This window comes from Streptococcus sp. CCH8-C6 (assembly GCF_001557225.1).
GTDB lineage: Bacteria > Bacillota > Bacilli > Lactobacillales > Streptococcaceae > Streptococcus > Streptococcus sanguinis_C.
The window spans coordinates 56,700-114,370 of sequence record NZ_LSJN01000044.1; the positions used below are offsets into that span (position 1 = coordinate 56,700).

A 57,671-nucleotide genomic window follows, 5' to 3' on the forward strand; every position below is an offset into this window, starting at 1 on the left:
TTTCATCACACTTACTCCTTATTACCTTGGAAAAATTCCTTTTTTGTGATAAAATGAGGGGAAAAGATTACTTCTTTTAAGAAAGGGAACAGATGACTACTAGAACTGAATTGCAAGATGTTGAAAAGATCATCGTGCTTGATTACGGAAGCCAGTACAACCAGCTGATTTCACGCCGCATTCGTGAAATCGGTGTTTTTTCTGAGCTCAAGAGCCACAAGATTACTGCTGACGAAGTCCGTGCTATCCAACCTGTCGGTATTATCCTTTCCGGCGGTCCGAATTCTGTATATGAAGACGGCTCTTTTGATATTGACCCGGAAATCTTTGAGTTGGAAATCCCGATTTTGGGAATCTGCTATGGTATGCAGCTTTTGACTCACAAGCTGGGCGGCAAGGTTGTCCCTGCTGGTCATGCTGGAAATCGTGAATATGGTCAGTCGACTCTGTCACATACTGCTAATTCCAGCCTTTTCATCGGTACGCCTGAAAGCCAGTTAGTTCTTATGAGCCACGGAGATGCAGTAACAGAAATTCCTGCTGACTTTGTCCGTACTGGTACTTCTACTGACTGTCCTTTTGCAGCCATTGAAAATCCAACTAAGAAAATCTACGGCATTCAGTTCCACCCTGAGGTTCGTCATTCAGAGTTTGGTTATGATATCCTGCGCAACTTTGCTCTGAATATTTGTGGAGCTAAAGGCGACTGGTCTATGGATAACTTCATTGACATGGAAATTCAAAAAATCCGCCAAACCGTTGGTGACAAGAAGGTGCTGTTGGGACTTTCTGGCGGCGTAGACTCTTCTGTTGTCGGTGTTCTCTTGCAGAAAGCAATCGGCGATCAACTAATCTGTATCTTTGTGGATCATGGTCTTTTGCGTAAAGGCGAAGCAGATCAGGTCATGGATATGCTGGGTGGCAAATTTGGTTTAAATATCATTAAGGCAGATGCTGCTAAACGTTTCCTTGATAAACTAGCTGGTGTCTCAGATCCAGAGCAAAAACGTAAAATCATCGGAAACGAGTTTGTTTATGTCTTTGATGACGAAGCCAGCAAACTAAAAGATGTAAAATTCTTGGCTCAAGGAACGCTCTATACAGACGTTATCGAATCTGGTACCGACACTGCTCAGACTATCAAGTCTCACCATAATGTTGGCGGACTGCCGGAAGACATGCAGTTTGAGCTGATTGAGCCGTTGAACACACTTTATAAAGATGAAGTTCGTGCTTTGGGTACAGAGCTTGGTATGCCTGATGAAATTGTCTGGCGCCAGCCATTCCCAGGACCAGGACTTGCTATTCGCGTTATGGGAGAAATCACTGAGGAAAAATTGGAAACAGTTCGCGAATCTGATGCTATTCTCCGCGAAGAAATCGCCAAAGCTGGTCTTGACCGCGACATCTGGCAATACTTTACTGTTAATACAGGTGTCCGATCTGTTGGTGTCATGGGCGACGGCCGAACTTACGACTACACAATTGCGATTCGCGCTATCACTTCTATCGATGGTATGACAGCTGACTTTGCCAAGATTCCTTGGGATATTCTGCAAAAGATTTCTGTTCGTATTGTAAACGAGGTGGATCATGTCAACCGCATCGTCTACGATATCACCAGCAAACCACCTGCAACTGTAGAGTGGGAGTAACAAACAAATCTTATTTTAAATGATAACTGTAAAAACAAACAAGGCTAGGACTAAAATGTCCTAGCCTTGTTTTACATAGTCTTGGAATTAACCGCCAAACAATCCTTTAAAGAAGTTGACAATGGCATTCCAGATATTAGAAAAGAAATTACCGCCTTCTTGAAGGAGTCCGTTTGCATCAAAGTTGAGGTTAATATTGTTAAAGGTATCCCCTGCCTTTGAAACAATGCTGTCTTTCAAGTCACTAAGTGTCTTTGTAAAGTCAGAATCTGTAATGACTCCGCTGTTTGAAAGATTAACAGCGAAATTCACGATGAGGTTGATTTGGTCACTGGTCACCGACTGAGTCAGACCGTAGTTTTTCAAGGTTTCTTCAACAATCTTACGGACATCATCTGCTGTCAGATTACTGTTGTTCTTCTTAGCGTTGGCGACAGCCGCTTTGATATCAGCCAGAGCCACGTTGAGCTTGTCTGCGTCATAGCCTTCCTTACCTGTATTTTCAGCATTGATACCAGAAAGGGCAGCCAGTTCTTCCTGCGCTAAGTTTTTATTTTCCTGAGGAATGGTCGCACCGTTATCCTCTAGAGAGTAGTAAATCCCTGCCAAGGCGCTCTCACCTGTTACCGGAATCGGTGCTGCAACGGTAATCTGCGCATGCTGAACACCTAGAGTAACAGCCGCATTGCGATACATATCTTCAGTAACCTTGGTGATGTTTTGCGGAGTGACAATTTTGACCTCTAATGGCTTATTGCCGCCTAACTTCTGGATTTTCACAGAAGAATAAAGCTGCAGGCTAGGGTCGTTGGCAACATCCATGATTTTAGAGTAGACTTCCGGTGTCATGGTCTTAAGTGGCTTGCTGTCGCTGGATGAATTGTAGCCCAACATCTGCAAGGTCTGCTGTTTTTGGCTCTCATCTAAGGAGTAACCCAGGACATACTCAGGCTGCACGTAAGTCTCATCAATGACTTTCTGAACATTTGAATCGGCAGCTGCGGTTGATACAGTAAACAGAGTAGCCAGCAAGGCTCCTGCTGTCATTAAAGTTTTTTTGAATTTCATATTTTTTCCTCTTTTCCTCCCGCTATAGTTTCCCAAATTCTATAGCTTTTTTATAGAGCAAACTTCTTTCTGAGTGCCTCGAATTTCTGTTCCTTGAGCTGGTGATTTCTGCTCCTTTTGATATTCAGAGTGCTCCAGTTAAGTTGCTGCAATGATGGAGTTATTATTATCTCATCCGTTGAGGGCTTGAGATAATAGATACATTTTACAACATTTCTCAAAGAAGTTCAAAGAAAAAACAGTAACTGGATTTGCTTGCCAGTAACTGCTCTTTTCTACTTTTTCCAAAGGAAGTCAATCAGTAATTCGTCTACTTCTGGATTCTCATGCAATTGGCTGTGCTGAGCCAACTGACCTGTGATTTTCTTTTCCTGGTAAGATTTGGCATTCTCAACCAGGAGATATTTAAGGCTGCGAGAAGAAATATTGAGTACAGAACCGTCGGATTCATTTTTGAAATCGCCGTAGATATTAAGGACATCTACCTGCTCTTGTGGATATACTTCTCGTAATCCCAGTAGTTTTTGATAAGTCTGGCTCATAGCACTAGGCTGGCCAGTTTGGTCGTCTAGGATTCTCAAATCTTCAGGCAAGTCCCTTCCTTGCAGACCATTAACATGGTTGGCAATATTGACCTGCTTTTGCAGCTCGGGCAGCTTTTCATCCTGACCGTTCTCCAGCATATAAAAGAGGATGGACATATTCCCCATCGAATGGCCTACCAGATTCATCTTATCAAAGTCATAAGTTTCTTGTAGCTTGCGAATCACAGCTGCTGCATACCTACCATCTTGAGCGTAGTCGGCATTGCGGTTATCTTCATAGTTTACCTTGATAATGGGATTGATAGCACCTTTCGGTATCTCTCCTAATAAGCTTACTTGACCGTTTTTACTGACATTTGCTGTGATAATTGTCTGAGTGACTCCAGTCTTTTTGGCTGCCTCTGTCATATGATTTTCAGCATTAGAGCTGGATCCAAAACCGTGGAAAAACAAGGTCGGCGTTGTTGACTGCACAAATTGTTTTGTATTGAGGCTAGTGGCTTCTTTATGGTTGTAAAAAGCTGTTAGACCGGCAATTGTCACCAAGACCAGAATCAGGAGCTTAAAAGCAAGTTTCTTATTCATTTTTCATTCCTTTTAATGATAGATGTACAAAATTATATCATGTATCCATCGTGGTTACAAATATCCGGATTATTACTTTACCATCAAAAAAAGAAAGAAGCTTAACTACTTCTTTCTAAAACCATTTTAAGAGGCGCATGATGTACATGTTCATCTTGACCTGACGGGAATAATAATAATTACCGCCGTTTATATAGAGCTCTGGACCATGGAAAATAGAGATCAGATTATAGTAGCCGTAGGTCTTGCCAGTTACATTTCCTAAGCTTGGCGCTACTACATCTTTTGAATATTTCTTAGCCAGCTCCAGCGTATTTTCACCACCGTTTTTAGCGACATAGTCGATATAAGCTTGACCGAAATTATAGGCTTGTACTGCTGTCCAAACATCCACCTTTTTCTCGCTGGCCAACTCTAGGTTATCAGATAAGGTCTGGACGCCCTGGCGAATACTTTCTTTGTTGTCCGTGATCGTATTGGTCTGACCAGTCGCGCTTTCACTGGACTGCATGACATCAGTGTCTTTTCCCTTTGTCTCTGTATAAATCATGGCCAGAACCAATTCTTCATTGGCCGCTGTGTCCTGCTCGTCCAGCACTTCTCTGACTAAGCTCTGATACTTCATGACTTGTTTGACATCATGATGAACCTGATAAATTTTATAGCCGGCAAATAGCACGAAAAGGACTAAAATCAGTCTTCTTAGAAATTTAAACATTATTTATTTTGGATATCCTCGATGTTCTTAATCAAAATAGAATAGGTTCCGTTGTCGTTCTGGATAAATTCTACAGACTCTGCGTCCTGATAGACATTATTAGGAACGATGAGCTCAATTCCATTTGAAAGGGAGAGTTTCTGATTTTCGAACTTTTTCTTCTGGCGGCTACTATCAATCTCATCAAATTTGACTGGCTCAGGAATAGCTTCCTTGACTTGGTCAATAAAGGTAAGTCGGGCAGTTAGATTGCTGTCAAAAAGATCATCGGCCAGTTTCTCAGGCGACAATTCGTCGTTTTCTTCCAGATTTTTGAAAATACTGGATTTAACCTTAGACTGAAACTGGAAATCGTCTTTGTTAAAACTTTCGGCAACTTTTTGAGCAGTCTTCTCAAGCGCTTTGATTGATTTCTTGGCTGAGATTGTCGGATTGACCTGCAAGAGATTGTCCGACATATAATTGAGAAAGGCACCGTTATACTTGATGCGTTTTTCAATCAGATGGTACTTGCGAGACTTGAGATTGATGACCAAAGCCTCGTCTGCACCTGTACCAAATCCAGGTAAATTGTTCTGCGTCAGCTTGATAGGATTGTCCACCTCACCACCCAAGTGGGTCAGAGTTTCCCGCAGAGCAATCCGCAGAAAAGCGAAGTGTTCCACACCTTCTTTGTCAAACTGGACAAAAATCAAATCATTGGTTTTCTGGTTTTCACTGACAGAAAACTCCTCCTGCCAGAGCTTGGCCACTGTCACTGATGTTTCTAGTAGGTCGTCTGAAAGATGGGCTAAAAAGACGTTTTCGGGATCGAAAACACCTGTTTTAGCATCGTCAGAATAGACCCGCTCAATCTTCTTGCGCAGGTATTCTTCAATCTTAGGAGTAATGTTGAGAAACTTATCCGCCAGCAGCAGTTCGGTATCAGCTGGGCTGAATTGATGAATAATCGCTTTTTTTACGTAAATATCCATCTTAGTTCAAGCCCTCATAGAGTGGAAAAGCGTCTGTCAATTCACGAACTTCCGCCCGCACCTGATTCAGCACCGCTTCGTTTTCAGCATTTTCCAGAGCCTTGATAATAAGCTCGGCCACCTTGATACTTTCTGTTACACCAAAGCCTCGAGCTGCAATAGCTGCTGTACCGATACGAATGCCGCTAGTCTTAAATGGTGACAAAGTCTCGTAAGGGATGGAGTTTTTATTAAGGGTAATATTGACTTCATCCAAGAGATTTTGAGCGACTTTTCCATTTTCTACAACCTTAGTGACATCCACTAAGAAAAGGTGATTTTCAGTACCATCAGAAATCACACGGAACTTGTCATGTTGACGGAAGACTTGGGCCATGGCTTGGGCATTATCCAAAATCTGCTGAGCATAGACTTTGAAAGCTGGATCAAGTACTTCTTTAAAGGCAACTGCTTTGGCTGTAATAACATGCTCCAATGGTCCGCCCTGAATTCCTGGGAAGATAGCTGAGTTGATTTTCTTAGCTAGGTCTTCATCATTTGTCAAAATCAATCCACCGCGAGGTCCGCGCAAGGTCTTGTGGGTCGTCGTGGTTGTGATATCCGCATAAGGCACAGGGCTTGGATGAAGGCCTGCAGCGACTAAGCCAGCGATGTGAGCCATATCAACCATGAGCTTAGCCCCTACCGCATCAGCAATTTCACGGAATTTTGAGAAGTCAATAATATGAGAGTAAGCTGAAGCTCCCGCCACAATCAGCTTAGGCTGAACCTCTTTGGCTTGCTGGAGGATGGCATCAAAGTCCAGTAATTCTGTTTCGGGATCTACGCTATAAGATACAAAATTGTAGGTTTGACCGGAGAAGCTAACTGATGCACCATGAGTCAAGTGGCCGCCCGCAGACAAATCCATGCCCATAACTGTATCGCCTGGCTCAATCAAAGCCATATAAGCAGCGCAATTTGCTTGGCTGCCTGAGTGAGGCTGAACATTAGCAAACTTGGCGCCAAAGATTTCCTTGGCACGCTCAATTGCCAGACTCTCAATCACATCCACTACATCTGTCCCACCATAGTAACGGCGGCCTGGGTAGCCCTCAGCGTACTTATTGGTCAAAATAGAACCTTGAGCAGCCATGACAGCTTTAGAAACGACATTTTCTGAAGCGATCAGCTCAATATTATGCTGCTGACGTTCTTCTTCTTTAGCAACTGCTTCCCAAATCTCTGGGTCAAATGCTTTGTAGTCTTCTTGGTCAAAAATCATAAGGTGTCTCCCTTCTTTTGCGAAAATAGGACCTTAGGTCCTAAAGTTAAAAATTTATATCATTTACTTGGGCGAGAATATACTCGCGCGTGATTGCCCCTTGGCGTAAAATGAGTGCCTTTTCTCCAGACAAGTCCAGAATAGTTGAATCCTGACCTGTCAAAGATGCATCATCTTCTACACCTGAGATCTCTTCTTGAAAATCCATCATAATCTGCTGGAAAGAAGTTCCACTAGCTTTTCCAGAAAGATTGGCGGATGGACCAATCAAGGGACCGTACTTGCGAATCAAGTCAAGCGTAACCGGATGCTTAGGAATCCGAAAGCCCACAGTTTCCATACCTGAGTTGATCCAAGTCGGCACTCGGTCATTGGCTTGGAGGATAATAGTCAGCGGCCCAGGCAGAAAGGCTTGATAGAGTTGCTTCAGATAACTGGGCTGGTTCTTAGAAAAAGCATAAATCTCTTCTATGCTAGCCACATTGAGATTAAGAGCCTTGTCACGAGGTCTTCGTTTTAATTCGTAGACTCGCTCAACTGCCTCTTCATTTAAAGCCTGAGCAAAGAGGCCATAAACAGTTTCTGTCGGCAGGACAACCGCTCCACCTGCTACCAGAGTCTTTTCTATCTTATCCATTGTCCATCGCCACCATTCTATCTTTGCCAAATTGATCTTTCAGGACTCGGATTCGTTTTTGAGGGAAGTTTTTTTCCAGCAACTCCCTGATGCCATCTCCTTGCTTGTAACCAATTTCCAGATAGATTTTTCCTTTTTTTGTCAGATAGTCTCCTGCTTGCTCGGCTATTTTCCGATAGACGGCATAGCCATCTTCCTCAGCAAAGAGGGCAATGTGAGGCTCTGAGGTCAAAACATTGAGTCCAACTTCGTCTTTATCTGCTTCTGAAATATAGGGCGGGTTGGAGACGATAATGTCAAATTTTCCTTGAATCGAATCCAAGCAATCGGATTGGACAAAAGCAAGGTTAAGTTCGCAGGACTGAGCGTTTTCTGCTGCCAAGGCAAGAGCATCATCCGAGAGATCAGAAGCAGTAATCTGCCAGTTTGGACGGCTGTTTGCCAGTGCCAGAGCAATGGCTCCGCTACCCGTTCCGATATCCAAGACAGACAGAGAACTTTCGGGATTTTCTGACAAAATCAGCTCCACTAGCTCCTCCGTCTCAGGCCTTGGAATCAGAACCCGCTCATCCACCTTGAGAGTCAGGCCGTGAAAGTCACTGCTGCCAATGATATACTGGGCTGGCTTGTGAACAAGCAGCTGCTCTTGAATAGCTTTTAGCTGGTCACGGTCTTTTTGACTTACTTCTGCCCTAAGTTTGAGAACAAAGTCGGTAAAGGAGAGCTTATTGAGAGCTCGATAAACGAAAGACAGGCTTTCTGCTTCTTCTCCCGCTGCTACTAACTCCTGCTCTAGCTCCGCCAAATATTGAGCCAATGTCATTATTTATTCAGCTCTTCTAGTTTTTGCGTTTGGTCATAGAGAACCAGAGCGTCAACAACTTCATCCAGTTTGCCAGCTAAAATCGTGTCCAGCTTTTGCAATGTCAAGCCAATACGGTGGTCTGTCACCCGGTTTTGCGGAAAATTATAGGTGCGAATCCGCTCTGAGCGATCACCTGTACCAATTGTGGACTTGCGCTCTGCATCCTGCTCATCTTGAGCGATTTGAGCAAAGTGGTCTGCTACACGAGCTCGGATGATTTTCATAGCCTTATCTCTATTCTTCTGCTGGGTCCGCTCTTCCTGCATTTCGACCTTGATATTGGTAGGCAAGTGAACGATTCGAACAGCAGTCGCAACCTTATTGACATTCTGTCCGCCAGCACCTGAAGCATGGTAGATATCCACCCGCAAATCTTTAGGATCAATGTCGTATTCTACTTCTTCGATTTCAGGCATCACCAAGACAGTTGCTGTTGAAGTATGAACACGACCTTGGCTTTCGGTTACTGGAACTCGCTGTACGCGGTGAGCGCCAGATTCATACTTAAGCTTTGAGTAGACCGACTGACCTGAGACCATAGCGACCACTTCCTTGATCCCGCCTACACCATTATAAGATGCCTCCATGACTTCAAAGCGCCAACCTTGGCTTTCAGCATATTTTTGATACATCTGCAAGAGATCACCGGCAAACAACTGCGCTTCGTCTCCTCCCGCAGCACCGCGGATTTCAAGGATAATGTTCTTATCATCGTTTGGATCCTTAGGTAAAAGAAGGATTTTTAGTTTTTCCTCGTATTCTTCTTTTTCAGCCTTAGCATCCTTGAGCTCCTGCTTGGCCATTTCTTCTAAGTCAGCATCACCAGAGGCGTCTTTTATCATTTCTTCAGCGTCTGTGATGTTTTGCAGGACTTTTTTATACTCCCGGTATGCCGTCACTGTATCTCGGGTGCTGGCTTCTTCCTTAGAAAGGTCCATAAAACGCTTGGTATCGCTGACTACATCAGGGTCACTTAGGAGTTCACCAAGCTCTTCGTAGCGATCTTCAACCGCTTGTAACTGTTCAAAGATGTTCATAGATTTTTCATCATCTCCTTTTTTTCTATCGTTGGATTACTTAATATCTGGGTTAAAATAGTGCTTGCGGCAGACTGAGATATAGGTCTCGTGGCCGCCAATTTTGATCTGCTCTCCGTCATAAACCGGCTTTCCGTTATCAGTCCGTAAAACCATGGTGGCCTTACGAGAGCAATATTGGCAAATAGTTTTAATTTCCTCAATCTTGTCAGCCAAGAGCAAGAGGTGCTTGGAACCTTCGAAGAGTTCATTGCGAAAATCGTTCTTCAGACCAAAAGCCATAACTGGAACATCCAGCTCATCCACCACTCTAGCCAAATCATAGACATGATGGCGTTTTAAGAACTGAGCCTCATCAATCAAAACACAATAAGGCTTTTCAGGCAGCTGCTGGATATAACCAAAGATATCTGTCTGTTCTTCAATAGCTATGGCATTTCGTTTCATGCCGATACGACTAGAGACGACACCAAAACCGTCGCGGGTATCAACAGCCGAGGTCATGATAACTACGCTCTTGCCTTGTTCTTCATAATTGTGGGCTACTTTTAAAATCTCAATGGTCTTGCCCGAATTCATCGTGCCATATTTGTAGTATAACTGAGCCATAATTTAAATCTTTGCTAATTCACTATCTCCATTTTTACTTCACATTATTTTACCATAATTCACTACTCTTTAAAACCTCATTTGTGATAAAATAATAATAACGAAATAAAGGAGGCAGAAAATATGCCATTTGTTAGAATTGATTTATTTGAAGGACGCACTCTAGAGCAGAAAAAAGCTCTTGCCAAGGAAGTAACTGAAGCCGTTGTCAGAAATACTGGCGCACCTCAGTCTGCTGTTCATGTCATTATTAACGACATGCCAGAAGGAACCTACTTCCCACAAGGTCAAATGCGGGAAAAATAAAAAAGACAGGCCAGCGGTTTATGGAGATATAAACTGCTGGCTTTTTTCTATGAATGACTCCTACTGTTATCTCTTTTATTCTCAAATTCTTTAATTAATTTTTGATACCAATAAAAACTATCTTTTCGAATCCGCTCTAGACTACCACCTTCTTCCTCATCACGGTCTACATAAACAAATCCATAACGCTTGCCATAGCCATTAAGCCATGAAAGTAAATCTGTGAAAGACCATGTACAATAGCCGATGACTTGGCAACCATCTTCGATGGCATTTTGTACAGCTGTAATATGATTATCAAGATATTCAATCCGATATGGGTCATGTATCTTTCTATCTTCCGTTAAGGTATCATACTCTCCTAGTCCATTTTCAGTTATCATAATAGGAATGTCATATCTACTGGTAATCCGCCGTAAAGCAATTCGCAAACCAATTGGATCTATTTCCCACTCCCAGCTAGTACGCTCTAAGTGTTCGTTTGGCACATGCTTAAACTGGTCTGGCTCTCCAGCTTCAGCATTCGGTACATTAGCAGAAAAAGTATGGGATTGGTAATAGTTAACGCCTACGAAATCTGGACGGCCTGCTTTTAAAATATCTAAATCTCCTTCTCGGATATCTAATTCTATACCGAATTGATTTCTCAAATATGCTAGAGCTGTCCTTGGATAACGTCCCAATAAATAAGCATCCATCCAATACCAAACATTGACATCCAAAGATTTCTCCATGGCTAGAACATTCTCTGGCTGATTATCCAGAGCATAGAGGACAGGAAAAGCAAAGCTTGGACCGATTTGACCTTTTATTTTCAAATCATGGAATCGTTTGATAATCGTTGCATTAGCCAAGTTGACAATGTGATTTACCTGATGCATTAACTGAATATTTTTGATTCCTGGTGGAAAATGACCATCCCGATAGCCTAGTCCAACAAAGACATTTTGCTCGTTAAGTCCAATCCAATATTTCACTCTATCTCCAAAGTTTTCAAAGAGAACCTCTGCATAATACAGGAAATCGTCAATTATTTTTCTGGATTCCCAACCGCCGTACTCATCTTGCAGTACTTGAGGTAAATCCCAGTGATAGATTGTAATAATGGGTTCAATATTGTATTTGAGAAGTTCATCAATCAAATTTGAATAAAATTCAATCCCTTTTTGATTGACCTCTCCTCGTCCCTCAGGCAAAATACGGGTCCAAGCAATAGAAAAACGATAAGCTTTCAGACCCATTTCTGCCATCAGTTTAACATCTTCTTTATAGTGATGATAATGGTCCACAGCCACGTCGCCAGTCGTGTTTTTAAAAGTCCTATTAGGCTGGCGAACAAAGACGTCCCAGATAGACAGACTCTTACCATCTTCATCCCAAGCTCCTTCAACTTGATAGGCAGCTGAAGCCGATCCCCAGAGAAAGTCTCTAGAAAATTTTGTCACATCAATCAAGCTGCTGCACCTCCTTTGGCTTCTATTGCTTCCGCTTCAGCTTCTTGCTTAACCAATTGCTCTTCGTATTTCTTGAAGAATGGATAGTAGATTAACATAGCTGGCAAAATCAAGATATAGTCCCAAACGAAGTTTTGCCAACGAAGGGTTGTCAGATAGTTACTAAAGCCCATTGGCAACTGAGCGCTGACAACAATCCAAGCTGGAATGATAAAGCCTGTTTTGTAAGCAAAATAAGTCAAAATCATCATAATTGGAACATTGAGTACATAAGGGATACAAAGAATTGGGTTGAACATAATTGGCATACCAAATGTTACTGGCTCGTTGATGCCAAACCATCCAGGAATGAGGGAAATCTTAGATACGGCACTGATTTGTTTGGATTTTGAGCGCAAGCCCATCAGGACTAGTGCCCAGGTATTCCCTGTACCACCAACTAAAGCCATGGAAGTGTAGAGTAAGACTGGGAAGAATTGCATTGGCTGACCGTTCGCATGAAGAGCAGCATTGGTCGTTGCCGCTTGAATCCCAAGTGGAGAAATGATTGGAATAATGATGAGGGTACCATGAATACCGAAGCACCAAAGAACTAGCGCTAACATACAAAGCATCACAATCCCTGGTACAGATGATACAGCACCAAGCGGTGCACGCAAGAGAGCCATAAAACCAGACGGAACATTATAAGCTCCTGCTGTCAAAGCACCAATACCAACATTCAGTAAGAGAAAGAGAGTAATGGAGAAAAATACTGGCAAAATAGATCCAAAACTATCTTGAAGAAATTGCGGTACTACATCTGGCATCTTAATTTTAATATCTTTTTCATAGCAGAATTTTTCAATCTGTACGACTACAAAGACAATGAAGAAGCTGATGAACATACCTTGTGACCCAAGATAGTCTAATTGTAGTCCGGAGAATTTTTCAGTATCAACAAAAGCTCCTGCTACCAGCATGAAAGTAACTGCTGTATCAACCGCGGCCATAATAGGAGATTTCAATTTCAAATTCTTAGCATAATGATAAGCAAAGAAGATAGCAACCCAGATAGAGATAAAATCCATTGAATAGCGGAAAGGCAAGGTCAATGTATTATACACTGCATCCCCTGTTTTGAACCAACCTAGAGCTGTTTCGTTTCCAATTGCAGCTAAGACTTGAAATAAGGAACCCACGGTAATCAATCCCAAGAGAGATCCTAATCCAGCTTGTAAAGACTGTATAAACACATTGTTGGCCAGTTTATAACCAATTTCCTGAAGTTTGGTCATAAATTTACTGTTAAAGAATTTTTCCATTAGAAAAACCTCCTTAAGATATTGCTTTAATTAATTGAAAGATATTCTTACAATCTCCCATTGCATAATCCATGGCTGGAATGGTAGCAACAGGTTTTGATACTGTCTCTTTGACCGAATCAAGTTTATAAGAGACCTGAGGGCCTAATAAAATCACATCATAATCCTGAGCATAATCTTGATAGTCCATCAATCCGACCGCTTTGATATCGAGGTCAATACCTTGGTCATTTGCATATTGCTCCATTTTTTTCATCAGGATGCTCGTGGACATACCAGCTGCACATATTAATAAGATTTTCATTGTCTTTCTCCTTCTCGATTGGAATACAGCTCAATCATCTCAGTGATAAGGTCAATGGCCAAAAGACTGGTCATAAAATGGTCTTGCGCATGAACAAGCAGTATACTCAACTGATGACCGTTTCCTTGTGCTTCTTCCTGCAATAAATCTGTTTGGGAATGATGGGCCTTTAAAATAACACTATTTGCCTCATCCATTAATTCCTTAGCTGCATCGAATTCTGCTAGTTTTGCTTTTTTAAGTGCTTCAAAAGCTAAGGATCGGGCTGCACCAGAATTAGCAATTAAGGACATGGCAATAATCTCCGCTGAACTATTCCATTCTTCCATACAAGCTCCTCCTTTCCAGTTGACTTCTTACCCACAGTTTACTATAGCTCTATTCCACTGTCAAAAGCGTTTATATTTTCTTAATATACAGTTTTCTAGCTTAGTGTATCCATTTTCAAATGCCATTCATACTCAATTTGTTATAAAAAAATTACAGCAATCGTTTCTTGCGTGCTTTACTGCTGGCACTCGCTATTTTTAAATAGTTCCCTTAATATATTTTAGAACCTATCGTAAAATTAGTGTATAAAAAATAATCGTTTTTTATGATAATGTATAACACAAAGCTAAAGAGTATAAAAAAGCGCTAAAAACCGTCTCATTTCCCTGAAGGGGTTACTTTCCACAAGGGCTTATTATATACTTAATTTATGAAGATTATTAGAGAACTTCAAGTCACTTCAGATGAATTTTATGACTTCTTGGAAAGCGAGTTTCTGAATCAAATCAATCAAACTGACAATCAAACAAAAAAGATAGATAGGTTAAAGAAAGGACTTCGTTACTCAAAATTGTCAGACAATGTCTATACCAAGACTGATTATGAGATTCTGGACTATCGTCGCCATGAAACCTACGTCATTCAAATCTCGTCCCACAGTGAAAAAACGATTACTTCCTACAAGACCAAGCCTTGCTCAAAAGGGCTTGAGGTTACGCTAGAACAAGAACAAAATAAATTGACAAAAAATTCAAAAAGCAAGCTCATCAAGTGGATGGGAGAGCTTCTCTACTTTGGTCGCCTTTCGGAAAATCTTTATAAGATTCAAGGGGAAATTGAGAAGGCTAGAAAAGTGAAAACTCAGTAAAAAGCAAATCCGATCCATACCTTCTTTTCTGCGCCCAGATTTTTTATGACTCGCAGATATCCAGATAGTTCAAGGAGTAGATTATGAAACAAGGCATCACACCTCAATATTGGAAACAAGAAAACAGCGGTCGCTATTTCACTAAAGAAACTCAAATATTCAGCCCTCTGCCCATTTTAACCGACACTTTACTGGCTCATCCAAAAGCAAGAAATGATGGCCAGCTAGCTTTCCCTGCTATTCATTTCATAGAAGGGATTTCCCGAGAAGTCGGACAAGAGGTCATGCAGTCCTTTTCACTTCCCTATCCATCCGACCCTGAAGCGCACATCGTAAAGATTGCTCAAGACGGCATTTTCGTTTATGCCTTGTCCCAACGCGGCTTATTTTATGGGGCAATTTCGATTATCCAAATGTTGCAGGATGGCTACTTGCCTTATGGCTTAGCCTACGATGAACCCGTCTGTTCCGAGCGTGGCCTCAAGGTATTTTTACCGTCTCATAAGAATATGGATTTCTTCAAGCAATTTGTGGATATGCTTGCTTTCTTCAAGTACAATACCCTCATGATTGAAATCGGTGGTGCTATGGAATATAAAAAACACCCTGAAATTAATCAGGAGTGGATTAAATATTGTGCTGATATGGCTGAATACTCTGGCAAGACCAAAGAAATCCAAGACTATACCTTCCCTTGGTACAAGAATGCCATTCACATGGAAAATGGTGACGGGGAGTTTCTAAGTCAAAATGATGTGAAAGATCTGCTCCTCTACTGTAAGGAACGATTTTTTGAAGTGATTCCTGAGGTTCCCTCTCTTGGCCACTGTGACTACCTGATGCTTGGCCACCCTGAAATCGCAGAAATCCCTGAAGATCCTTATCCGGACACTTACTGTCCATCAAATCCTGCCTCTTATGAACTCCTCTTTGATGTTCTGGATGAAATCATTGAGGTCTTTGAACCTGAAGTCATCAATATCGGGCATGATGAATACTATTCAATTGCCATGTGTGAGCGCTGCAAAGGGAAGTCTGGAGCAGACATCTTCGCAGAAGACATTAACAAGATTTATGACTATCTCAAGCAGAAAAATGTCCGAACCATGATTTGGGGAGACAAGTTACTGAAAAATGCTATCGTTCCTGATGCAGGGCCTTTTGGTGGAGCAGAAATCGTCATGTATACCCCCCAGTTCAAAAAAGATACAGGCAAAAAAGTTGGCATCATGCCGGCAACCTGGCAGTCCATTCACCAGATTCCCAAAGATGTCGAAATTCTTCACTGGCTCTGGAGTTTGGATGAAAAACTGGAAGATGAAGTCTTGGAAGAAGGCTTTAACATCCGTTATGGTAATTTTGAAGGCTATCTCTTTCCACATTGGGCTGAGCACTTGAAGAAGGGCAGCAAGGGAGCTATCATATCCAACTGGAGCACCTTAAATGAGGTAATCCTGCAGAGAAATGTCATTTTCTTCGGCTTGGCCTATGCATACGAGATGTTTTGGAATCATGACTATCGTGATGAAGACTATGCGACTATCCGTGATAAAACCTTATCTTATCTCTTCCATTACCACTATCCCGACCTGCAAAACCACACGCGCAGTCTTGAAGCACTGGCGCATCCCAGCTGGATTGAAATTGGCTATGCTACTGACTATTTTGTGGAATACCAATGGTTTGTGGACGGTGTCTTCCCCGAAATGGAAACCTATCAAATCGGCAATATCCTACTAACCTATACTGATCAAACCGAGTTTACTGTTCCCATTATCTTTGGAGAAAACATTGGCAAAACAAGTGTTGACTGGGATCGGTCTACCAATACCAACCCTTTACCTGGTGAACCTATCTATAAAGTAGATGAGCAATTATTTGAAGTCTCGCTTAGCACCAAACCTTATCAAAAAGACGGCCAGACTTTCTTTGCCTTTCCAATCCAAAATCCTTATCCTGAAAAGGAATTGAAGAATGTAGAAGTTCAAATAGAAGCTGACAAAGGTTGTCAAATTTTTGTTGATCAAATTGCCTATTATCACTAAACTTGAGGCTTATTTCAAGCTATCAGGTAGAAAGAGCGAAGTTTATGAGGAATCAGAAGCATCCAATTCAAAAAAAGCAGAAACTTTCTAGACATCAGTTTACTGGACATACTGATTGCTTATCCTATTTGAAACGAAAGGAGGTGGGAGAGTGAGTGAAAAGAAAACATTTCTGAAACAATTCTTACGTCTCAGTCTACCGTTTTCTCTTCAATTTCTACTGGCCAGCGCTGTCAATCTAGCTGATGTTGTCATGATTGGACAGCTAGGGGAAAAACAAATCGCAGCTGCTGGTGCTGCCAACCAGATTTTCTTTCTCTTGACTATTGTACAGTTTGGTATCGGTAGCGGAGCTTCTGTCTTCATGGCCCAATACTGGGGAGCCCAGCGAATTGCTGATATGAGAAAAACCTTGGGATTGGTCTATATGCTGAGCGGACTCATCTCCGCTTCCTTTACCTTAGTCGCTTTACTTTTTCCCAAGCAACTGATTGGTTTTTATATTCATGATACCGAAGCTATTGAGTTGGGCGCCCAGTACTTATCTATCGTCTCCTGGACCTACCTGATGACAGCTATTACAACTTCTCTGGCTACTATGTGTCGCTGTAGTAACGAAGTTTTCTTACCAACTCTTGCAAGTCTCCTATCCATGGCGACCAATATCATTGGCAATGCCGTCCTTATTTTTGGACTGATTGGGTTTCCTAAACTTGGACTAGTTGGTGCTGCTATTGCCACCTTTATAGCTCGATTGCTGGAGCTTTGCTGGTTAGTCTTTGGTGTCTATCGAACAAGGATGGCTGGAGCCGCTAGCATAGCTGAACTCTTTGCCTTTCACAAAGACTTCGTTTATCAATTTTTGAAAAAAACCTTGCCAGTCGTCTTCAATGAAGGCGCCTGGTCTCTTGGAACATCAATTGGCTTGGCTATTATCGGACTATTAGGTACTGAAGTGGTGGCCTCCACCCAGATTGCTAGCGCTATTGCCCAAATTGGTTTTGTCTTTGTACGCGGTGCGGGAAATGCCGTAGCTGTTATGCTAGGCAATACCATCGGAGAGAATCAAGTAGAAAAAGCCTTACAAGATGCCAAGCGCTTCTTACTTCTATTACCTCTCATCGGGCTCATCGTCAGCATCCTACTCATCTGGGCCATGCCCTTAGCCCTGAAACTCTACAATTTAAGTAATCAGACAGAGCAGCTAACCATCTTGATGATTCAATTAAATGCCCTGTTGTTTATCCCAAAAGCTTTTAGTGTTGTTTTAATCGTCGGGATTTTACGTAGCGGAGGCGATACCAACTATGCCTGCCTGCTAGATATTTTACCTGTTTGGCTCTTCAGCATTCCACTTGGCTATGTCCTAGTTAGCCTGCAGGCTCCCATTTGGCTAATCTTTCTTGTGATAAATGGCGAAGATATTCTCAAACCAATCTGGGGTATCCCTCGTGTCTTCTCAGGGAAATGGCTTCATAATCTTGTGCAAGAGCACATGTAAAAAAAGCATCTAAATCACAACATTACCACAGAAATCGGAAGTGCAAATCCCGACTAAAAAGGGTAATGAGAGTTAGGTGCTTTTTTATTGGTTTGCTACTCTAACATACAATTTTATAATTTGCGCAGCATCTGAATTAAAACACTAATTTCTGCGTCATCTATAAGAATCTTAAAGCTTCGCTCTACTGTTCGGATGATTTTCCTAACATGCTTATAGTCATCAGGGAATTTTTCGATAACACCAGCAATTTCTTTACTCCCCTTCTTCAGGCATTCTCCTGAAAGGGTTCGCTCCACCAGACATGCAATATGGACAAACAAGCCTATTGTTTGCTCCTCTGTCAGCTGATAATAAAAATCAAATTCATCTAAAATAGCAGGAAGAATCTTTTTAATCTTAGCTAAGGAAGTATAGACAAATTGCTCTTCTAAAAATTGGTAAACTTTCTCATAATCGTAGCTATTGACAGAGGTCGGTAAAAACATCAATAACTTATCTAGGTGCTCCTTGGGCTGCTCAAAAACATCTTTAATGGAAATGAAAGGGATACCCATAATTTGGGGGTCGAAAGTTCCAACAAAAGCATGAACTTGATAGGTCTTCCTTAAGGCCATCACTTCCTCAATCAACATCTCCTTATTAGCAACTGACAAAGCAATGACACGGTAACCCAGCTTTGAATACTGATCAAGATAGTGCTTGAGCTGAAGAGAACCGCCTTCGCTGGTATAACAGAGTGTAATGATGATTTTTTCTTGGTCCCGATTTTTATAAAGCTGATTCATTTCCATATGAAAAGCGTGAAAGACACTGTCAATATCATTTTCTATCAAACAGCGCCGTGCAATCCCCATGCCAATCATAGTAATGGGAATTTCAAATTCTCTGATTTTAATCAGAGTTTCTTCTCGAATTTTATCCAGCATTTCTTTAATTGATCCCATATCATAGAGAACGATGACACCTAAACCTTGGTCTAGTCCCTCAATTCTCTCTTTTAATTTGCGATAGCTTTCCTCTAGAGATTCTTCTAATAGAATATCAAAGCCATACACTTGGCTATTTTTGGTTAGCATCTTGGTTGACTCAGCCAAGGACTTGGCAACCCCTTTACCGTGCAGGACGTAGAGCAAGATAGGTCGTAGACTATCTTGTTTCTTTTCGGATTCAATAATAAACATAGTTAGGATGACGATTTCATCTATTGGAACAGCTAGTTGAAATCTTCTTTCTAGTTGCCTGGCAAATTTAGAACATTGTGCATACTCTATTGGATAATCCCGAATCACTTTCACAATAGCATCATTATCCAACTGCCGATTCAACGAGCCTTTCTGCTTAATCATCGCATTGACATGAAGACTGATGCCGTAATATGCCGTCGAATTAAGCTCTAGATTGAGTTCTTTTTGAACAGATAGAACAAAGGCTTGTACCAACTGAATCACTTCAGCAGAAACAATCGTCTCAAGCTGATTAAGATTTTCTAACTCATCTTCTTTCTCGACAAAAGGTTTGTATTCAATATAGCTTTGAATATAGTTTCTCACTGCCTCAAAAACATCATCCTGCTCAATGCCTCTTTCTGATAACTGAGTATATTCTGATTTAATTTTGTTATATAAATCATCTGACTCTTGCTCTGGAAAATCCAGCAATCCCAACTCCTTATCATAAATTAGCACCTTACGTTTGCCAATCAATTCATCGATTTTAACTACATTATGACTTCCTAAATGCCGAATCCCTTGATAAGGAATGGGCAAATCGTCATTACTAAGTGTTAAATCTTTTAGATCTGACCTCAAACTTCTTACAAAAGCATTGGCGCAAGCTGTTCGAACTGCATATTCTAATTCTTTTATATTGCTAATATTCGCCGATAGGATGAAGGAATGAATAACATCACGCGGCACTTGAATATCATGCGCAGAATTCTTTGATTCGATAGCTAAAAAGTAATTTAGAAACTCTAGCTTTTCACTAATCGGTCGATTCGGATAAGAAGGCAGCTGGATTACAACAGGAAGTTTATTGGATAAATGTTCAGATAGCTTAGCGCTACTTCCGATAATTACCAAACCTTTCTTCTGACGTCTCTTTTGTTCTCCTTCTCTGTGATTCAGCCAGGAAATCAATCTATTTTGATCCGCCGAAGATAGAACTTGTATGTTATCTATAAATAAAATTCCTTCTGCCACTTTCTCAAATACAGACTTCGTTGCCTCTGATCCAAATAACAACTTCACCAAATCATCGAGAACATCAATATAGTCTAAGCAGTTGATTTTTTCAAACAACTGAGGTTTACTAATCGCTTGATTTTGAATGGCAAACTCCATCATTTTATTAACGAAGTGAGTTCTACCAGCACCAATCTCGGATAAAATGAGTACTGGAAGGGCATAATTTGGGTATAAAATAGCTGCCTGCGCTAACTGGATGGCTGTTCGCAAGCTGCCATTTTCACCTATAATGCTTGGAAAATCCAAAGGATTTTCTACAAATACCTCTTTTAACTTGTATTGAACTGGCCGTGTATTTCCTTTAACGAGTATCCCTTCTTTTACCAATTGATTCAAAATAGTGCTCACATTTGAGCGTTGCATTCCTAAAGCAGCAGCAATTACTTTCGTTTCAAGTCCTTGCTTATTATTCTTTAGTAATTCTTGCTCTAGATATTCTAAGACTAGTGTTTTGGCAACCTTCATATTCTACCTCACTGATATTTTTTCCCGTTATCGTCATTCAATTTATCTTATACAGCAGCTTTATTCACCCACTTAGAGCCTTAGAACTTACTCCCTATCATCCTGTCATTTCCTTATCTAAACATTATAAATTGAAGCAAGAGAATGATAGAATACATAAAAGCCAACTGTTAATGAGTGATATAAACAGCTGGCCTTTTTCTTTATCATTCAGGAATGAAATTCACCATTCATTCTTTTATCAGAAAACCAAGTCGTAAGGAGACTCCAATTTGTCCGCTAGACTGGCTAGAAACTCCGCTGCGGGCTGACCGTCTACGACTTGATGGTCAAAAGTCAAGCTGAGCGGCAGGAATTTCTGCTCGTAGACTTGTCCTTGACTGTCAAGAGCCAGCGCCGTTTGCAAGGCACCAACTCCTAAAATGGCTACTTCTGGTGTATTTAGGATAGGAGTGAAATACTCAATCCCTGCTCCCCCGAGATTAGTAATACTGAAGGTTGAACCTGAGTAAAGAGCTGGATCCAAAGTTCCTTTACGAGCTTGATTGGCTTCCGTTTTGATAGCTAAGCCCAAGTCGGCCAGCGTTAGCTTATCCACGTGACGAATGACCGGAACCACCAAACCATCACTAAGTGCCGTCGCGATACCAATATGAATATCTTCTACTTCCTGATATTGACCATTGAAATACCAAGCATTGAGCTGAGGGTGATCTTTCAACGCCTTGGCAACTGCCTTTGTCAGCAAAGTCGTGATGCTGATTTCTCCGTTTTCTAGTGGAGAAGCCACCTTATCCTTCATATCCTGTCTAAAGGCCATCAGCTGACTGATATCCACCTTACGGTGCAAGGTCACTTGAGCCGATGTCTGGAGACTGGTCATCATCCGCTCCGCAATAGTCTTGCGCATGCCTGTCAATCCTGCGCCATAGTCAGCCTGACTAGCCGGCTGAAGGATCGCAGAGCTATTTTCAGGTGTTTGGTTTGGAAGCGCCTCTGGTTTATAGTTTTCCACATCCCGTCGGGTAATACGGCCATTGCCTCCCGTTCCTGAAATCATGGAAATATCATATCCTTTTTCCTTAGCAATCTTGCGGGCCAGCGGAGTGATAAAAATACGTCCCTGTTCACTTTTTCCAACAGTGTTGGAACTTGCTGCCACAGTTTTTTCAGCTAGCTGTGGCTCTGAATCAACTGCTCCCTTATCACTTTCTGATTTATTCGCAGAGACTTCTTCCGTCTCCATACCTGGAATAGATTCTCCTGCTTCACCAATCCATGCAATTACTTTCTTGCACGGGACAGTATCGCCCGCCTGACTGATAATTTTTAAAATCACTCCTGCGCTTGGCGCCTCTACATCGCTGGTCAATTTTTCAGAACTGATTTCCAAGACAGGCTGACCAGCAGCTACGGTGTCGCCTTCCTTGACCAGCCAGTTATTTATCAGACCTTCGGTCATTGTTAAGCCTAGCTTAGGCATTACAATTTCTGTAGCCATACTTGCCTCCCTTCTATCTCTTCAGATCATCAATCAATTCTGCAGCAACAGTCAAAACCTTATCAGCATTAGGGATATAGAGCTGTTCCAAATTCACCGCAAATGGTACTGGCACATTTGGCGCGCAGACGCATTTCACTGGGCCGTCCAGATAGTCAAAGCATTTGTCTGTCACTGCTGCTGCAATATCCGTCGCTGTGTTATTATGAGGGTTGGATTCATCAACGATAATCAGCCGTCCAGTTTTCTTGACTGATTCAAAGACAGTCTCCTCATCCCAAGGGGCTACCGTTCTCAAGTCAATCACTTCAACCGAAACACCATCTTTTTCCAAGCGATCCGCTACCTCATAAGCAACATAAAGCATTTTACCGATAGTAACGATAGTGAGGTCTGTTCCTTCACGGCGGACAGCAGCCTTTCCAATTGGAACTGTATAATATTCTTCTGGTACCTCTCCCTTGATACCATAGAGAGTCTTATCTTCTGAATAAATCACGATATTGTCGTCTTCAATGGAAGCCAGCAGTAACCCTTTAGCATCATACGGAGTTGCTGGAACAACTACCTTTATACCAGGAATGGATCCAAAGAGACCGTAATATGAACCCGAGTGTTGAGCTGCAGCCGAAGCTCCTGCCCCATGCATGGTCCGCATTGTCATCGGAACCTTGGCCTTGCCACCAAACATATAGCGCATTTTTGATCCTTGCCCCAGAATGGCGTCAAAGCAGAAACCGATAAAGTCATTGAACATCAGCTCCGGTACTGGACGCAAGCCAGTCAGAGCCATTCCAACAGAAGCTGACACGTATCCGTGCTCTGAAATCGGAGTATCAATCACCCGCTCTCGGCCATATTTTGGCATAAGCCCTTTGGTTACACCCATTACACCGCCCCAAGCATCTTCGTTTTCTTCTTCCAAGTGCTTGATTGTTACACCGCCAGCAATATCTTCTCCCAGAAGGATTACGGTGTCATCTTTTGCCATTGCCTGATCCAGCGCTTCATTGATTGCTTTCATAAATAACAGTTGTCTAGCCATTTGATCAACCTCCTTCTATCGATCAGCAAATACATCTTCCAGCAGAGACTCGGAACGAGGAATTGGACTGTCTTGAGCAAATTTAATAGCTTCTTCCACATCCTTTCGAGACTCCTCTAATATGGCATCAAGTTCCTCTTCAGTCAAGAGGCCATGCTCGATAGCGTAGTCACGGAAGACATCTAGAGCATCCACATCAGCCCAGTCTTTTTCTTCACCTTCCAAAGCCTTATACTTCTGCTCATCCCCTTCAAAGTGACCATGATCCCGATACGTGACAGCCTCAATCAAGGTAGGTCCTTCCCCTCTACGAGCCCGCTCTACAGCTTCCTTGGCTACTTGGTAGACAGCAAATAAATCCTTGCCATTAACCCGAACGCCAGGCATATTATAAGCAGCCGCTCTCTCAGCAATGGTGCCAGACGCTGAAGAATACCATTGCGGTGTCGATTCTGCAAAGAGATTGTTTTCATTGACAAAGATAACTGGAAGTTTCCAAATTGACACCATATTGAGACATTCGTGGAAATTCCCTTCATTGGCTGCACCGTCACCGAAGAAGCAGACAGCCACACTATCGGTTTTCAAGTACTTGTTGCGCATAGCAGCACCGGTAGCTAGACCAAAGCCTCCACCAACCATACCATTGGCACCAAGGATTCCCTTGTCCAAATCGGCGATGTGCATAGATCCGCCTTTCCCTTTTCCAAGCCCAGTCTCCTTGCCAAAAATTTCTGCCATCATTCCCTTTAAATCACCGCCCTTAGCAACACAGTGACCGTGTCCTCGGTGAGTACTGGTAATATAGTCCTGGTCTGTCAGATTGGCACAGACGCCAGTAGCAATCGCTTCCTCTCCAGCATAAAGGTGAACAAAACCAGGAATCTGTCCTGCAGCAAAGAAACGCCGAGTATTTTCCTCAAAATTACGGATATCCCACATGGTTTTATACATGGTCTTGGCTTTTTCTTTGGAAACCTGCTCTACTTCAACTTCAGTAGCATCATAGACTTTTAAATCTACTAGCTCTGATACAGCACTTTGGTTTCTTGTTTTGCTCAATTGTTGTGGTAAATCTTTATAATTTGACATATTTTTACCTCCTCATTAATCGTCCTGAACGAATCTTTTAGCGACCTCTTGTATTAGTTCTGATGTGGTAGGATGGGCAAAAACTGTTTCAAGAACTTGATCCAGCGTTGCTTCAGCCTGCCTCAGCAAAATCAAATTCTGCAGAAGATCTGTACCGTTCGGACCAACGATGACTGCACCTAGTAGAAGATGGTATTTCTTTTCTGAGATTAGCTTGACATAGCCCTCTGTCTCATCTATAGCAATAGCCCGCCCATTATAAGAGAAAGGTAGCTGTTGGACCTGAACATCATATCCCGCCTTCTCAGCCTCATCCTTGCTGAGACCAAAAGAAGCTACTTCAGGACTGGTGTAGAGCGAACGGGGAACACCCAGCGGATCAACTGCTTCTTCAGCTCTCCGGCAGATAGCTCTTACAGCCTTTATCCCTTCTGCACTAGCAACGTGAGCCAGCATATAAGATTCCAAGAGATCACCGATAGCATAAACATGCTCTTTGGATGTTTCGTAGTATTGATCTACCTTGACAAAATTCCGATCTGTCAAAGATAAACCCATATCCTGTGCTAGCTCTAGATTTGGTTTGCGGCCAGTAGCGACCAAAAGATGGTCGAAAGCAACCTGCTCGTTCTCAAGCAAGACAGAATTACCAGTTACTTCCTTTATCTGCGCTCCCTGATAAATCATCACCCCCATTTTTTTTAGTTTCTTTTGAATTACATGCCTCGCTTCAGCTTCTTCGGTCAAAAGAATTTCTGGCGCAACCTCGATAACAGTGACAGCAACACCCAGAGGAGCCATAGCAAAAGCTAGCTCAATTGCGATAACGCCACCTCCGATAATGACCAACTTCTCAGGAAGCTCCCTCAAGTCAAAAAACGTATCCGTCGTTAGGTAGTCAACCTGTTTCAACCCCTTAATAGGAGGCACAAAAGGATAACTGCCAGTAGCCAAAATAACATCTTTACCACTGATTTCTTTACCATTGACGGAGAAAGTTCGGTCTTTGACAAACTTGGCCTGACCTTCTATATACTCAATGCCTAAAGACTTAAAGCTAGCATGAATTCCAGATTGCAAACTGGCAACAACTTGATTCTTTCGGTCTACCAATTTCTCAAAATCAATCCTTTCAAGCTTGCTCTCAATGCCATAACGCCTAGCTTCCTCCATTGTCAGTAACCAATGACCGTGCTGGAGATAAGCCTTAGACGGTATACATCCCACATTCAGGCAGGTTCCGCCGATAGACTTCTTTTCTACTACGGCCACCTTCTTACCCAAACGAGCTGCTTCTTCAGCCGCCACATAACCACCTGGTCCAGCACCGATAATCAAAACATCATAAACAGACAAAACAGGCCTCCTTTCATAAAATGCAAAGGGTGCTCCAACAATCAAAATAATTGCTGTCGGCTTTAGATACAAAAAGTATCTCATTATTTATTTGTATACCTAAGACTCATTTCAAAATCTCAGGATACAGTCTTCTCAGAAACCATGAACCTCCTTTCTTCATTTTCTTTGCCTACAAATAGTAAGCGCTTACTTTTTAGAAGAAGCTTATACCAAATAATTAAACTCCAGTTGCTTATCCTTCAAACTGACTTGAACTGTCATTTCAGTTGTTTCCTTATTTTCGATCAAATAACGAGCCAAAGGCGTTTCTAGATAGCGCATAATGCTTCTTTGAATAGGACGAGCACCAAACTCCGGCTGGTAGCCTTTCTGGGCTAAAAAAGCATAGACTTCTTCGCTCAGATGAAGCTGAATCTTCTGAAGTTCCAACCTTTCCTGAAGTTGCCGAACCATAATCTTTACGATATTGACCATATCTTCTGCCCTCAGAGGATTGAAAATAACCGTCTCGTCAATCCGATTTAAAAACTCTGGTCTAAAGCTATGTTGCAGCAAAGATAGAACTTCATCTTGCGTTTCAGAAGTCAGTCCCTGTTCACTTTTGAGACTTTCCAAAATCTGCTGGGAGCCAATATTGCTTGTCATAATCAAAATAGTATTTTTAAAGTCAATAGTACGCCCTTTCGAATCTGTCAAGCGTCCTTCGTCCAAGACTTGCAGCAGGGTGTTGAATACATCTGGATGGGCTTTTTCAATCTCATCCAGCAAGACAATCGAATAAAGTCTCCTACGGACAGCTTCTGTCAGCTGTCCTCCCTCTTCAAATCCGACGTAACCTGGTGGCGGACCAACTAAACGAGCTACGGCATGTTTTTCCATGTATTCAGACATATCCAGCCGGACCATTTCCAGCTCATTACCAAACAGCCGCTCAGCAAGGGATTTTGCCAGAGCAGTTTTCCCGACTCCAGTCGGCCCCAGAAAGAGAAAGGACCCAATAGGACGCTTTGGATTTTGAATTCCTGCTCTCGAGCGCAAAATCGCCTCCGAAACCTTTTGAACAGCTTGGTCTTGTCCTACAATTCTCTGGCGCAGGAGCTTGTCTAGTTTTAGCAGGTGTTCGCGCTCATTGTCCATGATTCCCTGCACTTTGATTCCCGTTATACGCTCTACGATACTAGCTATATCTTCACGACTGACGTCTGGTCGTTCAGTTTGCGCTTGACCTAGCTGGATTTTCTTAACAGCACACGCCTCATCAATCAAGTCCAGTGCCTTATCAGGCAAATAACGATCTGACAGATAACGAATTGAAAGACTGATTGCTGCCTGCAAAGCTTCGTCCGTCAGCCTAACTCTGTGAAAGTCCTGATAATTCTCCCGCAGTCCTTGCAGAATTGCCAATGCCTTATCTTGATCGGGCTCCTCAATGCGAACCCGCTGGAAACGCCCTTCCAGAGCTTGATCCAGCTCGAAGCTTTCTCGATAAGCAGCAAAAGTCGTTGTGCCAATGATATTAATCTGACCCTGAGCCAAGAGTGGCTTTAAAAGATTGCCTGCATCAAGAGAACCCTCTGTCCGCCCTGCCGTCACGATTTGGTGGATATCCTCAATATAAAGAATAATCTTCCCCTTAGCAGCCAGCACCTCATCCAAAACAGCCTTAAAGCGCTCTTCAAACTCTCCTCTATATTTAGTCCCGGCAATCAGTCCGCCTAGATTTAACTTAAAAACTTCCTTGCCCAGTAAATGTTCCGGAACATCATCAGCAAGCAGTCTGCAAACAACCCCCTCCATTACTTTAGATTTCCCAACACCTGGAAAGCCTAGGAGAATGGCATTGCTTTTCTCTTTCCTACACAGCACACGGATAATATCGTCAATTTCGTCTTTTCGACCAATTACTTGTCTACCGGTCTGTTCTGCCAACCACTGATTAAAGTTAGTTGCATATTTGCTCAGGGCTTGATAGCGACTCTCCTGACTGGAAGAGACTGCTCGTTTGCCTTGGCGAACCTTATTCAACTTTGCTGCAACTAGCTCCTTATCAATTCCTGCCTGTTTTAAAAAGACAGTTATCGGATTTCTCTGCTGATGAAATAGACTGAGAATCAGGTGCTCTACTGTTACCACCTCGTCCCTCAGTTCCGCCCTCTCAGCCTCTGCATCATCCAAAAGATTCTTGAGACGTTGACTATACTGACGTCCGTAGTGACTCGTGTCCGTATGTGAAAACACAGGAATCTTGGCTAGTTCCTGATTGATGACACTGATAAATTCATTAATATCAAGGTCCAGATCGGCATAGAATTCCAAGGCAAAAGCCTGGGGCTGGGTCAGCACTGTCCAGACATGCGGAATGTCCACTTGATAATTGTGTTTTTGAATAGCTAATTCCTTTGCAGCATTTAGTACTTCTTGCAAAAGATGGGTATAGTGTTCGGTCATATAGTTTCCTCGCTTTTCTACTGAAAACCAAAGTCAACTGCAAACAATATTTTAAAAATTAACCTATTTTAACAAAAACTTAACTTGATAATCTTATGTCTATTATATCATTTTCACAATCAATATACTAGAAAATATGTAAGCGTTTTAACGTTTTAATCTAATTTTAACAAAAGATTGTGAAAAAAAGAGTATTGACTTATCCTAAAGGGACAAACCAACACTCTTTAATTTGTAATATTTTTAGCCAAATGATTAAGCCGCCACTGAAAGAGAATACCGCTCATCACCAAGCTGGCAATGAGACCAATCCAATATCCATAAGGGCCTAAACTAGTATAGTGATCTAAGAAGAACCCCAGGGGCAGCGAAACTCCCCAATAGGCAATCAAACCTAAGTAAAATGGCACCTGAGTATCCTTATAGCCCCGAAGAATGCCCTGCAAAGGAGCCGCAAAAGTATCTGCCAACTGGAAAAAGAGGCTGTAGGTCAGAAAAACAGATGTCATACGGATAAACTCGGCATCCGATCCATAGAGAGCAGCCACACGGTCACGTAAGATATAGAGAAAGAGAAAGGTAAATCCAGCAATTCCCAAGGCCGTCAGCCGCCCAAGTTTACAGAATTTCTTAACATCGTCAGGACGATTGGCTCCAATTTCATAAGAAACAATGATGGACATTGAGGTTGAAATACTCATAGGAAAGGCATACATTAAGTTTGAAAAATTCATGGCCGCCTGATGGCTGGCAATGATTAGTGACGAAAACTTAGCCATGACCAGTCCAACAACCGAGAAAATCACGACTTCAGCAAAAAACGTTCCGCCGATAGGCAGTCCAAGTCGAATGCCTTCGATTAAGCCCTTTTTATCTAGCGGTCGAATCTTCCATAGCTCATAGGATCGGATTTTGGGATGTTTAACTGCTACCAACAAGGATATGAGGAGCAAAACCCAATAAGCCAAAGAAGTCCCAAGTCCAGCTCCAGCTCCGCCCATTTCTGGAAAACCAAATGCTCCGTATATTAGGGCATAATTGAAAGAGCCATTCAAAGGCAAAAGTAAGAGCATGAGATACATGGAAAGCTTGGTCAACCCTAGAGCATCAAACAGAGAACGGATAGTGCTAAAGAGCAAAAGAGGAATAATGCCGAGCGCCAGATACCAAAGATAGTTCTTAGCCACTTCTTCTACCAAAGGCTCTAAGCCGAGGTGAGACAAAACCAGAGGAGCGCCAACAAATACCAAGGCAAATAAAATTAGCGATAACCCCAAAGAAAGATAAATGAACTGAAAAAAATCAGAAGCAATCTTTTCTTTTTTCCCCTGTCCCAAATGGTGCCCAATTATGGGGACCAAGGCCGACACGATCCCTATCAGCAGGTCGAAAAATGGAATCCAAAGACTGGTTGCCATAGAAACACCAGCCAGATGCAAGGTATCATACCGGCCAGTCATGGTCGTATCGACAAAAGAGGCTGAAAAATTAGCCAGTTGGTAGATCAAAATTGGCAAAAAAATAGAAATAAAGAGCCGCATCCGCTGCTGTAAATTATGAGTTTGGTGCATAGAGATCCCTCAAAAACTTTTTCTACCCAAGTAAAATCAATGAGCTTAAATTTTAGAATATCAACTATCTTTACTATACTATAAGCCAGACAGATAGTCAAAAGGAAAAGGAAATCATATATCTGCCTCAGTAAAGACAACTTGCCCCTTCTCAAATCCAGCAATTCGCGCCAAAGAAAGGACTCGATAACCAGCAGTTTCCAAAAGTTGACGGCCATCCTGAAAGGATTTTTCAATGACAATGCCAACCGCTTCAACCTGTGCTCCTGCTTGCTCAATAATGGTAATCAATCCCTTGGCGGCCTGACCATTAGCCAAGAAATCGTCAATAATCAGCACCTTATCATCAGAGTTGAGAAATTTCCCAGCAATCGAAACGGTCGAAGTCACTTGCTTGGTAAAAGAATAAACTTTAGCCGTCAAAATCCCTTCTGTCATGGTGATGTTTTTGGCCTTCTTAGCGAAAATCATTGGTAGCCCCAGAGCCTCTGCTACGTAGACAGCCGGAGCAATACCAGAAGCCTCAATGGTCACTACCTTGGTAATTCCTGCGTCCTTTACTGCCTCCGCAAAGACCTGGCCAATCTCTTTCATCAATGAAAAATCAACCTGATGGGTCAGAAAAGAGTCAACTTTCAAGATATTTTCACCTAACACTTGTCCATCTCTGAGAATCCGTTCTTCTAATTTTTTCATTTACCCTCCTTTTCACGAACCGTCTTTATTCTAGCAGAAAAGCACGGATATCCGTGCTTTTCGTTTACTCTTTTTCATTTTTATTCTCGGTCTTGTCTTCTTCTCCAGCATGATTGACTGCTTTCTTGAATTCTGAAAACATTTTACCGATAGATTGCCCCAGTTCGGGCAGGCGTTTTGGCCCAAAAATAAGCAGAGCCCCCAAAACAATAATGATTACCCCAGGTACTCCGATGTCTTTTAAAAGTCCCATTAATTTCTCCTCGTTGATTTTCTTTGATAAATGATGCGACTGAGCAAGATGCTGACTTCATAGAGCAAAATCAGAGGCACTGTCATAGTCAAGTCACTGATAAAGTCAGCTGGTGTCAGGATAACTGCTAAAACCAGCAAAATGAAGTAAGCGTATCGTCTATATTTTACCAAAAATTTCGGATTGAGCAAACCGATAGAAGTCAGAAATGACACAAGAACCGGCAGCTCAAAAAGGCAAGCAATCGGAATAGTGGTATGAAAGACGAAACTAAGATAATTCTGCGCTGTCAGTCGAGTCTCAAAGAGACCCTCCCCCAGCGACAGCAAAACCTGCAAAATAGCTGGAGTCACAAAGTAAAAGCCGAAAGCCAAACCAAGAACAAAACAGATAAAGGTAGCCGGGATATAAGCGAAAACAGCTCGTGCTTCATTGGCCCGCAGAGCTGGTCGGACAAACTCCCAGACCTGATAAACCAAAAATGGCAAGGTCAGGGAAAAAGCGACCAGACTAGCCAGACTGATATAAATCCAAAGGATATCATCCGGTCCCAGCACCAGCAGCTTCTGCTCAAAATTACTGGTCAGCCATCGGTAAATATCGGCTGAAAAGAGCAAGCTAACCAGAAAAACCACGAAGAAGCAAGCCAGTACCGCTAGAAAACGCCGTCTGAACTCTGTCAAATGCTCAATAATAGTCTGTTCTTTTTTATCCATGCTGCTGCTCGCTTTTCAGATTTTTAAAGCTTACATAGACCACCAGCAGGATAAAGAGCACCTGACTGACGACCACTTCCAGGCTTGGATAAATCCCCATCCAGTCTACTGTCACAAAGCCATTGATTAGGTGAGTCGGTAGGATATTGGTCAGCTGAAGGGCATGGATGCTGACACCCAGCATTTTAAAGGCCAGAGCATAGATTAGCCAAGTCAGCCAGAAGAAAATGCTGTGTGGCTTGAGAAGACCCGAAGCCTTGCTCATAATAAAGGCCAACAAGACCAAGACCAAAATAGCCAAGCCGATTCCCAAAAGGAAATCAGTCATAGTGATGCGCGGCAAAATTCCTGCATAAAAGAGGATGGTCTCAGCCCCTTCACGGAAAACTGCCAGAAAGCTAAGTGCAAACATGGAAAGAAAACTGCCTGTGGCTGTTACAGCCTTCATTTGGCTTTCCATAAAGTCATTCCATTTCTCGATAGATGCCTTGCTGTGCAGCCAGATACCAACCAATATCATCATGGCGACAGCGAAAATTCCCACTGCACCTTCAATAATTTCACGATTGGATCCGGAAGCAACTGCTGGGAAAAGAAACTGCAACAAAGCTGCAATAACAGCGCTGGCTAGAGCTCCACTCGCTGCCCCGGCATAAACCCATTTGAGCCCTTTTTTCATCTTAGAGGCTTTCAGAGTCGTTATCAAAGCCATGACAATCAAAAGCGCTTCTACACCCTCACGCAGTAAAATCAGCATAGCATCAAAGAAATGATAGGAAGCTGTTGTGTCAATCTGGGACAGCTCACTAATCAAGGATTCTAGCTGCTTTTGATATTTCTCTTCGCTTCCCTTGACCATAATAACAGGCGTCTGATTCTCAACCTTGGTATAAAGCGAAGGATTGTTGACACTGACATCTCCTTCAATCGTTGGCCAAATAGTGATGAACTCTTTCATCTTGGCAGCAGCCTTTTTATCATCTCCGCTTTGAAAGAGACTCAAGGCTTCCTCTAGGAGCTTAATTCCATCTTTCAGCGTCAGATTACCAGCAGTTTCTTTGACTTTCTCGCCTTTGACAAAATTATCAATGGCTGTTTTCAAATCATCAAAAGAAGACTGAATCGTATCAAAGTCAGTAGGCTCCGTCTCAATGGCACTGCGCAGGAATGAAATAGCTGTTTCTACCTTGCCGTAATGGGCTGTGCTGTTGTCTCGCACTACGCTTTCATTGGTGGTCCAGGTGCTATTCATCTTCTTGTATGCTTCTCTTGTCGCTTCTAAATCCTTAGCGCTAATAGCCTTTTGTAGATTTTCAAATTTTGGCTCTAACTTACTGAGAAGCTTCTTTTTCTCAGCCTCTAAGTCGACTGGATTCTGCTCTTTCTCAAATTTCAAGAGGGCCGAAGAGATTTGTGTCAGCTTCTCCTCCGTCACCTGACCCGATAAATCTAGTGCCTTACTTACCTCTTGTCCCGCTGCTGAGTCATGATTAGTCACCTTTTCAAAGTCAGTCTTGATTTCTCCGACTAGCTGCTTGGCTTTTTCCTGGTCCTTCTGCTTGACTGCAGTGCTGGCATCAGTGATTTTGACGAATAAACTGCTGTAGCTATCATCCGCTAAAACCGGCTTAGCCCAAAAGACCAGCATGAGCCCAAATACCAAGAGACTTTTATTCAAATAATTTTTGACCAATGTACTCTCCTTTTTTCACTCCGCCAAAGCAGGCAAACAAGCCACTGCCAATATGTGTGACATATTCATTCATCTTATCTTGAGCGCCTAGATTAGTCAGAACTTTGACAAAGCTATCTGGATCTTTCTGGAAGGAAAGAAAGAGTAAGCCTGTGTCAAATTGACCGGTAGTTTCATCAATCCCATCCGAGTACGAATAAGACCGGCGGTATATGGGTTTATCAACCTCCTTGGCCAGACGGACATGTGAATCCTCTGGCAGCAGGTCCAAGTCAACCTCGTCAAACTCGTCTTTCTTGCCAAAAGGCGCTCCGCTATCTTTATAGCGGCCGAAAGTGTTTTCCTGCTCCTGCAGATTGGTCCGGTCCCAGGTCTCAAGGAACATCTGTATTCGGCGGACAGCCATGTAAGAGCCGCCCTGCATCCAGTCCTTGCTGTCGCACCAAATGACCTTGTCAAAATCTTTTTCCTTGGTCACATTGGCTGTGCCGTCCTTAAATCCAAAGAGATTACGAGGCGTTGACATCCGGTCTCCGATAGCAGCAAAGCCTGACTGACTCCACCTCATAGTGATGGCATTTCTCCCCTTGCGGACCAAATTGCGGACCGCATGAAAGGCCACCTGCTCATCATCTGCACAGGCTTGGATGACAATATCGCCACCAGTATATTTTTCTTTAAGCTGCTCCTTTGGAAAAGGCGGCAAATCCCGAAAAGCTTTTGGTCGTTTGTCTGACAAGCCCATTTTTTTCAGAAAAGAGGCTGAGACACCAAAGCTCAAGGTCAGTCGATAAGGGTTGAGACCAACAGTTTCTCCAGTATCCGTTGGCGGCAAAAGAGCATTAGAATTATCTTTTTTGACCAATTCTCCATCTACTAGCTTCTCGCTGTAGGCCGTCCAGTCCTTAAAGAGCTGGATAATGGACTCCCTATCTGTCGTATGCAAATCCAACACAACAAAGTAGATATTCTTCTGCATTGGAGTTGTGATCCCCGCCTGATGCTCCCCGTAAAAGCTGATTTCTTCCTCACCGTCAGCGAATTTCTTATCTTCCTTGGCCTGATTAGCGAAAAAAGCAGATGCACCAGAGACACCCAGTGCAAGACCAGCGCCTCCAATCCCTGCTTTTTTAAGAAATTCACGACGATCCATCTTTTTATTAAACCATTTTTCGTCGTTTGTCATATGATTACTCCCCGTTTAGAATGACTCCCATTTGTGAAAGAGGCTCACCCAGTTTGGTCACTGCTTCTGCCAACTCTTTGGTGTCTTCCTTTGTCAATTCTGTATAGAGCTTGTAGTTTTCCGAGTCAGTCATGTGCTTGTCTAAAAGACCATTGACGTTTTTAAACTCAAGTTCCAGGGTCTTGACAAGTTTCTCGTCCTTATCCTTAATCAATGGCTTAAAGAGCTCAAAAATCTTTTCTGCTCCTTCAATATTCGCACGGAAATCATAGAGATCTGTATGGGAGAATACTTCTTCTTCACCTGTAATCTTGCTGGTCGCTACTTCATTGAGCAAGTCAACAGCACCTGTCAGCATCATATCCGGTGTCACTTCAACCGTTGCGATTTTAGCTTTTAGCTCCTTTATATCATTGACCAGCTGATCAGCATAGCTTTCAGTTCCCTTGGTTGTGTTTTGCTCCCACATGATTTTTTCAATACGGTGGAAACCAGACCAACCTTCTTCGGTCTTGTTTTCGTCCACATAGTCGACCAAGCGGAAGTCGATTTTAACGTCTGATTCACCAAAGCTCTCAGCAATCGGCTCCGAGCGCTCGTAGGCCATACGGATAAGCGGATATTGCTTTTTAGCCTCATCAAGCTTGCCTTCTTTAAGGGTATCACGAAACTTCTCCGTATCTGTCAGGAGCTGATCAATTTGTCCTTGGACAAACTTTTTATAATCCGCTGTCGCCTTGTCCAATTCTTTCTGATTGACAGCCGTTTGGCTGCTGGATGATTGACTGCTTGAGCCAGTCTTGTTTGAAGAATTGTTGGCTGCACAGCCAGTCAGTAAAATTGCCGTTGAAAATAGGACGATGCCAAGTTTTTTCATGGTGACTCCTTTGCTTTCTCTCCTAGATAGAGATTATTCCTGTAAATTATACCAGTTTTTCTCTCATATTTCAAGAAATTGTCTGACAATTTAATCAAAAACTATATATTAAGACCATTAAAGCAGCTCTTCTTTGATTTTTCCGATTTCCGTCTTTTTCAGCACCAAGTAAATCGTATCTCCTAGATAGAGGCGCGTGCTACCATTGACCGTTTGAGTCTTTCCCTTGTGGACATTCATGGTAATCAAGACCCCATCAGGCAAGTTTAGCTCATGCACCTGCCGACCAGCAATCTTTTCAGAAACAGGGATTTCAATTAAAGTAGTATCTCCTTGGTCCTCGATACTATCTGGCAACATTTTTTCCAGCATGGCTTCATAGACTGGCGCTCCTTTTAGCAGATCCATGATAATGTAAGCAGTCAGAGTGACCAGTCCCAACGGCATGAGATTACGGATGTCGCCGACCATCTCTGTGACCAGAATCATAGCTGTCAGTGGAGCCTTGGAAATAGCTCCAAAGTAGCCACTCATGCCCAGAATAATGAAAATCGGAAATTGCTCCTGAGAAATCAAACCTAGCTGCAGACAGACCGCCCCCATTGCTCCGCCAAGCAGTGAACCCAGAGCAAGGATAGGCAGAAAAATACCACCTGGCAGCCCGCTTCCGTAACTCAGCATGCTCCAGATAAAACGCAGAACAAAAAATAAGAGCAAGGTCCCCACAGTATAATGACTAGCAGTCAAGGATAGAATCAACTGATTGCCCCCGCCCAGCAAGTGAGTCAAGAAATAACCAATTGGAAGAATCAAGACAAAGACCAGAATAGGATAATAGGCTTCTGAAATTCGAAACAAGCGCCCCAAAAACTGGTAAACCTGCTGAATATTCAAAATGACTTTCTCATAAATATAACCTGACAAACCTAGCAGCAAGCCCATGACTAGGTAAATCCAATACTGCTCCAGCTTCATGACCGGGATATTATCTGGCATGTCCAGCACTGGCGTTAGGCCAAACATGGAGAGTGAGACAAAGTTAGCAACTAGACTGGCCGCCAGCGTAGAAACCCAGAAAAAGCGTGAAAAATGACGGTAAACCTCTTCTACTACGAAAAGCAAACCTGCGATTGGTGCATTAAAAGCTGCTGCTAAGCCTGCTGCTGCACCGCTAGCAATGAGCGCTCTCTCCTCAGCAGCACTCAAATTCAGAAATTTAGAGACGCCTTTGCCACTCATGGCGCCTAGCTGAATACTTGGCCCTTCTCGACCCAACATCAGACCGCTGGAAATGGCTAAAATCCCCAATACAAACTTCTTCCAGAGAACACTCCACCAAGAAAGCGACATCAGGCCCTTCAGCTCTGCTTCAACCTGCGGAATCCCTGACCCCTTGATATTTTTCTCCGACTTTACCAAGCGAGCGTTGAGCAAGACGATGAAAGCATAAAGGAACACTAAGGCCAGCAACCAAAGCATAGACTGCTGACTCCTATGGTAGACATCCTGAACTAAATGAAAGATTTTTTCAATCAGAAAGCGAAAAACTCCCACTACTAGTCCAGCAAAAATCCCAACTAAAACACCTCGCAAAACCTGGGAAATAATCGAATGAGTTGTGAAATTAAATTCTCTCTTGATATCGTCCTCTTGCGAGATAGACTCTTTTGCCATTCCCAATCTCCTCTAAATTGTTACTTTACCACTATTCTAGCACAAAGCAGGCCTGATAAACAGATGAAATATAAATTTCTTCTTTCACTTTTCTTTTTACAGGCTCTACAAAAAAGTCTGGAAATTATTCCAGACTCATTTTCTTATTTTGCTTTCAAAGCTGCTTGAGTAATGTAGTTGTATGGTTTGTTGAAGTGTGGCAGGAAGAAGAGATCCAGCAAGGCCAATCTATCAATTGTAACCTTTTCCTGAATAGCCAATGAGAACATGTGAATACCCATAGACATATCTTCTCTAGAAACCATCTGAGCTCCAAGAACTACACGAGTGTCCTTATCATAGACAATCTTAATTGTAACATCATGATGCTCAACTTTTTCAAGGAAGGTTGGTTTTTGAGTATCTTTAAACTCAACCACAGCTGGGCTATAACCAAAGCGTTTTGCTTTTTCTTCTGTCAGACCAGTTGAAACCATCTTCAAACCAAAGATTTCGATACCGTTAGAACCTTGGACTCCGTTTGATTCCAATTCATGTCCGCAAGCATTATGAGCTGCTACGATACCAGAGCGCAGGGCGTTAGAAGCCAAAGCGATGTAGTTTGTATCATTGATAGAGTTATCGTAGACAGTCGCACAGTCACCGATTGCATAAACATCTTTGATGCTAGTTTCTTGTTTCTTATCCACCAAGAAAGCACCATTGCGGAATGTTTCCAACTTGCCAGCGCCAAGACCAGTGTTTGGTCGGAAACCAACCGCCAGAACAACCATATCTACATCATAGCTAGCCTTATCTGTTACAATGCGTTCTACCTTGCTTTCACCTTCAATAGCCTGAACAGTTTGACCAAAGGCTAATTGAACACCATTGTCTTCAAGATTTTGACGCATCATTTCAGACAAGTCATGGTCATAGTAACCTGCCAAGCAAGTATCCACAACGTCAATCAGAATCACTTCTTTACCAAGGCGCTTGAAGGCTTCTGCTAACTCAACCCCAATGTAGCCAGCACCTACTACTGCCACACGTTCGATATGTTTGCTCTTGTCTTGCAATTTCTCAATAACGTCTGCAGCATTTTGATACAATTTAACAAACTGTAGATTTTCCAAGGTTGACTTAAATTCCCGACTGTTAGGATCCATCTCAGCACCTTTAATCGGAGGCAGAATTGGCTGAGAACCTGTTGCCAAAATCAATTTGTCATAAGACTCTACATGCTCTTTACCGTCTACAATAGCTGTAACTTTTTTCGCATCATAATCAATTGACTCAACTGGTGAATTCATATAAACTTTTGCGCCTTTTGCTTCAAAAGTTTCTTTGTCTGCATAAAAAAGTCCATCTGGCTTGCTGATTTGCTGTCCAATCCAAAGGGCCATTCCGCATGCCAAGAATGAAATGTTTGAGTTTTGGTCAAAAATAACTACTTCATTTTCTGCACCATAATTATCCAACATTGTATTAATACACGCTGTACCTGCGTGGTTTGCACCAACTACAACGATTTTACTCATAAGAATAGTCCTACCTTAATTTATAATTTACTAGACCAGTATATCATCTCCTGTGAGCGTTTACAAGAAATTTGCTCGAAATTTTCAAAAATTCTTAGGCTACCTAAAAAGCTGTACCATCGCAGTCTAAATACTTCATAAAAACTACCTTTTGCAAAGTTTCATTTTCTGAAAATATAACAATTTTAAGATTGTGAAACCGGTATCTTTTTGATATAATAAGGTTAGAGAGGTTAATTTTAGAAAGGTTGTGATAATGTGGACTTTGCTTCTCGCTCGCTTCATTTGATGGGGAGTACGATTTGCATATCTCTCTGTCATGAGCGAGCGGAAATACTCTTAGATGAGGCGGTCCAACTGCTTCATGTCTATAAAAATCGCTTCAGTGCCAATGATGAAGACTCTGAACTTATGACTATCAATCATCTGGCAGGAATTGAAAGCGTCTCAGTTCATCCAGAGCTTTTTGAGTTGATTGAGCTGGGAAAATATCACAGCCTAGCAGAAGGTAGCCACTTAAATATCACGATTGGCCCTCTCGTCCAGACCTGGCGGATAGGATTTTCAGACGCCCGTCTCCCAAGCAGGGAGGAGATTCAGCAAGCTCTAAGTCTGACCGACCCAAACTTGCTTGAGTTGAAGCCAAAAGATTGTAGTGTCTTTTTGACTAAGAAAGGCATGAAGCTGGATTTAGGTGCCTTGGCTAAAGGCTATATCGCTGATAAGATTAAAGACCATTTGATGAGTCAAGGAGTGGCCTCTGCTCTTATCAATCTCGGTGGCAATGTACTAACCATTGGGCAAAATGCAGTCAGCCAGCGCGCCTGGCGGATTGGCATCCAAAATCCCAAGCAGCCTCGCGGCAATCACTCAGCTATACTAGCTATCACCAATCAGTCAGTGGTCACATCAGGAATCTACGAGCGAACCCTTACAGTTGAAGGGCGGAACTACCATCACATTCTGAATCGCAAAACAGGCTATCCTATCGAAAATCAATTGGCTAGTCTGACCATTGTTTCAGACAAGTCGGTAGATGGCGAAATCTGGACAACTCGCCTATTTGGTGAAAGTCCGACATCAATTCTGTCACAGATTGAAGAGCAAGCAGGGATTGAAGCACTGATTATCACCCAAGACGATCAGCTCTTCTGTAGCTCAGGTCTTTTAGAGCAGATAATTCCTGCATCTTAATTCAAAAGTGATGAATTTGCTGCCTCACTATGCGGTAACTCTATCGCTCTAGCTTTTATAAACAATGCCCATTTAAAAACGCCCTCTTTTTCTTCAGGTTTTTACTTGCCTTAAGAAAAATAAATGCACCTACGAGGGATTTGTATCTTCATTTCAGAAAGGAAATTTTATGTTAAAACTTATTGCAATTGTTGGAACAAATTCTAAACGTTCTACAAACCGGCAACTTCTTCAATATATGTCTAAGCACTTTGCTGATAAGGCTGAAATCGAGCTGGTAGAGATTAAAGATATCCCAATGTTTAATAAACCTGCTGACAGAAACGTCCCTGAGTTGGTATCAGAAATCGCAGAAAAAATCGATGCAGCGGATGGCGTACTTATTGGTACACCTGAGTACGACCACTCTATTCCAGCTGTGCTTATGAATGCTCTAGCTTGGCTTTCTTATGGTATCTATCCACTGCTGAACAAGCCGGTCATGATCACTGGTGCTTCTTATGGTACACTTGGCTCCTCTCGTGCCCAGTTGCAGCTCCGTCAAATTTTGAACGCTCCAGAAATCAAGGCAAATGTACTTCCAGATGAGTTCTTGCTTTCACATTCTCTTCAATCTTTTGACCAAAGCGGAGACTTGGTAGATCTTGACGTTGTCAAAAAATTGGATGCTATCTTTGATGACTTCCGTATCTTTGTCAAAATCACTGAAAAATTGCGTAACGCACAAGAATTGCTTCGCAAAGATGCTGAAGAATTTAACTGGGAAAAATTGTAAGATAGGAGACCGAAAGAATGAAATTTGTTGGAATTGTAGGATCAAACTACGAACAGTCATACAACCGAAAATTATTGGAATTCATCCGCCGTCAGTTCAAAATTAAATTTGAATTGGAAGTCTTAGAAATCGATGAAGTCCCAATGTTTAACCAGGATGAAAAATGGGATGAAAGCTTCCAATTGCGGTATTTGTATAACAAAATTACACGTGCAGACGGTGTCATCATCGCAACTCCTGAGCACAATCATACTATCAGCGCTCCTTTGAAGAGTGTCTTGGAATGGCTCTCTTTCGAGGTTCATCCTTTCGAAAACAAGCCTGTCATGATTGTCGGTGCTTCTTACTACGACCAAGGAACTTCTCGTGCTCAAGTTCACCTGCGTAAAATCCTAGACGCTCCTGGTGTCAATGCTTACACCCTTCCAGGCAATGAGTTCCTGTTGGGCAAAGCCAAGGAAGCTTTTGACAATGACGGTAATATCACCAACGAAGGAACTGTGAATTTCCTTGAAACATGCTTAGATAACTTTATCAAATATGTAGAGGTCGTTTCAAAATTGAAAAAACCAAAACCAATTGAACCTGAAGACTTAGACTGCGGAAAACCAATCGCTACGACAATTACAGAAGTTGATCCAGATGATCCAGAATGGGTGGAAAAAGTCGCAGCAATCACTGGCGCTGTTTCTGGTGATACTTATGTCAAACTCGACCATGGTATCTTGACCGTTAATCAAATTGATATGTTCTTAAAAGCTATGCCATTTGAATTGACATACGCTGACGATAACAATCAATTCCTCTACTACAATAACGCCCACCAAGATCCAGACACCATGTTTGCTAAACGTGTGCCACCTCAATCAGGTAGCCGCATGTCAACTGTTCATGGTTCTCTTCCACCAGCTCGGATGAAGAATGTAGAGTGGGTTATCGGAACACTTCGCAACGGAAATCAAGAATACGTACGTACAATCGTCCCAGGTTCACCTGCAGGCGTTATCAATACCCACAACTACCAAGCTATGTACTATCCTGACGGATCATACGCAGGTATCAATGAAATCGTCTTTAATTTCCAACCATGGCTTGACTGGTACTTAAAAGAAACTGGTCAACGTTTGGTTGGAGGCAGCGGACCATTTGCTCCTGCCGGAGGTCATGGAGACGCAGACGCTACTTCTGGTGCTTCTGATGCTGGAGGCGATGGAGGTCATGGAGACGGAGGAGCCGATGCGACATCAGGTGCTAGCGCTTAATTGCCTTACAAACTAAAAAGAATGGATGATAAGTCCATTCTTTTTTCGCTTTATTTCATTTCCTTGAAAGCTGCTTCTGCATCAGCATTACTGATAGCGCCAAACTGGATTTTCCCGATTTTCCCTTGACTGTCAATGAGGATTTCAGTCGGGATACTGCGGATCTGATAGGCTTGGAAAATTTCTCCTGAAGTGTCAAATAGAACTGGTACATCTTTATAACCTTGTTCTTGAAACCATTTTGGGAATTCCTCGGCAGATTTCTCTCCTTGGAGGCCTGGTGCTACAACTGTCAAGATTTCGAAATCACGGTCTGTTTTACCAGCTAATTCGACCAATTCTGGCATACTTTTCTTACAAGGTCCACACCAAGAAGCCCAGAATTTTAGATAAACCTTCTTGCCTTTATAGTCAGAAAGTTTGACAGTTTTTCCATCCATAGACTGCAGAGTAAAGTCGGGAGCCTCTTGACTGACAGCTGCTTGGGTGACTGTGCTTGTCTGAGCAGCCTCACTAGATGAACTGCTGGTTGTGGGCATAGTCATAGGCTTCTCTTCCTGTTCCGAGCAGGCTGCCAAAAAAACTACAGCTGACACAGTTGCTAATAATGTAACGAATTTTTTCATATTTCTTTCTCTCCTTTTATCCAAAAAGTCCAGACAGGGCATTAAGCTGTCCTAACATCAGCAGAATTCCCATCAGAATAATCAGGGCTCCGCCGATTTTCTTCATCAGACCCATATAAGGCTTGATTTTATTAAAATACTGCATAACAAAGCTAGATGCCAAAGCTAGGATTAGGAAAGGCAGAGCCATTCCTAAAGTGTAAATCAAGGTCAAAATTGCTCCCTGAAAAGCACCATTTCCACCCGAAGCTGCTAAAGCCAGGACTGAGCTGAGAATCGGACCGATGCAGGGAGTCCAACCAAAGCTAAAGGTAATCCCCAGTAAGAAAGCAGACCAAAAATGATGTTTCTGACCGTTCTTTTTGAAAGTCAAGCTCTTTTGAATCTGTAACTGACGAATATTAATAAGCTCCATCTGATGCAGACCTAGCAGAATGATGAGGCTGCCCATCACATAACGAAAGGTCGGACTGTAAATAATAGTTCCTAAAAATCCAGCTCCAAAGCCAAGCAAAAAGAAGACTGTCGAGATGCCTGCAATGAAAAAGAGCGTTCTGACCATGCCTTGCCAAGCAAGCTCCCGGCCAAATACTTTTAGGGTCTTGACCTCCTTGTCATCCAATAAAATGCCAATATAAACCGGCAACAAAGGAAAAATACAAGGGGAAAAGAAGGACAAAATACCAGCTAAAAAAACTGACACAAAAAATAAAGGTGATTCCATTTTCTCTCCTCTAACTACTTACGTAGAAAATACATTCACTTATCATTATAAATGAATCTTATAGATTTTTCACAAATCGGCTACGGTAATTTTCTTGCAAACTCATGAGACTAGGAAAAGAGAAAATTTCGCTTGATGAACAGCAAAACCAGTACAGTTTTTTCAAACAGTAAAAAGCCGGAGAAAGTTCTACCGGCTTGAATATTTTAAAACTTAATAGACCTAATCATCTGTAACTAGCGGCAAATAAAGACTAATCTGGGTAAATTTATCTGGTTCGGACTGGATTTCCATATGGTAGTCGTCTCCAAACTGCAATCTTAAACGTTGATCAACATTTTTCAGGCCGACACCACCTAAGCGAAGGAGAGTCGCATCCATAGAGGTGTTGACATCAAAGCCGCGGCCGTTATCATAGATAGACAATATCAGTTGTCCTTCTTCTACTGCCGATGTCACTCTAATCATGCCTTGTCGGTCAATTTCCTTGATACCATGGTAGATGGCATTTTCAACCAAGGGCTGTAGTACCAGCTTGGGCAGTTTATAATCAGCTAGAGATTCATCCTCTTCAATCTCATACTGGAGCTTATCACCATAGCGCTGCTTCTGGATAAAGAGATACTGACGAACGTGATCAATCTCATCTTTGAGAGCAATCTGTTCATGTCCTTGATTGAGCGCCAAGCGGAAATATTGAGCGAGTGATTTTGTTACCTCAACAACACGTTTGCTGTCATTAAACTCAGCCATCCAGACAATCGTATCCAAGGTATTATAAAGGAAATGGGGATTGATTTGAGCTGAGAGAGCTCGGAGCTCATAGCGGCGGACATTTTGTTCTTCAGCCTTGACAGCTTCCATTAGTTGTTCAATTTGGTCCAGCATTTTATTGAACTGCTGAGCCAAGTCAACCAACTCTGGAGAACCCTTAGCTTCCGCTCGCAGATTTGAGTCGCCTGCTCCAATCTTCAGAATAACTGCTTGTAGATTCTGGAGAGGCTTAATCCACAAACGCAGGACAAACCAAATACCAGTTAAGCACATCAGGAGTGCTAAAACACCCATTCCCACAAAAGAATAAAGCATCTGTGACTGAAGCATTTGCAATTGCTCCAAAGAGGCAACGCCAATTAAAGTCCAGTCGCTGTCTGCGATATCAATCTGATAGACAAACGCCTGCTTCTGGTCTGCGTAACCGTCCTTGACCGAGATATAGGACTGCATAGCTTTCATTTCCTGACTAGAGGAATAAACACTCTTCTTAGGATGATAGACAAATTCATGCTGGCTATTGACAATAAAGCTAAAACCCTTCTTTCCTAGCTGAAGCCGATCCAGATAGGCTTTGAGACTCTTATAGCCGATATCAAAACGTAAAACACCGAGATTCTGCCCTGCTTCATCTACTACTTCCTGAGTGACAGAAACAACCCACTTCTCCTTCTCTGATGACAGAGATTCTTTCCGAGCAGGAGTCAAGACAGGCATGGCCCTGGTATGGATAGCTTCCTGATACCATTTTTCATTCATCATATCAGAGGATGTCTGCATGCTGATTTGAGAATCTGTTGAGACCACGCGCCCGTCCTTGGTAACCAATACTGCCGACACCAAATCTGGATCTGTTTCAATGATGGTTTTCATCAAAGCCTGTACTGACCTTTCACTACTTTCTTGATTCTGAGCAAACTTCCGAATCGTTTCTTCCTTGCTCAGTGTAGATGTAGTTTGCTTTAATTTCTGCAAATAGGAAGCAATGAACTGTCCGCTTTGCTCCATGCTATTTCGCGTCGTCCGCTCTGTCAGCTGCCTAATAGTCCCCGAGCTAGTCTGATAGTAAAGACTCCCAACAAACCCCAAGAGTAAAAGAACCAGCAGAAAAATATAGACAATCAACTGGATAAGAAGCGGATATCGTTTCATTTCTCCTCTCCTTTTTTAAACTGCCGAGGTGTCAGCCCGACCACCTGCTTGAAGCGCTGAGAAAAATAGTTCATATCTTCAAAACCTACCTGCTCTGCTATTTCATAAATCTTCAAATCTGTAGTTAAGAGTAAGAGTTTTGCTTTTTTCATCCGTTCTTGAATCAAATAATCTTGAAAGGGCAAGCCTAGTTCTTTTTTGATAAGAACGCTAAGATAGGACGAACTAAACCCCAATTGGAAAGCCAAACTTTTCAGACTTAACTCTGAATCAGCAAGACGCGCATGAATAGCCTCTTCCAACTCAGAGTGCTGTCCCTGATCAACCAAGTTTTGAATCTGGGCTTTTTTGCGTTCTTTATCAAGCTTGGTCTGCAGCTTGGCCAACATCTCCTCAACATCATCCTTGGAAAATGGCTTGAGAAGATAGTCATCTGCGCCTAGTTTAATGGCGGTCCGAGCATAGTCAAAATCATCATAGCCCGTCAGAAAAACGATATGGCACTTAGGAGCCTGGTCCCTGACTAGCTTGGCCAGTTCGAGACCGTTCATCTGTGGCATATTGATATCGGTCAGCAGGATATCAGCAGGATTTTCCTGAAATTTCTGCCAAGCTTCTATTCCATTTTCAGCCTGGGCAATGACTTGCATACCAAACTGTTCATAGTTTACCAAGGACGCAATCCCCTGTCTTACCAGATACTCATCCTCTACAATCATAATTGAATACACAAGATTCAACTCCTTATTTATACTGGATTTATTATAGCAAATTTTCAATCAAAATGCTCTTAAACATAATCCAAAAGATAACCGTAGCCCTTCTCCTCCATTTCAGCTTTTGGAATGAACTTGATTGACAAACTATTAATACAATAGCGTAAGCCGCCCTTGTCCTTAGGACCGTCTGTGAAAACATGGCCCAGATGGGAATTTCCAACCCGGCTACGAACTTCAGTCCGTGTCATGTTGAAACTCTTGTCTTCTTTGTAAGTTGCAACATCTGGACTGATAGGACGGGTGAAACTCGGCCAACCACAGCCTGAGTCAAACTTATCCTTTGATGAAAAGAGAGGCTCTCCCGTCACCACATCCACATAGATACCAGCATCGAACTTATCCCAATAGCGGTTAGAAAAAGCCCGCTCTGTGTCATTCTTTTGTGTGACTGCGTATTCTTCAGGAGAGAGCTTAGCCTTAATCTCTTCATCGCTAGGCTTAGGATAGCGACTAGCTTCAATAACAGGGTAGGCAGCTTGATTGACATCGATATGGCAATATCCATTAGGATTCTTCTTCAGGTAATCCTGATGATAATCTTCTGCTTTGATAAAGTTTTTCAGAGCTTCTTTTTCAACAGCTAAAGGTTTATCATATTTCTTAGCAACCTCATCAAAGACCTGGTTAATAGTATCAAGATCAGCTTCATCCGTATAGTAGACACCTGTCCGATACTGGGTACCCTGATCATTTCCCTGCTTGTTTTTAGAAGTTGGATCAATAATGCGGAAATAGTGAAGCAGAATTTCTTTTAGCGAAATTTTCTTGGCGTTGTAAGTAATGTGAACAGTCTCAGCATGACCAGTTTGAGAGACCAATTCATACTTGGTCGTGTCGCCTTTACCATTTGCATAGCCTGATACTGCATCGATTACACCTGGCACGCGAGAAAAGTACTCTTCTACTCCCCAGAAACAGCCGCCAGCCAGATAAATTTCCCGCTTATCCTCTTCCTTGACATCTTCTTGCTTTTGTTTGGCTACTGCTTCTGTCTTGCTCATAGAGGCTTTCTTGATCTGTTCAGGAGATGATTGCTTACCATTCCCCGCAATCACATAGACCAGTCCAAAGCAGACAAGCAAACCAAGCATAACCAGAAGAATTTTCCATTTGCCTTCCATGTTCATTGCTCCTTTCTACTTGATTTCTTTTAGTGTTTTCTCAATATCTTCCTTGCTCATGTAGCCAATATGTGTCTTGGCAAGAGAACCGTCGCTTCCTACGAATAGAGCAGATGGATAAGAGCGAATACCGTATTCTTTCAGCAATTCTCCCTTGGTGTCCATGAGAACTGGGAAGTCTTTGTAATCCAAAGATTTGTACCATTCCTTGAAATCATCAGCAGACTTTTCTCCATTAAAAGTCGGAGACACCACCGACAGGACAACATAATCTTTTCCTGACTGCTCCTTAGCCAAATCATTGGTATCACCAAGTGTAGATAGACAGATAGAGCACCAAGAAGCCCAAAACTTAAGATATACTTTCTTGCCTTTGAAATCAGACAACTTGTAGGTCATGCCATCTACTCCTTGCAGACTAAAGTCCTTGGCCATCTTGGTAGATTGCTCAGAATCAGCTTTTGTTTGCATATTGCTTTTATCACTTTTAGAAACTTCCGAGTTTATCTTCTGATTTGAACAGGCTCCCAAAAAGCCGACACAAAGCAGACTGACTGTCAATATCGATAACTTCTTCATCGTTTTCTTTCCTTTCAAAATAAGGAGAAAGCCGACAAAACTGACGACTTTCTTTCCTATGGTGGAATTCTTATTTGTCAGATGACATTTCGGATGAATCTTTCATGTCATCCTTCATGCTTGAATCACTTGATTTCATATCATCTTTCATATCAGACTTACTGTCGGACATCATAGAAGAATCCTTCATATCATCCTTTTTCATTTTATCATCAGACATGCTGGAGTCTTTCATATCCTCCTTCTTCATGTCGTCTTTTTTCATATCGTCTTTCTTCATCATGCTGCTGTCATCCATCTTCTTCATATCAGAATCTGATTTTTGATTAGAGCAGGCAGCTAGGACAAAGATACTAAGTGCAGCGATTGTAAGTGTAGTGATTTTTTTCATGATGTGTCTCCTTTAATTATATAATTTTTATCCAAATAATGATGCTAAAACGTTTAGATTTCCAAGCATTAGCAAAATTCCCATGAGAATAATGAGTGCACCGCCGATTTTCTTAAGCGTTCCCATATAAGGTTTGAGTTTCGCAAAGCGCTGTACTACCCAGCCGGAAGCCAAAGCCATTGCTAGAAATGGAAGGGCTAATCCAAGTGTATAAACCAACATAAGCAAGCCTCCCTGAAGAGCGCCGTTGCCCCCAGAAGCTGCAATTGCTAAAACAGAACTTAGAACAGGTCCCACACAGGGAGTCCAACCAAAGCTAAAGGTAATACCCAAGAGAAAAGCGTTAAGAAAGTCACTTCTTTTACTATTCTTTTTAAGTTGGATGCTCTTTTGCTTTTGCAGCTGCTGGATATTGATGATCCCCATCTGGTGGATTCCCAGTAGAATGACAAACCCGCCCAAAAAGTAGCGAAACCAAGGGGCATAGAGAACTTGCCCTAGAGCGCCAGCTCCGTAGCCTAAAACCAAAAATACAGTAGATAGGCCTGCTATAAAGCAGAGCGTTTTAGCTAGACCATACCAGGAAATGTCTTTTCCCATAAACCGAACCGTTTTCGGCTGATCCGAATCCAGCAGAATTCCTACATAAACTGGCATCAGCGGTAAGATACAGGGCGAGAAAAAAGAGAGAATCCCCGCCAGAAAAACAGAAATAAAGAACAAAAAACTTGTTGCCATTTCAAAAACCTCTCTATCAATTTCTGACTCTAGTATAAAATAAAAATCCCCCTAAAAATAGAGAGAAAGATTTGAAAAAACTTGAATTTGATGTTATATTGCTTGAGATTTCTGGATTTGGCAAAAACATCCACCACATTGTGGCGGATGTTATCTATTAGCTCTCCATCTCAAAACGCTCACTCTTCTGCTTGTTTGGCAAAAAGAGAGAAAGTAGGATTCCAACTAGAGCTGGCACCAACCAAGGCAGGGAAGCCTGAGCAAATGGAAGGGCATTTACCTTATCACTTACCCAAGCGATATGGAACTGCTCCCCAAGAACACTAGCAAAGGAAATCAGAGTCACTGCTGCCACCGTCATTTGCATACCGATTTTGGACAGTGGTAAGAATTTATTGACAATGACAATCAGAACGATAACAATGGTAATTGGATAGAGAATTTGCAAGACTGGAACAGAATATTGAATGATGGCATTGAGGCCAAGATTAGCAATCGCAAACCCAATCAAAGTAAAGACCGTTGCGTACACTTTATAAGATACCTTAGGGAAAGTTTTATGGAAGAATTCCCCAGTCGATACAATAAGTCCTGCTGTTGTGGTGAAGCAAGTTACAGTAACCATAGCCGCAAGGAAAATCTGTGCGGTAGGTCCAAAGATAGCCTGTGTCGCCTGCGACAGGACATAAACACCAGGATTGCCTTTAGAAATAACTTGAGAAGGAACTGGGAAATGATTACCCAAATAAGCCAAACCAATGTACATGGCACTAAAAGCTAGTGCCACCACTATGCCAACGACCCAGATAGTTGAAACATACTCCTTTTTATTCTTGAAACCAAGCTGGTTAAGAGTTGTTACAGCAATTACGCTGAAGGCCACGGAAGCCAAGGCATCCAAAGTGTTATAGCCTTCCAAGAAGCCCTGTCCAAAAGCTGACGCAGAATAAGCGTGCGAAGCCTGCTGAGGTGACGTTGTTCCGTATTTCAATGCTCCTAGAATGACTAAGATAATAATCAAAACTGCAAAGACAGGCGTCAGAATACGTCCAATCCGATCCAAAATCTTAGATGGATTCAAAGAAATCAGATAAGCCGCTGCAAAGTAAAGGGTCGTGAAAACAATCAATCCAATACCGGTCATATTTTTAGACAACATAGGAGCAATGCCGACTTCATAGGCTACTGTCGCTGTCCGCGGAATAGCAAAGAAAGGCCCAATTGACAGATACAAAGCCACGAGATAGACAATAGCAAACCAAGGTGCAATCTTCTGAGAAATCTCGTGGATATAGCCCTTAGGATTGAGCGTTCCAATAATCAAAGTCAGGACAGCAAGCCCAACCCCAGATAGGACGAAGCCTGCAATAGCCGGCCAAAAATGCTGACCAGATAATGTTCCAAGTGAAGGCGGGAAGATCAAGTTTCCAGCACCGAAAAATATTCCAAACAAGAGCAAACCTGTCAAAGCACCTTTTTTAATCACGAGAATCTCCTTTTTAATTTTTCATGCTTTATCATTATATACGGAAATAGCCCACTCCGCAAGATTTTTAACTTTTCACAGTAGGTTGGTTTAAAATCAAAAACAATACAGCGAATTAAATCGAACAATTTATCAATGGTTTTTAGCAAAATCATCACTTTTCCACAGATTTAAGGCTTATTTTAAATTATTTTAGAATAATACAAATAAATTTGTTTTAAATCGTATATTTCACCAACCTATCTCTATCTTTTTTTGATGGTCTACTTTCTTTAAACAGACATGCTCTACTGTTGCTGAATGCGAGAAAAATACAATATTGTCCTTCCAGATCCAAAACAAAATAAAAGAGATTTTTCATAGTAAAAAGGTTGAGACATCTTATCTCAACCTTTTAAAAATGGCTATAAATCATTTAGCAATCTTTACACATCGCTAAATCTTCTGTATTTAATTTCGAATTCAAAGAAGTTCTTCTCTTGCAGCATATGGAAAATATCCCGATAAGCCTCCTCATCAAAATGGTCTCCCAAATACAGGATTTCAAAGCTTAATCCTTCATATTCCAGAAAGGCATTGGTTGTTCGAAAGCCATTACGCTTATAGAAGTCCATACGTGCTTGACGTTGCTCTAAATTATCGCATTCTTCATCGACACGTTCCACCTCTAGAACCATAGTTTTTTGATAGAATTCTGTCAGCTTATGAATAATCTCTCCTCCATAACCGTGACTGCGGAGGTGCGGCATAATCGCAAAAAAGCTGACATAGAACATTTTTTCGTTATAAACTGCAAAAGCAAAACCAACAAATTCTTCCTCATTGTAGAAGGCAAAGAAATGAGACCGCTTATCGTTTGTATAACGTAGAAATTCGCTGATAGGTACCCTTTCCTCTATAGGAAAAGCCTCGCGGTTTAAGGCCTCAACCTTATCCAAATCCGGAAATTCTGCTGTAATAATTTGACTCGTTAAAGACATTGCTACCTCACTTTGCTTATATTCTAGCAGTTATCAAATGATTTAGCAAACCTTTTAAACTTCTTCCTCTTTTTTAGAAAATTGACTCTGGTAAAGGTCATAATAGAATCCTTTATCTGCCAAGAGACTCTCATGATTCCCTTGCTCGATAATCTGACCATCCTTGAGCACCAAAATCTTATCTGCTTCTTGAATGGTCGACAGACGGTGAGCAATGACAAAACTGGTCCGACCCTGCATGAGTGTTTTCATGGCCTTCTGAATCAAAAGCTCCAGCCGTGTATCAACAGATGAGGTCGCTTCATCCAAAATCAGAATCTTAGGATTAGCCAAAAGAGCCCTCGCAATCGTAAGCAACTGCTTCTGACCAAGCGAGATATTGCTTGATTCTTGGTTCATTTCCATGTTGTAGCCGCCTGGCAAGGTCCGGATAAAATGGTCCACATTAGCTGCCTTGGCTGCCTCGACAATTTCTTCATCAGTCGCTTGCAGATTGCCAAAACGAAGATTTTCTTTGATAGTCCCCTCATAAAGCCAAGCATCCTGAAGCACCATACCAAACTGTTTACGGTAGTCCTGACGGGAAAGATGGCGAATGTCATGCCCATCCACAGTAATCGCGCCTTTGGTCACATCGTAGAAACGCATGAGTAGGTTAATCAGCGTGGTCTTACCAGCACCAGTCGGACCTACAATGGCGACCATTTCTCCAGGTTTGACCTCCAGATTGAAATTCCGAATGAGCGGCTTATCTGCCACATACTGGAAGTCTACATCCTTGAAGCTAACCTGACCTGTCAGATCTTGATCCAGCTTTTCTGTCTTATCATTGACTTCATCTGCTTCGTCCAGCACTTGGAAAATCCGGTCCAAAGAAGACTTGGCACTCTGCAGCTGACCAGCCAGCTGAGTCAGGTTTTGAATGGGTTGGTTAATCTGCCAGACATACTGAACAAAGGCTTGCATATTTCCGACTGTCAATCGCCCTGCAATAACCTGAAGACCGCCCAGCAGAGCCAGCAAGAGGTAGGTCAGATCTGAAATAACATTCAAAACAGGCATCATCAAACCAGAGATAAAGCTGGCTTTAAAACCTACTTTCTGCAGATTTTGCGTAATTTGACGAAAATCCTCCTGCGAGCTTTCTTCTCTGACATATAGCTTCAAGATATTAAAGCCTGTCAGATTTTCCTGAACAAAGCCATTCATAGCCCCCAGTACATCTGCCTGCTGTTTAAAGTAAGGCTGGGATTTCTTCACGATAAAGCGAGCACTAAGATAAGTAATCGGAATCGAGATTACCACAATGATACCCAACTGCAGATTGAGTACCAATACCATGACGATAACCAAAATCAGAGTGAAGACTGCGTTGATAACCTGCAGAAAGGACTGCTGCAAGGCATTTGAAACAGCTTCGACATCGCTGGTAAAACGTCCCAGCAAATCACCAAACTGATGTCTATCAAAGTAAGAAACGGGGATGCGATTAATCTTATGACTAAGTTCATTGCGCAAGTCACGAATGGTAGCCTGCATTGCATTGGTCATAAAGTAATTAGAATAGTAAGAACCGATTTCATAAATAATCGCCCGCACAAAATACAAGACCATGACCCAGCCAACATAGGACACATTAATTTGGGCGCCAGCTACTCCCTTTGCCATATCCAGCAAATTATTTGTCAACTCTGTAATGGCTAAGCCTAAGACAAAGGGCTCGACGATACTCATGACGACGCTGAGGATTTTGAGGAAGATGGCAAAGGCGACTGCAAATTTATAAACTTTTAGGTAGCTCCACAGGCGAGCAAAACTAGATGTGTTTTTCATATCAGTCTCCTTTCTATTCCTCTGTCAAAGCTTGATTCTTCAGCTGCGAATCCGCAATTTCACGATAGATATCATTGGTTTCCATCAGCTCTTCATGCTTCCCGCGTCCAACGATTTCACCCTGATCCAAGACGATAATTTGGTCAGCGTCCATAATGGTTCCCACACGTTGGGCTACAATCAGCACCGTTGCCTGACCTGTCACTTCTTTGAGGCGACGACGAAGCACCGCATCTGTCTTATAATCCAGAGCAGAAAAAGAGTCATCAAAGATATAAATATCCGGCTTTTTAACTACTGCACGGGCGATAGAGAGTCGCTGCTTCTGCCCTCCGGATAGATTGCTGCCTCCCTCAGCCAGATGAGTCTCAAAACGCTCTTCCCGGCTCTCAATAAAGTCCTTGGCTTGAGCCACCTCAGCTGCCTGACTCAGCTCTTCTTGGCTGGCTTCTTCCTTTCCGTAGCGTAGGTTCTCCGCGATAGTTCCGGTAAATAGGAGAGCTTTCTGCGGGATAAAGCCAATCTTCTGACGCAGAGCCTTCAGATTGTATTCACGGACGTCCACACCATCCACTAAAATCTTACCTAGTGTTACATCGTAAAAGCGTGGAATCAGCTGTACCAGCGTAGACTTACCAGAACCAGTTGAACCGATAAAGGCAATAGTCTCGCCCGGCTTAGCCTTGAAAGAAATATTATGCAGTACAGGACTCTCTGTCTCACCTGGATAAGCGAAGGTTACATTGTCGAACTCCAGATAACCCTGCGTATCTGTCTCGGTTACACCATTTTCATTAGGATTGATTGAAATGGGCATATCCATGACTTCCTTGAGCCGCTGGCTCGATACCGCCGTCCGAGGATACATAGTAAAGAGATTGGCCAAGAAAAGGAAGGAAAGCAGGGCGTGAAAGCTGTATTCTATAAAGGCAACAAGATTTCCGATTTCAAGACTTCCATCCCGCAAAGGATCGAGGGCAAACCAGACAATGGCCACAATCATCGCAATAATAATCTGTACAAAGAGTGGCTCTGTCAGACCAGTCAGCTTAAAGAGCTTATTGGAGTTTTGCGCATAGACCTCATTTTCATCAGCAAAACGCTTCTCTTGAAATTCCTCTCTTGCAAAAGCTCGAATAACGCGTAGGCCAGTCAGATTTTCCCTCACATACTGATTAATCTTATCAAGGGTCTTCTGCTGCTTTTCAGACAAAGGTTTGGTTTTAACCGCTACATAAATGACCACGACTGCCAAGAAAGGCACTGAAACAGCTACAATCCAGGCCAGAGATGGACTGGTCAGAAAAATCATGAGAATACTGGACAGCATCATCATGGGAGTAATGACGCCCATTTTCAGGGTTTGCTCCGCAAACTGCATAAGAACAAAAGCATCCGAAGTCAAGCGCGTGACCAAAGAAGACACTCCAATCTGCTCATACTCATGATGAGAATACTCTTGCAGCTTGGCATAGAGATCATTGCGCATGTCCTGCACCATGGTCGTCGTTAGCTTCCCTGCCGCATAAGCCAGAACGATTCGCCCCAGCACTCCTAAGATAATAACGCCAAACATGACCCAAGCCCAGAAAAAGAGCCGGTCTGTCTGCTTAGGATTGATTCCTTCATCAATCATCCGAGCCAGCACTGTTGGCAGACCTAGATTAACAATCACAAAAAAGATTGCCGCCACAAAGTCTAAGACCAGCCACTTAGGATATCTCTTCAAATAAGACCAAATGTATAACATAATTCCTCCTTCACCATCTATTCAAAAATAACTCACTCTAAAGCAACCATGTGCTTTCTAAACACAGAAAAGAGCGCGCAAATGCACGCTTTAATATGAACATTATAACAAAAATATGAAGGAGGGTAAAGGTCATTTCAGGCTTTTTTCTGCTTATCATCAGCCTCATAAATGACTGTCAGCAGCAAACTGCCTGAAAGCAGACTAGCTACAGTTTTAATTGCTTGACTTATATAGAAAAACAAACCTAGTTTTCACTAGGTTTGTCATTTCTTTTCTACAAGAAGGTGTGAATCCGAGAGTAATTCAAGCTCTTCCATAACATTTCAGACTTGCAACTTTGCAGACCATTTGACAGCTCAAAGCAATCACTTCTGGTTTTCAAAGATTGATGTTCTGAAATCTTTAGTCTGATCAAGGTAAGCTTTAAAGACTGCTTTTTTCAGCTTGTGGACAGCACTGTCATGTTCTGGTTTATAGCCGCTCCAAGAATACCAATTGTCATTTGCATCTTTGAGAACTGCTTCATCCATCAAGGTTTGCAACTCTTCTACAGTACTTATAGTCTTAGTAGCATAACTTGTCCATGGTTGTCTCGTATCATCAAATGTGACTTTATTCAGCCTGTCAAACTTGTTTTTACGTTCTTCATACATAGCTTTCTTAAACTCTGTCCAATTATTAAACTGACCATTGAAGACCTTGCGTAAAACCAAGTCATCTGTTACCAGACCTCTGGTCTTACCATAGATACTGATGGTTTTTCCGTTTTGCTTGGCATCATCTTCATACTGGTTAGAGATATAAGGAACCATACCATCTTTGAAGCCTTTGGCTGCCAAAAGCTCATAAGCCATACGCCGTCCCATAAGATCTCCAGGCGTTCCTTTTTCACTGCTTAATGCCGAATAAATCGGAGAGAAGAGCTTAATCGTATGGTAGCCGTTTCTTTCTACATCACCATTTTTGTACTCACGCGCTGAAAGCATATCATTTTCAATGAGACTGTCGAATGAATTTAATTTTTGCGCATCCGCCATTGTAATATTTTTTATCACATTCGTTGCGTAAACATCATTTCCATCAACATCTCGGGCATATTTATTCTCGACTTTTCTCAGCGCGTTCACTTTCTGCACATCGGACAGACGGTTCACGATTGACATACCTTCTAGGTACTCCAACATATAAATGACATCAAACATGTTATGAACATAATTTTTTAAATCATCCGCATTTTGGAATCGTTGAGTTGGATCCAGGACTTGCAAACGAGATTTTTCAGATGCATCATTCTTGTCATATTTGAGAATTGAATTGACCGTGATTGTCGTATCATCTGGATGATCCGGTGCTTGCAACAAGCCCTTGGCGAAGAATTCAGGACCAAGTCCGCTTCTTCTTCCATATCCTCCTAAATAGATCTCATTATCAGAATCATGCGTCATTTCATGGGTATAGGTAATGGCTCCGTCCTTGTCTAACATACGATAGCCCATGTAGTAAACACTGTCCCCAGTAGCGTAAGCTCCGTGCTTATTGTGTACGACCTTATTTCCAACTGGTCCGAAGAAATACTTCATGGCTAGATTAGAACTGTCAAATTGTGCCTCCGCTGTAGCCTTGCCGACAGTAGCATCATCACCGAACTTATAGGCATCATAGAGTAAGATATTTCGATAGAGCTTTTCACGGCCCTGCTCGTCTAATATTCTATACCAATAATCATAATGGTCGCGTTGACGTTTTGCGGTTTCTTGGACATTATCCTCAACAAACTTATTGAGTTCTGCTCCTGCTCTGTGCTCATTATTTCTATATCTGTCATAGGCACCAAAACCAAGACTGGATATAGTCGATATGATAAAGACAGATCTTTCAGGCATCGTCAGCAATGGCAAGACCATATTTCGGTATTTCCAAGTGTCGCTGGTAATTCGATCATACACCCCGATAGAATACTTGCTGCCAGCCTGCTCTTGTTTGACCCTCACCTCATTAATAGCTGATTTTTCTTCAACGATATAAGCCTTGGTTTGCTCTTTAAACCATTGATTATTTGTTTTGTTTGGTAAAAATACTTCCCGGTAATTGGCAAGCGTGCTAAACAAATCTTTTGTTGCATTATTGTTTACAAGGCTGATGCTATAAGCATCTACATTGTTCTTGGCAAGAAGATTGTTAAAGCCAGATTTACCTAATTCAATGATTGTATCTAGAGGTGATACGTTACCCTTACCAAAGAAATCCATGTGATACATGACTAAGTCTTTGACATTCACGTCACCATAGTTAAAGTTGTACCAGCGTTCTAAATAAGTCAAACCTAGAAGCAAGGCTTCCTTGTTGCGTTTGATTTTATCTATGACGTAACCATTAATCGTTTGATTTTCGCTGGCAATGACTGCATCAGCAGACAAAAGTTTTTCCAGTGTATTTGCTAGATTTTCCTTCGTTTTAGCAAACTGCTCTTCTAAGTATAATTCCGTTAATGAAACTCCTGAAGAAATACCTAGGGTGTTTCTGATAGCCTCAGACTGATAATTGACTGCTCTCAAATCAGGTAAAACTTCATTGATGATCGAACTATGACTATGCAAGAGTTGATTTGGCGTATAGATGAGACCTGTATCGCCCACGCGATATTCTGCCAACTTACTAAAGTCAGATTGGTAGGTGAGATCTAGCTTTTCAGATGAATGATCCTTATAGTGCAGCAAGAGCTTATTAGCCGCCTCTTTATGTGAAGCAATATCTGTAATCACTTCATTATCCTTCATCATGACTGCAGATAGGACTTCTTTTTTAAACAAAGCGCTATCTTCTTTTACCAGATTACCGTATTTTACAATGGTTGCCTTATTATAAAACGGCAGTAATTTTTCAATATTCTTATATGCTAAAGCTCGACTGGCTTGATAGTCTTCAACCTTAGAAAAATCACTTTCTTTATTAGTGCTAGTCAGCAAGGTTTCGACTTTCGGTGCAGAAAGAGAGTTAATTTCAGATTTCTTGCTTGCAATTTGAGAAGGATCAAGGATTGTTCCTCTCTCTTCGAGTGATTCCTTGGTGACAACCTCATCCTTTTCAAGAGTCACTTTGTAGACTCTGTTGTCTTTGTTGCTATACGAGTCAGTTATCCTCATTCCTCGA

49 protein-coding genes (1 of these 49 only partly in view) are annotated in these 57,671 nt (G+C 42.2%); 8 read left to right on the forward strand and 41 right to left on the reverse strand.

What is annotated here, in order from left to right:
- Nucleotides 1-92 precede the first annotated feature (92 nt).
- On the forward strand, nucleotides 93-1,655 hold the full coding sequence (gene guaA / locus AX677_RS05020; protein ID WP_060976374.1) for a glutamine-hydrolyzing GMP synthase: 1,563 nt from the start codon (nucleotides 93-95) through the stop codon (nucleotides 1,653-1,655).
- Between the two features lie 87 nt (nucleotides 1,656-1,742).
- Here guaA and AX677_RS05025 read toward each other — a convergent pair whose 3' ends face one another.
- From AX677_RS05025 to AX677_RS05065, 9 genes are all read right to left on the reverse strand, one after another.
- Nucleotides 1,743-2,723 (reverse strand): DUF1002 domain-containing protein, encoded by a 981-nt coding sequence (locus AX677_RS05025; RefSeq protein WP_049547718.1) that lies wholly within the window; start codon nucleotides 2,721-2,723, stop codon nucleotides 1,743-1,745.
- A gap of 275 nt (nucleotides 2,724-2,998) precedes the next feature.
- Entirely contained in the window at nucleotides 2,999-3,853 is an 855-nt protein-coding gene (locus tag AX677_RS05030; protein WP_060976375.1) for an alpha/beta hydrolase, read from the reverse strand.
- 115 nt (nucleotides 3,854-3,968) lie between these two features.
- The gene (locus AX677_RS05035) at nucleotides 3,969-4,571 is read right to left on the reverse strand and encodes a lysozyme family protein (protein WP_060976376.1); all 603 of its coding nucleotides are present in this window, start codon (nucleotides 4,569-4,571) and stop codon (nucleotides 3,969-3,971) included.
- Nucleotides 4,571-5,545, reverse strand: coding sequence for a nucleoid-associated protein (locus AX677_RS05040; protein WP_002895516.1), 975 nt, complete (start codon nucleotides 5,543-5,545; stop codon nucleotides 4,571-4,573). The genes AX677_RS05035 and AX677_RS05040 overlap by 1 nt, the downstream gene beginning before the upstream one ends.
- Nucleotide 5,546: 1 nt before the next feature.
- Complete coding sequence (gene glyA, locus AX677_RS05045; protein WP_060976377.1) at nucleotides 5,547-6,809, reverse strand: serine hydroxymethyltransferase; 1,263 nt, start codon at nucleotides 6,807-6,809, stop codon at nucleotides 5,547-5,549.
- Between the two features lie 46 nt (nucleotides 6,810-6,855).
- A complete protein-coding gene (locus AX677_RS05050; protein ID WP_011836953.1) occupies nucleotides 6,856-7,446 on the reverse strand; it encodes an L-threonylcarbamoyladenylate synthase in 591 nt (196 codons plus the stop codon).
- Entirely contained in the window at nucleotides 7,439-8,269 is an 831-nt protein-coding gene (gene prmC, locus AX677_RS05055; RefSeq protein WP_060976378.1) for a peptide chain release factor N(5)-glutamine methyltransferase, read from the reverse strand. Before prmC ends, AX677_RS05050 begins: the two co-directional genes overlap by 8 nt.
- Nucleotides 8,269-9,348, reverse strand: a complete 1,080-nt coding sequence (gene prfA / locus AX677_RS05060) for a peptide chain release factor 1 (protein ID WP_060976379.1) — start codon at nucleotides 9,346-9,348, stop codon at nucleotides 8,269-8,271. Before prfA ends, prmC begins: the two co-directional genes overlap by 1 nt.
- Before the next feature lie 36 nt (nucleotides 9,349-9,384).
- Nucleotides 9,385-9,957: a thymidine kinase gene (locus AX677_RS05065; protein WP_002902887.1), complete on the reverse strand. Its 573-nt coding sequence runs from the start codon at nucleotides 9,955-9,957 to the stop codon at nucleotides 9,385-9,387.
- 105 nt (nucleotides 9,958-10,062) lie between these two features.
- Between AX677_RS05065 and AX677_RS05070 the strand changes: the two genes are divergently transcribed.
- Complete coding sequence (locus AX677_RS05070; RefSeq protein ID WP_223310287.1) at nucleotides 10,063-10,263, forward strand: 4-oxalocrotonate tautomerase; 201 nt, start codon at nucleotides 10,063-10,065, stop codon at nucleotides 10,261-10,263.
- Between the two features lie 47 nt (nucleotides 10,264-10,310).
- Here AX677_RS05070 and AX677_RS05075 read toward each other — a convergent pair whose 3' ends face one another.
- Genes AX677_RS05075 through AX677_RS05090 form a run of 4 tightly spaced genes read right to left on the reverse strand, consistent with a single transcriptional unit; the run spans nucleotide 10,311 to nucleotide 13,654 of the window.
- Nucleotides 10,311-11,717, reverse strand: coding sequence for a glycoside hydrolase family 1 protein (locus tag AX677_RS05075; RefSeq protein WP_060976380.1), 1,407 nt, complete (start codon nucleotides 11,715-11,717; stop codon nucleotides 10,311-10,313).
- On the reverse strand, nucleotides 11,714-13,021 hold the full coding sequence (locus tag AX677_RS05080) for a PTS sugar transporter subunit IIC (protein ID WP_060976381.1): 1,308 nt from the start codon (nucleotides 13,019-13,021) through the stop codon (nucleotides 11,714-11,716). The genes AX677_RS05075 and AX677_RS05080 overlap by 4 nt, the downstream gene beginning before the upstream one ends.
- Before the next feature lie 13 nt (nucleotides 13,022-13,034).
- Nucleotides 13,035-13,325: a PTS sugar transporter subunit IIB gene (locus tag AX677_RS05085; RefSeq protein ID WP_002909758.1), complete on the reverse strand. Its 291-nt coding sequence runs from the start codon at nucleotides 13,323-13,325 to the stop codon at nucleotides 13,035-13,037.
- Nucleotides 13,322-13,654: a PTS lactose/cellobiose transporter subunit IIA gene (locus AX677_RS05090; protein WP_002895529.1), complete on the reverse strand. Its 333-nt coding sequence runs from the start codon at nucleotides 13,652-13,654 to the stop codon at nucleotides 13,322-13,324. The genes AX677_RS05085 and AX677_RS05090 overlap by 4 nt, the downstream gene beginning before the upstream one ends.
- Before the next feature lie 371 nt (nucleotides 13,655-14,025).
- Here AX677_RS05090 and AX677_RS05095 point away from each other — a divergent pair, with 371 nt between their 5' ends.
- The 3 genes from AX677_RS05095 to AX677_RS05105 all read left to right on the forward strand — a co-directional run bounded on the left by AX677_RS05095 (nucleotide 14,026) and on the right by AX677_RS05105 (nucleotide 18,009).
- Nucleotides 14,026-14,463 (forward strand): DUF3284 domain-containing protein, encoded by a 438-nt coding sequence (locus AX677_RS05095; protein ID WP_060976382.1) that lies wholly within the window; start codon nucleotides 14,026-14,028, stop codon nucleotides 14,461-14,463.
- Between the two features lie 83 nt (nucleotides 14,464-14,546).
- Nucleotides 14,547-16,508: a family 20 glycosylhydrolase gene (locus tag AX677_RS05100; RefSeq protein ID WP_060976383.1), complete on the forward strand. Its 1,962-nt coding sequence runs from the start codon at nucleotides 14,547-14,549 to the stop codon at nucleotides 16,506-16,508.
- Nucleotides 16,509-16,623: 115 nt separating this feature from the next.
- Entirely contained in the window at nucleotides 16,624-18,009 is a 1,386-nt protein-coding gene (locus AX677_RS05105) for an MATE family efflux transporter (protein ID WP_060976384.1), read from the forward strand.
- 113 nt (nucleotides 18,010-18,122) lie between these two features.
- Here the strand turns inward: AX677_RS05105 and AX677_RS05110 are convergent, their stop codons facing one another.
- From AX677_RS05110 to nox, 15 genes are all read right to left on the reverse strand, one after another.
- Entirely contained in the window at nucleotides 18,123-20,723 is a 2,601-nt protein-coding gene (locus tag AX677_RS05110; RefSeq protein ID WP_060976385.1) for a PRD domain-containing protein, read from the reverse strand.
- Between the two features lie 241 nt (nucleotides 20,724-20,964).
- Complete coding sequence (locus tag AX677_RS05115; protein ID WP_060976386.1) at nucleotides 20,965-22,224, reverse strand: dihydrolipoamide acetyltransferase family protein; 1,260 nt, start codon at nucleotides 22,222-22,224, stop codon at nucleotides 20,965-20,967.
- A gap of 13 nt (nucleotides 22,225-22,237) precedes the next feature.
- On the reverse strand, nucleotides 22,238-23,269 hold the full coding sequence (locus AX677_RS05120) for an alpha-ketoacid dehydrogenase subunit beta (protein WP_004186958.1): 1,032 nt from the start codon (nucleotides 23,267-23,269) through the stop codon (nucleotides 22,238-22,240).
- Between the two features lie 15 nt (nucleotides 23,270-23,284).
- Nucleotides 23,285-24,361, reverse strand: a complete 1,077-nt coding sequence (locus AX677_RS05125; RefSeq protein WP_060976387.1) for a thiamine pyrophosphate-dependent dehydrogenase E1 component subunit alpha — start codon at nucleotides 24,359-24,361, stop codon at nucleotides 23,285-23,287.
- A 15-nt stretch (nucleotides 24,362-24,376) separates the two neighbouring features.
- Entirely contained in the window at nucleotides 24,377-25,717 is a 1,341-nt protein-coding gene (gene lpdA / locus AX677_RS05130) for a dihydrolipoyl dehydrogenase (RefSeq protein ID WP_082730243.1), read from the reverse strand.
- 207 nt (nucleotides 25,718-25,924) lie between these two features.
- Nucleotides 25,925-28,168, reverse strand: a complete 2,244-nt coding sequence (locus AX677_RS05135; RefSeq protein WP_060976388.1) for an ATP-dependent Clp protease ATP-binding subunit — start codon at nucleotides 28,166-28,168, stop codon at nucleotides 25,925-25,927.
- Nucleotides 28,169-28,395: 227 nt separating this feature from the next.
- Nucleotides 28,396-29,739: an MATE family efflux transporter gene (locus AX677_RS05140; RefSeq protein WP_060976389.1), complete on the reverse strand. Its 1,344-nt coding sequence runs from the start codon at nucleotides 29,737-29,739 to the stop codon at nucleotides 28,396-28,398.
- 114 nt (nucleotides 29,740-29,853) lie between these two features.
- A complete protein-coding gene (locus AX677_RS05145) occupies nucleotides 29,854-30,435 on the reverse strand; it encodes a xanthine phosphoribosyltransferase (RefSeq protein WP_060976390.1) in 582 nt (193 codons plus the stop codon).
- Nucleotides 30,436-30,499: 64 nt separating this feature from the next.
- Nucleotides 30,500-30,688: a twin-arginine translocase TatA/TatE family subunit gene (locus tag AX677_RS05150; RefSeq protein WP_002897604.1), complete on the reverse strand. Its 189-nt coding sequence runs from the start codon at nucleotides 30,686-30,688 to the stop codon at nucleotides 30,500-30,502.
- Entirely contained in the window at nucleotides 30,688-31,404 is a 717-nt protein-coding gene (tatC, locus tag AX677_RS05155) for a twin-arginine translocase subunit TatC (RefSeq protein ID WP_060976391.1), read from the reverse strand. Before tatC ends, AX677_RS05150 begins: the two co-directional genes overlap by 1 nt.
- A complete protein-coding gene (locus tag AX677_RS05160) occupies nucleotides 31,397-33,097 on the reverse strand; it encodes an FTR1 family protein (RefSeq protein ID WP_060976392.1) in 1,701 nt (566 codons plus the stop codon). Before AX677_RS05160 ends, tatC begins: the two co-directional genes overlap by 8 nt.
- A complete protein-coding gene (gene efeB / locus AX677_RS05165) occupies nucleotides 33,075-34,283 on the reverse strand; it encodes an iron uptake transporter deferrochelatase/peroxidase subunit (RefSeq protein ID WP_060976393.1) in 1,209 nt (402 codons plus the stop codon). The genes AX677_RS05160 and efeB overlap by 23 nt, the downstream gene beginning before the upstream one ends.
- Nucleotides 34,284-34,287: 4 nt before the next feature.
- Nucleotides 34,288-35,160 (reverse strand): iron uptake system protein EfeO, encoded by an 873-nt coding sequence (gene efeO, locus AX677_RS05170; protein WP_060976394.1) that lies wholly within the window; start codon nucleotides 35,158-35,160, stop codon nucleotides 34,288-34,290.
- 117 nt (nucleotides 35,161-35,277) lie between these two features.
- On the reverse strand, nucleotides 35,278-36,834 hold the full coding sequence (locus AX677_RS05175; RefSeq protein WP_060976395.1) for a ClC family H(+)/Cl(-) exchange transporter: 1,557 nt from the start codon (nucleotides 36,832-36,834) through the stop codon (nucleotides 35,278-35,280).
- Between the two features lie 143 nt (nucleotides 36,835-36,977).
- Nucleotides 36,978-38,354, reverse strand: coding sequence for a H2O-forming NADH oxidase (gene nox, locus AX677_RS05180; protein ID WP_002904468.1), 1,377 nt, complete (start codon nucleotides 38,352-38,354; stop codon nucleotides 36,978-36,980).
- Nucleotides 38,355-38,612: 258 nt separating this feature from the next.
- Here nox and AX677_RS05185 point away from each other — a divergent pair, with 258 nt between their 5' ends.
- The 3 genes from AX677_RS05185 to AX677_RS05195 all read left to right on the forward strand — a co-directional run bounded on the left by AX677_RS05185 (nucleotide 38,613) and on the right by AX677_RS05195 (nucleotide 41,585).
- The gene (locus AX677_RS05185) at nucleotides 38,613-39,548 is read left to right on the forward strand and encodes an FAD:protein FMN transferase (RefSeq protein ID WP_060976396.1); all 936 of its coding nucleotides are present in this window, start codon (nucleotides 38,613-38,615) and stop codon (nucleotides 39,546-39,548) included.
- A gap of 169 nt (nucleotides 39,549-39,717) precedes the next feature.
- A complete protein-coding gene (locus AX677_RS05190) occupies nucleotides 39,718-40,323 on the forward strand; it encodes an NADPH-dependent FMN reductase (RefSeq protein WP_060976397.1) in 606 nt (201 codons plus the stop codon).
- 17 nt (nucleotides 40,324-40,340) lie between these two features.
- Nucleotides 40,341-41,585 carry an NAD(P)H-dependent oxidoreductase gene (locus tag AX677_RS05195; protein WP_060976398.1) on the forward strand — a complete coding sequence of 415 codons (1,245 nt, stop codon included), beginning with the start codon at nucleotides 40,341-40,343 and terminating at the stop codon, nucleotides 41,583-41,585.
- Between the two features lie 50 nt (nucleotides 41,586-41,635).
- Here the strand turns inward: AX677_RS05195 and sdbB are convergent, their stop codons facing one another.
- From sdbB to AX677_RS05260, 13 genes are all read right to left on the reverse strand, one after another.
- Complete coding sequence (sdbB, locus tag AX677_RS05200) at nucleotides 41,636-42,211, reverse strand: thiol-disulfide oxidoreductase-associated lipoprotein SdbB (RefSeq protein WP_060976399.1); 576 nt, start codon at nucleotides 42,209-42,211, stop codon at nucleotides 41,636-41,638.
- A 16-nt stretch (nucleotides 42,212-42,227) separates the two neighbouring features.
- On the reverse strand, nucleotides 42,228-42,935 hold the full coding sequence (ccdA2, locus tag AX677_RS05205; protein WP_002906613.1) for a thiol-disulfide oxidoreductase-associated membrane protein CcdA2: 708 nt from the start codon (nucleotides 42,933-42,935) through the stop codon (nucleotides 42,228-42,230).
- 222 nt (nucleotides 42,936-43,157) lie between these two features.
- Entirely contained in the window at nucleotides 43,158-44,861 is a 1,704-nt protein-coding gene (locus AX677_RS05210; RefSeq protein WP_060976400.1) for a sensor histidine kinase, read from the reverse strand.
- A complete protein-coding gene (locus AX677_RS05215; protein WP_060976401.1) occupies nucleotides 44,858-45,592 on the reverse strand; it encodes a response regulator in 735 nt (244 codons plus the stop codon). The genes AX677_RS05210 and AX677_RS05215 overlap by 4 nt, the downstream gene beginning before the upstream one ends.
- A 59-nt stretch (nucleotides 45,593-45,651) precedes the next feature.
- Complete coding sequence (msrB, locus tag AX677_RS05220) at nucleotides 45,652-46,761, reverse strand: peptide-methionine (R)-S-oxide reductase MsrB (RefSeq protein ID WP_060976402.1); 1,110 nt, start codon at nucleotides 46,759-46,761, stop codon at nucleotides 45,652-45,654.
- A gap of 15 nt (nucleotides 46,762-46,776) precedes the next feature.
- Nucleotides 46,777-47,340, reverse strand: a complete 564-nt coding sequence (locus AX677_RS05225) for a redoxin domain-containing protein (RefSeq protein ID WP_060976403.1) — start codon at nucleotides 47,338-47,340, stop codon at nucleotides 46,777-46,779.
- 70 nt (nucleotides 47,341-47,410) lie between these two features.
- On the reverse strand, nucleotides 47,411-47,731 hold the full coding sequence (locus AX677_RS05230) for a hypothetical protein (protein WP_002909792.1): 321 nt from the start codon (nucleotides 47,729-47,731) through the stop codon (nucleotides 47,411-47,413).
- Between the two features lie 27 nt (nucleotides 47,732-47,758).
- A complete protein-coding gene (ccdA2, locus tag AX677_RS05235) occupies nucleotides 47,759-48,469 on the reverse strand; it encodes a thiol-disulfide oxidoreductase-associated membrane protein CcdA2 (RefSeq protein ID WP_060976404.1) in 711 nt (236 codons plus the stop codon).
- Between the two features lie 157 nt (nucleotides 48,470-48,626).
- Entirely contained in the window at nucleotides 48,627-49,955 is a 1,329-nt protein-coding gene (gene brnQ, locus AX677_RS05240; RefSeq protein ID WP_060976405.1) for a branched-chain amino acid transport system II carrier protein, read from the reverse strand.
- A gap of 425 nt (nucleotides 49,956-50,380) precedes the next feature.
- Complete coding sequence (locus AX677_RS05245; protein ID WP_060976406.1) at nucleotides 50,381-50,935, reverse strand: GNAT family N-acetyltransferase; 555 nt, start codon at nucleotides 50,933-50,935, stop codon at nucleotides 50,381-50,383.
- A 54-nt stretch (nucleotides 50,936-50,989) separates the two neighbouring features.
- A complete protein-coding gene (locus tag AX677_RS05250) occupies nucleotides 50,990-52,768 on the reverse strand; it encodes an ABC transporter ATP-binding protein (RefSeq protein ID WP_060976407.1) in 1,779 nt (592 codons plus the stop codon).
- Between the two features lie 13 nt (nucleotides 52,769-52,781).
- Nucleotides 52,782-54,518, reverse strand: coding sequence for an ABC transporter ATP-binding protein (locus AX677_RS05255; RefSeq protein WP_060976408.1), 1,737 nt, complete (start codon nucleotides 54,516-54,518; stop codon nucleotides 52,782-52,784).
- A gap of 368 nt (nucleotides 54,519-54,886) precedes the next feature.
- Nucleotides 54,887-57,671: the 3' portion of a ZmpA/ZmpB/ZmpC family metallo-endopeptidase gene (locus AX677_RS05260; RefSeq protein ID WP_060976409.1), read on the reverse strand. Its footprint extends 2,786 nt past the window's final position; 2,785 of the gene's 5,571 nt are visible here — the last part of the coding sequence; the start codon falls outside the window, past its right edge — the gene reads right to left on this strand; the stop codon is at nucleotides 54,887-54,889.

Coding starts and splice junctions, on each gene's coding strand:
- guaA (WP_060976374.1), top strand. CDS start 93: ATGACTACTAGAACTGAATTGCAAGATGTTGAAAAGATCATCGTGCTT.
- AX677_RS05025 (WP_049547718.1), bottom strand. CDS start 2,723: ATGAAATTCAAAAAAACTTTAATGACAGCAGGAGCCTTGCTGGCTACT.
- AX677_RS05030 (WP_060976375.1), bottom strand. CDS start 3,853: ATGAATAAGAAACTTGCTTTTAAGCTCCTGATTCTGGTCTTGGTGACA.
- AX677_RS05035 (WP_060976376.1), bottom strand. CDS start 4,571: ATGTTTAAATTTCTAAGAAGACTGATTTTAGTCCTTTTCGTGCTATTT.
- AX677_RS05040 (WP_002895516.1), bottom strand. CDS start 5,545: ATGGATATTTACGTAAAAAAAGCGATTATTCATCAATTCAGCCCAGCT.
- glyA (WP_060976377.1), bottom strand. CDS start 6,809: ATGATTTTTGACCAAGAAGACTACAAAGCATTTGACCCAGAGATTTGG.
- AX677_RS05050 (WP_011836953.1), bottom strand. CDS start 7,446: ATGGATAAGATAGAAAAGACTCTGGTAGCAGGTGGAGCGGTTGTCCTG.
- prmC (WP_060976378.1), bottom strand. CDS start 8,269: ATGACATTGGCTCAATATTTGGCGGAGCTAGAGCAGGAGTTAGTAGCA.
- prfA (WP_060976379.1), bottom strand. CDS start 9,348: ATGAACATCTTTGAACAGTTACAAGCGGTTGAAGATCGCTACGAAGAG.
- AX677_RS05065 (WP_002902887.1), bottom strand. CDS start 9,957: ATGGCTCAGTTATACTACAAATATGGCACGATGAATTCGGGCAAGACC.
- AX677_RS05080 (WP_060976381.1), bottom strand. CDS start 13,021: ATGGAAAAATTCTTTAACAGTAAATTTATGACCAAACTTCAGGAAATT.
- AX677_RS05085 (WP_002909758.1), bottom strand. CDS start 13,325: ATGAAAATCTTATTAATATGTGCAGCTGGTATGTCCACGAGCATCCTG.
- AX677_RS05090 (WP_002895529.1), bottom strand. CDS start 13,654: ATGGAAGAATGGAATAGTTCAGCGGAGATTATTGCCATGTCCTTAATT.
- AX677_RS05095 (WP_060976382.1), top strand. CDS start 14,026: ATGAAGATTATTAGAGAACTTCAAGTCACTTCAGATGAATTTTATGAC.
- AX677_RS05100 (WP_060976383.1), top strand. CDS start 14,547: ATGAAACAAGGCATCACACCTCAATATTGGAAACAAGAAAACAGCGGT.
- AX677_RS05110 (WP_060976385.1), bottom strand. CDS start 20,723: ATGAAGGTTGCCAAAACACTAGTCTTAGAATATCTAGAGCAAGAATTA.
- AX677_RS05115 (WP_060976386.1), bottom strand. CDS start 22,224: ATGGCTACAGAAATTGTAATGCCTAAGCTAGGCTTAACAATGACCGAA.
- AX677_RS05120 (WP_004186958.1), bottom strand. CDS start 23,269: ATGGCTAGACAACTGTTATTTATGAAAGCAATCAATGAAGCGCTGGAT.
- AX677_RS05125 (WP_060976387.1), bottom strand. CDS start 24,361: ATGTCAAATTATAAAGATTTACCACAACAATTGAGCAAAACAAGAAAC.
- AX677_RS05135 (WP_060976388.1), bottom strand. CDS start 28,168: ATGACCGAACACTATACCCATCTTTTGCAAGAAGTACTAAATGCTGCA.
- AX677_RS05140 (WP_060976389.1), bottom strand. CDS start 29,739: ATGCACCAAACTCATAATTTACAGCAGCGGATGCGGCTCTTTATTTCT.
- AX677_RS05145 (WP_060976390.1), bottom strand. CDS start 30,435: ATGAAAAAATTAGAAGAACGGATTCTCAGAGATGGACAAGTGTTAGGT.
- AX677_RS05150 (WP_002897604.1), bottom strand. CDS start 30,688: ATGGGACTTTTAAAAGACATCGGAGTACCTGGGGTAATCATTATTGTT.
- tatC (WP_060976391.1), bottom strand. CDS start 31,404: ATGGATAAAAAAGAACAGACTATTATTGAGCATTTGACAGAGTTCAGA.
- efeB (WP_060976393.1), bottom strand. CDS start 34,283: ATGACAAACGACGAAAAATGGTTTAATAAAAAGATGGATCGTCGTGAA.
- efeO (WP_060976394.1), bottom strand. CDS start 35,160: ATGAAAAAACTTGGCATCGTCCTATTTTCAACGGCAATTTTACTGACT.
- AX677_RS05175 (WP_060976395.1), bottom strand. CDS start 36,834: ATGGCAAAAGAGTCTATCTCGCAAGAGGACGATATCAAGAGAGAATTT.
- nox (WP_002904468.1), bottom strand. CDS start 38,354: ATGAGTAAAATCGTTGTAGTTGGTGCAAACCACGCAGGTACAGCGTGT.
- AX677_RS05190 (WP_060976397.1), top strand. CDS start 39,718: ATGTTAAAACTTATTGCAATTGTTGGAACAAATTCTAAACGTTCTACA.
- AX677_RS05195 (WP_060976398.1), top strand. CDS start 40,341: ATGAAATTTGTTGGAATTGTAGGATCAAACTACGAACAGTCATACAAC.
- sdbB (WP_060976399.1), bottom strand. CDS start 42,211: ATGAAAAAATTCGTTACATTATTAGCAACTGTGTCAGCTGTAGTTTTT.
- ccdA2 (WP_002906613.1), bottom strand. CDS start 42,935: ATGGAATCACCTTTATTTTTTGTGTCAGTTTTTTTAGCTGGTATTTTG.
- AX677_RS05210 (WP_060976400.1), bottom strand. CDS start 44,861: ATGAAACGATATCCGCTTCTTATCCAGTTGATTGTCTATATTTTTCTG.
- msrB (WP_060976402.1), bottom strand. CDS start 46,761: ATGGAAGGCAAATGGAAAATTCTTCTGGTTATGCTTGGTTTGCTTGTC.
- AX677_RS05225 (WP_060976403.1), bottom strand. CDS start 47,340: ATGAAGAAGTTATCGATATTGACAGTCAGTCTGCTTTGTGTCGGCTTT.
- AX677_RS05230 (WP_002909792.1), bottom strand. CDS start 47,731: ATGAAAAAAATCACTACACTTACAATCGCTGCACTTAGTATCTTTGTC.
- ccdA2 (WP_060976404.1), bottom strand. CDS start 48,469: ATGGCAACAAGTTTTTTGTTCTTTATTTCTGTTTTTCTGGCGGGGATT.
- AX677_RS05245 (WP_060976406.1), bottom strand. CDS start 50,935: ATGTCTTTAACGAGTCAAATTATTACAGCAGAATTTCCGGATTTGGAT.
- AX677_RS05250 (WP_060976407.1), bottom strand. CDS start 52,768: ATGAAAAACACATCTAGTTTTGCTCGCCTGTGGAGCTACCTAAAAGTT.
- AX677_RS05255 (WP_060976408.1), bottom strand. CDS start 54,518: ATGTTATACATTTGGTCTTATTTGAAGAGATATCCTAAGTGGCTGGTC.